This is a genomic window from Mumia xiangluensis (assembly GCF_010994095.1).
Taxonomy (GTDB): Bacteria; Actinomycetota; Actinomycetes; order Propionibacteriales; family Nocardioidaceae; genus Mumia; species Mumia xiangluensis.
Genome location: NZ_WJYO01000002.1, coordinates 115344 through 170921, shown reverse-complemented (window position 1 = coordinate 170921; position 55578 = coordinate 115344). Strand labels below are relative to the sequence as shown.

At 71.0% G+C, this 55578-nt stretch carries 53 protein-coding genes and 4 tRNA genes (2 of these 57 running past the window's edge); 34 read left to right on the top strand and 23 right to left on the bottom strand.

The window, feature by feature from the left end; genetic code table 11:
• Nucleotides 1-500: the 5' portion of a DUF3000 domain-containing protein gene (locus GH747_RS06970; protein ID WP_149768871.1), read on the bottom strand. It extends 103 nt beyond the left edge of the window; 500 of the gene's 603 nt are visible here — the first part of the coding sequence; it begins with the start codon at nucleotides 498-500; the stop codon falls past the left edge of the window.
• 71 nt (nucleotides 501-571) lie between these two features.
• Between GH747_RS06970 and hemE the strand changes: the two genes are divergently transcribed.
• From hemE to hemQ, 3 genes are read left to right on the top strand one after another with little or no spacing between them, the layout of a single operon-like run.
• On the top strand, nucleotides 572-1789 hold the full coding sequence (gene hemE, locus GH747_RS06965; protein WP_228552813.1) for a uroporphyrinogen decarboxylase: 1218 nt from the start codon (nucleotides 572-574) through the stop codon (nucleotides 1787-1789).
• 11 nt (nucleotides 1790-1800) lie between these two features.
• On the top strand, nucleotides 1801-3213 hold the full coding sequence (hemG, locus tag GH747_RS06960) for a protoporphyrinogen oxidase (RefSeq protein WP_149768870.1): 1413 nt from the start codon (nucleotides 1801-1803) through the stop codon (nucleotides 3211-3213).
• A 4-nt stretch (nucleotides 3214-3217) separates the two neighbouring features.
• Nucleotides 3218-3919, top strand: a complete 702-nt coding sequence (gene hemQ / locus GH747_RS06955; protein WP_149768869.1) for a hydrogen peroxide-dependent heme synthase — start codon at nucleotides 3218-3220, stop codon at nucleotides 3917-3919.
• A gap of 12 nt (nucleotides 3920-3931) precedes the next feature.
• Here hemQ and msrB read toward each other — a convergent pair whose 3' ends face one another.
• Both msrB and GH747_RS06945 read right to left on the bottom strand, forming a co-directional pair.
• Nucleotides 3932-4339, bottom strand: a complete 408-nt coding sequence (msrB, locus tag GH747_RS06950) for a peptide-methionine (R)-S-oxide reductase MsrB (protein WP_149768868.1) — start codon at nucleotides 4337-4339, stop codon at nucleotides 3932-3934.
• Between the two features lie 64 nt (nucleotides 4340-4403).
• Nucleotides 4404-4961 (bottom strand): hypothetical protein, encoded by a 558-nt coding sequence (locus GH747_RS06945; RefSeq protein ID WP_149768867.1) that lies wholly within the window; start codon nucleotides 4959-4961, stop codon nucleotides 4404-4406.
• Nucleotides 4962-5076: 115 nt separating this feature from the next.
• Here GH747_RS06945 and GH747_RS06940 point away from each other — a divergent pair, with 115 nt between their 5' ends.
• A complete protein-coding gene (locus tag GH747_RS06940) occupies nucleotides 5077-5937 on the top strand; it encodes a PPK2 family polyphosphate kinase (protein WP_149768866.1) in 861 nt (286 codons plus the stop codon).
• Nucleotides 5938-6024: 87 nt separating this feature from the next.
• On the opposite strand, the gene GH747_RS06935 is transcribed toward GH747_RS06940, so the two are convergent.
• From GH747_RS06935 to GH747_RS06925, 3 genes are all read right to left on the bottom strand, one after another.
• A complete protein-coding gene (locus GH747_RS06935; protein WP_149768865.1) occupies nucleotides 6025-6774 on the bottom strand; it encodes a sirohydrochlorin chelatase in 750 nt (249 codons plus the stop codon).
• 75 nt (nucleotides 6775-6849) lie between these two features.
• Nucleotides 6850-7575, bottom strand: a complete 726-nt coding sequence (locus GH747_RS06930; protein WP_149768864.1) for a phosphoadenylyl-sulfate reductase — start codon at nucleotides 7573-7575, stop codon at nucleotides 6850-6852.
• Nucleotides 7576-7726: 151 nt separating this feature from the next.
• A complete protein-coding gene (locus GH747_RS06925; RefSeq protein WP_149768863.1) occupies nucleotides 7727-9409 on the bottom strand; it encodes a nitrite/sulfite reductase in 1683 nt (560 codons plus the stop codon).
• 393 nt (nucleotides 9410-9802) lie between these two features.
• Here GH747_RS06925 and GH747_RS06920 point away from each other — a divergent pair, with 393 nt between their 5' ends.
• On the top strand, nucleotides 9803-10237 hold the full coding sequence (locus GH747_RS06920; protein ID WP_149768862.1) for an SRPBCC family protein: 435 nt from the start codon (nucleotides 9803-9805) through the stop codon (nucleotides 10235-10237).
• Nucleotides 10238-10267: 30 nt separating this feature from the next.
• On the opposite strand, the gene GH747_RS06915 is transcribed toward GH747_RS06920, so the two are convergent.
• Complete coding sequence (locus GH747_RS06915; RefSeq protein WP_149768861.1) at nucleotides 10268-11914, bottom strand: acyl-CoA dehydrogenase family protein; 1647 nt, start codon at nucleotides 11912-11914, stop codon at nucleotides 10268-10270.
• 96 nt (nucleotides 11915-12010) lie between these two features.
• Here GH747_RS06915 and rsgA point away from each other — a divergent pair, with 96 nt between their 5' ends.
• From rsgA to GH747_RS06900, 3 genes are all read left to right on the top strand, one after another.
• On the top strand, nucleotides 12011-13015 hold the full coding sequence (rsgA, locus tag GH747_RS06910; protein ID WP_163695364.1) for a ribosome small subunit-dependent GTPase A: 1005 nt from the start codon (nucleotides 12011-12013) through the stop codon (nucleotides 13013-13015).
• A gap of 131 nt (nucleotides 13016-13146) precedes the next feature.
• Complete coding sequence (locus GH747_RS06905; RefSeq protein WP_149768859.1) at nucleotides 13147-14412, top strand: hypothetical protein; 1266 nt, start codon at nucleotides 13147-13149, stop codon at nucleotides 14410-14412.
• 3 nt (nucleotides 14413-14415) lie between these two features.
• A complete protein-coding gene (locus tag GH747_RS06900; RefSeq protein ID WP_149768858.1) occupies nucleotides 14416-14856 on the top strand; it encodes a DUF4259 domain-containing protein in 441 nt (146 codons plus the stop codon).
• A gap of 45 nt (nucleotides 14857-14901) precedes the next feature.
• Here the strand turns inward: GH747_RS06900 and GH747_RS06895 are convergent, their stop codons facing one another.
• Together GH747_RS06895 and GH747_RS06890 are read right to left on the bottom strand one after the other, a co-directional pair.
• Nucleotides 14902-16251, bottom strand: coding sequence for a M15 family metallopeptidase (locus GH747_RS06895; RefSeq protein WP_149768857.1), 1350 nt, complete (start codon nucleotides 16249-16251; stop codon nucleotides 14902-14904).
• Nucleotides 16252-16295: 44 nt separating this feature from the next.
• The gene (locus GH747_RS06890; protein WP_149768856.1) at nucleotides 16296-17705 is read right to left on the bottom strand and encodes an amidase; all 1410 of its coding nucleotides are present in this window, start codon (nucleotides 17703-17705) and stop codon (nucleotides 16296-16298) included.
• A gap of 110 nt (nucleotides 17706-17815) precedes the next feature.
• Between GH747_RS06890 and GH747_RS06885 the strand changes: the two genes are divergently transcribed.
• Nucleotides 17816-18742, top strand: coding sequence for a cation diffusion facilitator family transporter (locus GH747_RS06885; protein ID WP_149768855.1), 927 nt, complete (start codon nucleotides 17816-17818; stop codon nucleotides 18740-18742).
• A gap of 12 nt (nucleotides 18743-18754) precedes the next feature.
• Here GH747_RS06885 and GH747_RS06880 read toward each other — a convergent pair whose 3' ends face one another.
• Nucleotides 18755-19948 (bottom strand): PQQ-dependent sugar dehydrogenase, encoded by a 1194-nt coding sequence (locus tag GH747_RS06880; RefSeq protein WP_149768854.1) that lies wholly within the window; start codon nucleotides 19946-19948, stop codon nucleotides 18755-18757.
• 39 nt (nucleotides 19949-19987) lie between these two features.
• Complete coding sequence (locus GH747_RS06875; protein ID WP_205602836.1) at nucleotides 19988-20674, bottom strand: AfsR/SARP family transcriptional regulator; 687 nt, start codon at nucleotides 20672-20674, stop codon at nucleotides 19988-19990.
• Between the two features lie 336 nt (nucleotides 20675-21010).
• Here GH747_RS06875 and GH747_RS22015 point away from each other — a divergent pair, with 336 nt between their 5' ends.
• From GH747_RS22015 to GH747_RS06845, 6 genes are read left to right on the top strand one after another with little or no spacing between them, the layout of a single operon-like run.
• Nucleotides 21011-23422, top strand: coding sequence for a hypothetical protein (locus GH747_RS22015; protein ID WP_194842891.1), 2412 nt, complete (start codon nucleotides 21011-21013; stop codon nucleotides 23420-23422).
• Nucleotides 23419-24669: a hypothetical protein gene (locus GH747_RS06865; protein ID WP_149768852.1), complete on the top strand. Its 1251-nt coding sequence runs from the start codon at nucleotides 23419-23421 to the stop codon at nucleotides 24667-24669. The genes GH747_RS22015 and GH747_RS06865 overlap by 4 nt, the downstream gene beginning before the upstream one ends.
• A 25-nt stretch (nucleotides 24670-24694) precedes the next feature.
• Nucleotides 24695-25114 carry a hypothetical protein gene (locus GH747_RS06860; protein ID WP_149768851.1) on the top strand — a complete coding sequence of 140 codons (420 nt, stop codon included), beginning with the start codon at nucleotides 24695-24697 and terminating at the stop codon, nucleotides 25112-25114.
• On the top strand, nucleotides 25111-26232 hold the full coding sequence (locus tag GH747_RS06855) for a hypothetical protein (RefSeq protein WP_149768850.1): 1122 nt from the start codon (nucleotides 25111-25113) through the stop codon (nucleotides 26230-26232). The genes GH747_RS06860 and GH747_RS06855 overlap by 4 nt, the downstream gene beginning before the upstream one ends.
• A 12-nt stretch (nucleotides 26233-26244) precedes the next feature.
• Nucleotides 26245-28389 carry a tyrosinase family protein gene (locus GH747_RS06850; RefSeq protein WP_149768849.1) on the top strand — a complete coding sequence of 715 codons (2145 nt, stop codon included), beginning with the start codon at nucleotides 26245-26247 and terminating at the stop codon, nucleotides 28387-28389.
• A complete protein-coding gene (locus tag GH747_RS06845) occupies nucleotides 28386-29147 on the top strand; it encodes a copper chaperone (RefSeq protein WP_149768848.1) in 762 nt (253 codons plus the stop codon). The genes GH747_RS06850 and GH747_RS06845 overlap by 4 nt, the downstream gene beginning before the upstream one ends.
• 7 nt (nucleotides 29148-29154) lie before the next feature.
• On the opposite strand, the gene GH747_RS06840 is transcribed toward GH747_RS06845, so the two are convergent.
• The gene (locus tag GH747_RS06840) at nucleotides 29155-29475 is read right to left on the bottom strand and encodes a hypothetical protein (protein WP_149768847.1); all 321 of its coding nucleotides are present in this window, start codon (nucleotides 29473-29475) and stop codon (nucleotides 29155-29157) included.
• A 178-nt stretch (nucleotides 29476-29653) separates the two neighbouring features.
• On the opposite strand from GH747_RS06840, the gene GH747_RS06835 reads away from it, so the two are divergent.
• A complete protein-coding gene (locus tag GH747_RS06835; protein ID WP_149768846.1) occupies nucleotides 29654-29935 on the top strand; it encodes a hypothetical protein in 282 nt (93 codons plus the stop codon).
• An 11-nt stretch (nucleotides 29936-29946) separates the two neighbouring features.
• Here the strand turns inward: GH747_RS06835 and GH747_RS22410 are convergent, their stop codons facing one another.
• From GH747_RS22410 to GH747_RS06820, 3 genes are all read right to left on the bottom strand, one after another.
• Nucleotides 29947-32844 carry a helix-turn-helix transcriptional regulator gene (locus GH747_RS22410; RefSeq protein WP_163695361.1) on the bottom strand — a complete coding sequence of 966 codons (2898 nt, stop codon included), beginning with the start codon at nucleotides 32842-32844 and terminating at the stop codon, nucleotides 29947-29949.
• A gap of 66 nt (nucleotides 32845-32910) precedes the next feature.
• A complete protein-coding gene (locus tag GH747_RS22405) occupies nucleotides 32911-35796 on the bottom strand; it encodes a helix-turn-helix transcriptional regulator (RefSeq protein ID WP_163695358.1) in 2886 nt (961 codons plus the stop codon).
• Between the two features lie 83 nt (nucleotides 35797-35879).
• On the bottom strand, nucleotides 35880-37487 hold the full coding sequence (locus tag GH747_RS06820; RefSeq protein WP_149768843.1) for an FMN-binding glutamate synthase family protein: 1608 nt from the start codon (nucleotides 37485-37487) through the stop codon (nucleotides 35880-35882).
• Nucleotides 37488-37597: 110 nt separating this feature from the next.
• Here GH747_RS06820 and GH747_RS06815 point away from each other — a divergent pair, with 110 nt between their 5' ends.
• Nucleotides 37598-38107, top strand: a complete 510-nt coding sequence (locus GH747_RS06815) for a sigma-70 family RNA polymerase sigma factor (protein WP_149768842.1) — start codon at nucleotides 37598-37600, stop codon at nucleotides 38105-38107.
• A complete protein-coding gene (locus GH747_RS06810) occupies nucleotides 38104-38856 on the top strand; it encodes an anti-sigma factor family protein (RefSeq protein WP_149768841.1) in 753 nt (250 codons plus the stop codon). Before GH747_RS06815 ends, GH747_RS06810 begins: the two co-directional genes overlap by 4 nt.
• Here GH747_RS06810 and GH747_RS06805 read toward each other — a convergent pair.
• Together GH747_RS06805 and GH747_RS06800 are read right to left on the bottom strand one after the other, a co-directional pair.
• Nucleotides 38803-39204, bottom strand: a complete 402-nt coding sequence (locus tag GH747_RS06805; RefSeq protein ID WP_149768840.1) for a hypothetical protein — start codon at nucleotides 39202-39204, stop codon at nucleotides 38803-38805. The two genes, GH747_RS06810 and GH747_RS06805, sit on opposite strands and share 54 nt — an antisense overlap.
• Nucleotides 39198-41573 carry a CDP-alcohol phosphatidyltransferase family protein gene (locus GH747_RS06800; protein ID WP_205602835.1) on the bottom strand — a complete coding sequence of 792 codons (2376 nt, stop codon included), beginning with the start codon at nucleotides 41571-41573 and terminating at the stop codon, nucleotides 39198-39200. Before GH747_RS06800 ends, GH747_RS06805 begins: the two co-directional genes overlap by 7 nt.
• 80 nt (nucleotides 41574-41653) lie before the next feature.
• On the opposite strand from GH747_RS06800, the gene GH747_RS06795 reads away from it, so the two are divergent.
• From GH747_RS06795 to GH747_RS06750, 10 genes are all read left to right on the top strand, one after another.
• Complete coding sequence (locus tag GH747_RS06795) at nucleotides 41654-42667, top strand: zinc-dependent alcohol dehydrogenase (RefSeq protein WP_149768839.1); 1014 nt, start codon at nucleotides 41654-41656, stop codon at nucleotides 42665-42667.
• Nucleotides 42668-42669: 2 nt separating this feature from the next.
• Entirely contained in the window at nucleotides 42670-43062 is a 393-nt protein-coding gene (locus GH747_RS06790; protein WP_240466120.1) for a 6-pyruvoyl trahydropterin synthase family protein, read from the top strand.
• The gene (locus GH747_RS06785; RefSeq protein ID WP_149768837.1) at nucleotides 43059-44096 is read left to right on the top strand and encodes a glycosyltransferase family 4 protein; all 1038 of its coding nucleotides are present in this window, start codon (nucleotides 43059-43061) and stop codon (nucleotides 44094-44096) included. The genes GH747_RS06790 and GH747_RS06785 overlap by 4 nt, the downstream gene beginning before the upstream one ends.
• Nucleotides 44093-45040, top strand: coding sequence for a lysylphosphatidylglycerol synthase transmembrane domain-containing protein (locus GH747_RS06780; protein WP_228552811.1), 948 nt, complete (start codon nucleotides 44093-44095; stop codon nucleotides 45038-45040). Before GH747_RS06785 ends, GH747_RS06780 begins: the two co-directional genes overlap by 4 nt.
• The gene (locus GH747_RS06775; RefSeq protein WP_149768836.1) at nucleotides 45033-45725 is read left to right on the top strand and encodes a RibD family protein; all 693 of its coding nucleotides are present in this window, start codon (nucleotides 45033-45035) and stop codon (nucleotides 45723-45725) included. The genes GH747_RS06780 and GH747_RS06775 overlap by 8 nt, the downstream gene beginning before the upstream one ends.
• Nucleotides 45722-46342, top strand: coding sequence for a GTP cyclohydrolase II (locus GH747_RS06770; RefSeq protein WP_149768835.1), 621 nt, complete (start codon nucleotides 45722-45724; stop codon nucleotides 46340-46342). The genes GH747_RS06775 and GH747_RS06770 overlap by 4 nt, the downstream gene beginning before the upstream one ends.
• A gap of 28 nt (nucleotides 46343-46370) precedes the next feature.
• Entirely contained in the window at nucleotides 46371-46682 is a 312-nt protein-coding gene (locus tag GH747_RS06765) for a hypothetical protein (protein ID WP_149768834.1), read from the top strand.
• A 59-nt stretch (nucleotides 46683-46741) separates the two neighbouring features.
• Nucleotides 46742-47659 carry an aminoglycoside phosphotransferase family protein gene (locus GH747_RS06760; protein WP_205602834.1) on the top strand — a complete coding sequence of 306 codons (918 nt, stop codon included), beginning with the start codon at nucleotides 46742-46744 and terminating at the stop codon, nucleotides 47657-47659.
• Between the two features lie 64 nt (nucleotides 47660-47723).
• Entirely contained in the window at nucleotides 47724-48347 is a 624-nt protein-coding gene (locus GH747_RS06755; protein WP_149768833.1) for a hypothetical protein, read from the top strand.
• Nucleotides 48348-48407: 60 nt separating this feature from the next.
• Complete coding sequence (locus tag GH747_RS06750; RefSeq protein ID WP_149768832.1) at nucleotides 48408-49937, top strand: two-partner secretion domain-containing protein; 1530 nt, start codon at nucleotides 48408-48410, stop codon at nucleotides 49935-49937.
• 51 nt (nucleotides 49938-49988) lie between these two features.
• Here GH747_RS06750 and GH747_RS06745 read toward each other — a convergent pair.
• From GH747_RS06745 to GH747_RS06735, 3 genes are all read right to left on the bottom strand, one after another.
• Nucleotides 49989-50063: transfer RNA gene (locus tag GH747_RS06745), tRNA-Val, on the bottom strand.
• A gap of 37 nt (nucleotides 50064-50100) precedes the next feature.
• Nucleotides 50101-50171 (bottom strand) — tRNA-Cys (locus GH747_RS06740).
• Between the two features lie 43 nt (nucleotides 50172-50214).
• A tRNA-Gly gene (locus tag GH747_RS06735) sits at nucleotides 50215-50286 on the bottom strand.
• Between the two features lie 94 nt (nucleotides 50287-50380).
• Between GH747_RS06735 and GH747_RS06730 the strand changes: the two genes are divergently transcribed.
• From GH747_RS06730 to GH747_RS06715, 4 genes are all read left to right on the top strand, one after another.
• On the top strand, nucleotides 50381-51214 hold the full coding sequence (locus GH747_RS06730) for an aminotransferase class IV (RefSeq protein WP_149768831.1): 834 nt from the start codon (nucleotides 50381-50383) through the stop codon (nucleotides 51212-51214).
• 89 nt (nucleotides 51215-51303) lie between these two features.
• A tRNA-Val gene (locus tag GH747_RS06725) sits at nucleotides 51304-51375 on the top strand.
• A gap of 97 nt (nucleotides 51376-51472) precedes the next feature.
• Complete coding sequence (locus GH747_RS06720) at nucleotides 51473-51937, top strand: GNAT family N-acetyltransferase (RefSeq protein WP_149768830.1); 465 nt, start codon at nucleotides 51473-51475, stop codon at nucleotides 51935-51937.
• Nucleotides 51934-52239, top strand: a complete 306-nt coding sequence (locus GH747_RS06715) for a hypothetical protein (protein ID WP_149768829.1) — start codon at nucleotides 51934-51936, stop codon at nucleotides 52237-52239. The genes GH747_RS06720 and GH747_RS06715 overlap by 4 nt, the downstream gene beginning before the upstream one ends.
• Before the next feature lie 205 nt (nucleotides 52240-52444).
• Here GH747_RS06715 and GH747_RS06710 read toward each other — a convergent pair whose 3' ends face one another.
• Nucleotides 52445-53116: a RusA family crossover junction endodeoxyribonuclease gene (locus GH747_RS06710; protein WP_163695355.1), complete on the bottom strand. Its 672-nt coding sequence runs from the start codon at nucleotides 53114-53116 to the stop codon at nucleotides 52445-52447.
• Nucleotides 53117-53281: 165 nt separating this feature from the next.
• On the opposite strand from GH747_RS06710, the gene GH747_RS06705 reads away from it, so the two are divergent.
• On the top strand, nucleotides 53282-53980 hold the full coding sequence (locus GH747_RS06705; protein ID WP_149768827.1) for a hypothetical protein: 699 nt from the start codon (nucleotides 53282-53284) through the stop codon (nucleotides 53978-53980).
• Nucleotides 53977-54774: a hypothetical protein gene (locus GH747_RS06700; RefSeq protein ID WP_149768826.1), complete on the top strand. Its 798-nt coding sequence runs from the start codon at nucleotides 53977-53979 to the stop codon at nucleotides 54772-54774. Before GH747_RS06705 ends, GH747_RS06700 begins: the two co-directional genes overlap by 4 nt.
• A 35-nt stretch (nucleotides 54775-54809) precedes the next feature.
• Here GH747_RS06700 and GH747_RS06695 read toward each other — a convergent pair whose 3' ends face one another.
• Both GH747_RS06695 and GH747_RS06690 read right to left on the bottom strand, forming a co-directional pair.
• A complete protein-coding gene (locus tag GH747_RS06695) occupies nucleotides 54810-55241 on the bottom strand; it encodes a DUF2742 domain-containing protein (RefSeq protein WP_149768825.1) in 432 nt (143 codons plus the stop codon).
• 237 nt (nucleotides 55242-55478) lie between these two features.
• Nucleotides 55479-55578: the end of a hypothetical protein gene (locus GH747_RS06690; protein ID WP_149768824.1), read on the bottom strand. 197 nt of this gene lie beyond the right edge of the window; the window shows 100 of its 297 coding nt (coding positions 198-297); the start codon falls outside the window, past its right edge — the gene reads right to left on this strand; it ends in the stop codon at nucleotides 55479-55481.

The following is a 55578-nucleotide window of genomic DNA, read 5'->3' as shown; positions in this document are numbered from 1 at the left end:
GAGGCGTGTCGCGCCAGGTCCTCGCCCGATCCGAAGAGCGGCGTCCACGAGGCACGGATCTCCAGCTGTGCGCGCGAGCCGTCCTCCTCCATCCCACCGAACCCCTCGGTGCGGACGGTCGTGACGCTGCCGCTCGGCGCGACGTACGCAGCGCTGCGGGAGTAGAGGGACTCGACCAGCCAGCTCCAGCCGACCTCCGGCAGGACCGGGTCCGCCGCCATCTCCGCGTCGACGTCGGCACGCGTGAACGTCACCAGGCGGAAGGTGCCCTGCCAGGCGTCGTTGCCGCCCGGGTCGTGGAGCAGGACGAGGCGGCCGGTGCCGATCTCCTCGCCACCAGCGTGGACGTCGCCGCTCTGCGCGTACGAGTACGGGGCGATCCGTCGGGGAGCCGGAAGCTCCTCGCACACCACCTCAGGTCGCAGCTCGGCGTCGCGCAGCGCGGCGACAGCATCGATGAACTCGGACGGCTGACCGTCGAGCTCGCTCCGTGCTGCCATTCCCCCACCTTAGATCGCCCTGGCGCAGACCTGGAGCAGCGACGCGCCGTGCGACCTGCGAGGATCGACGTGTGAGCGCCCCGCAGAAGGACGACAAGTCCGCTGAGCCGACACCTGTGAAGCCTGACGCCGCGAAGCCAGAGAAGGCGACCAAGCCGAAGGCACCCGACGCGAAGCCAGAGAAGGCAGCGAAGCCGGAGAAGGCAGCGAAGTCGGAGACGGCAGCCAAGCCGAAGGCACCTGACGCGAAGCCGGAGGGGGCACCCGCCAGCGCCTTCCTCGCGGCCTGCCGGGGCGAGAAGCCCAGCCACGTCCCCGTATGGTTCATGCGCCAGGCGGGCCGGTCGCTCCCGGAGTACCGGAAGGTACGCCAGGGTGTGCCGATGCTCGAGTCGTGCACGCGCCCCGAGATGGTCGTGGAGATCACGATGCAGCCGGTGCGCCGCTACGGCGTCGACGCGGCGATCTTCTACTCCGACATCGTGGTGCCCCTCAAGGCCATCGGGGTCGACCTCGACATCGTTCCGGGCACCGGGCCGGTCGTCGAGAACCCGATCCGCTCCGTCAAGGACGTCGAGTCGCAGCTCCGTGACCTCGAGCCGGACGACGTCTCGTACGTCACCGAAGCCGTCCGCGGACTCGTCGGTGAGCTCAAGGGCACGCCACTCATCGGGTTCTCCGGAGCGCCGTTCACGCTGGCGTCGTACCTGATCGAGGGCGGCCCGTCGCGCGACCACCGGCTCACCAAGGAGCTGATGTACCGCGACCCCGACACCTGGGACGCCCTCCTCGGCCGGCTCGCGAAGATCGCGGCGGCCTTCCTGCGCGTCCAGGTTCAAGCCGGTGCGCAGGCCGTCCAGCTGTTCGACTCGTGGGCCGGCTCCCTGTCGCGCGACGACTACGAGCGCTACGTGAAGCCGTACGCCGCCGAGGTGCTCGACGCCGTAGCCGACCTCGAGGTGCCGCGGATCCACTTCGGCGTGGGCACGGGCGAGCTCCTCGGCGAGATGGCGGACGCGGGTGCCGACGTCGTCGGTGTCGACTGGCGCGTCGATCTCGCCGACGGCATCAAGCGCGTCGGCTCGAAGCGCGCCGTCCAGGGCAACCTGGACCCGACGGTCCTCTTCGCTCCGGACGACATCATTAAGGCCAAGGCGGACGCTGTCCTCAAGGCGGGGAGCAAGGCGCGGGGCCACGTGTTCAACCTCGGCCACGGCGTCCTCCCGGCGACCGACCCTGACGCGTTGGCACGCCTGGTCGACCACGTCCACGCGTACGAGGTTCGCTGAAGGGACGGCGCATGAGCTCCTCCGTGCACGTCGCGGTCGTCGGTGGCGGTCTCGCCGGCGCCACGGCTGCCCGCGAGGTCGCCACGCGGTTGCCCGACGCGGTCGTCACCGTGTACGAGTCGACGGACCACGCCGGCGGCAAGCTCGCCGGCGCGGAGGTCGGCGGCGTCACGGTCGACGTCGGAGCCGAGTCGATGCTGAACCGGCGGCCCGAAGCGGTCGCGCTCGCCCGGGAGGTGGGGCTGGGCGAGCGCCTCGTCCATCCCGAACCGGTCAGCGCCGCGCTCTGGACACGCAGCGCGTTGCGTTCGCTGCCGCCGTCGGTGATGGGGGTCCCGAGCAGCATGGCGGCCCTGGCCGACAGCCGGGTGCTGAGCCGCGCGGGGCTGGTCCGTGCCCGGGCCGACCTGCCCGTGCCGACCCCGTCGGACGACGTGTCGGTCGCTTCCTACGTGGGGCGCCGACTCGGCCGCGAGGTCGTCGACGTCCTCGTGGAGCCGCTGCTCGGCGGCGTCTACGCGGGCCATGCGAACGAGCTCTCCGTCCAGGCGGCCGCACCCGCGATCTGGGCCCTGCACAAGCGCGGCAGCCGGATCGCGCACGCGGCGGCGGAGCAGACGGCTGCGGCGTCACCCGGCCTGCCGCCCGTCTTCGCGGGTCTCGACGGCGGCCTGTGGCAGCTGCCGCGCGAGGTGCTCAGCCACCCGAGCATCGTCGTACGCACGCGTTCCACCGTTCGCGAGATCGCTGCAGGTGCCGACGGGCGGTGGCGGCTCGTCGTCGGACCTGCGAACGCCGCGGAGAGGGTCGACGCCGATGCCGTCGTCCTCGCCACGCCGGCAGCGCCGACCGCACGGCTGCTCGCCCCGTCGGTGCCGATCGCCGCCAGGGTCCTGCGGGAGATCGACTACGCGTCGATGGCGATCGTGACCCTGGCGGTGCGCCGCGACCAGATCGCGTCGGACCTGAGCGGGTCAGGTTTCCTCGTCCCCCCGGTCGAAGGCCGCTCCATCAAGGCCGCGACGTTCTCGTCGAACAAGTGGGGGTGGCTCGGCAGCCGCGCCGGCGACCTCGTCGTGATGCGGGCGTCGCTGGGACGCGCGGGGGAGGAGCACGTGCTCCAGCGCGACGACTCCGAGCTCGTCGCGACGGCCGTCGCCGACCTGGGCGACGCGATCGGTCTCAGCGGCCCGCTCGTCGACGCGCACGTGCAGCGATGGGGTGGCGGGCTCCCGCAGTACACGGTCGGGCACCTCGCGCGCGTCGCCCAGATCGACGAGGCGGTCGCGGGGACGCCGGGGCTGGCGGTGTGCGGCGCCGCGTACGGCGGGGTCGGGATCCCTGCCGTCATCGCGTCGGGTCGGGCCGCCGCCCTGCAGATCATCGACCACCTCGAGAGCTCGCGGCGACGAGAGGCAGAATGAGGACATGACCACGCACGAGGTTGACCACGAGGCCCTGAACGCGACGATCCGCTACACGGCGTGGTCGGTGTTCCGGCTCGAGACGCCGTTCGGTGACGTCGCTGACCGGTCGAAGGCGATCGCCGAGGTCGAGGAGCTGTTCGCCGAGCTCGCGGACACCGATCTCGTGGTGCGTGGTCTGTACGACGTCTCGGCGCTGCGTGCCGACGCCGACCTCATGATCTGGTGGCACGCGCCGACGGCTGACGCCGTGCAGGACGCCTACCACGCGTTCCGGCGTACGGCGCTGGGCGAGCGCCTGGCCCCGGTCTGGTCGCAGATGGGCCTGCACCGTCCGGCCGAGTTCAACCGCTCGCACACCCCGGCGTTCCTGTCCGAGCCCGGCGGCAAGGCGTACCTGTGCGTCTACCCGTTCGTCCGCTCCTACGACTGGTACGTCCTGCCCGACGCCGAGCGCCGCGAGATGCTGCGCGAGCACGGCATGATGGCCGCCGGGTACGAGGACGTGCGCGCCAACACGGTCTCGGCGTTCGCGCTGGGCGACTACGAGTGGCTCCTCGCGTTCGAGGCCGACGAGCTGCACCGCATCGTCGACCTCATGCGCGACCTCCGTGCGTCGAAGGCTCGGCTGCACGTCCGCGAGGAGATCCCGTTCTACACGGGTCGCCTGCGGACGGTCGCCGAGATCGTCGACACGCTGCCCTGACCCTCGCGCGGGTCAGCTCGCGTCGGGGACCAGCTTGAGGCTCACGCCGTTGATGCAGTAGCGCTGGTCCGTCGGGGTCGGGAAGCCCTCGCCCTCGAACACGTGCCCGAGGTGCGAGCCGCACCGCGCGCAACGGACCTCGACGCGGCGCATGCCGAGCGAGACGTCCTCGATCAGCTCGACGCGGTCGCCCGCCAGCGGGGAGAAGAACGCAGGCCAGCCGCAGTGCGCGTCGAACTTGGTGTCGCTGCGGAACAGCTCGGCCCCACACGCCCGGCACTCGTACACGCCGGCCGTCTCATCGGTCTCGTAGGAGCTGCTGAAGGGCCGCTCGGTGCCGGCCTCGCGCAGCACGTGGAACTCCTGGGGCGTGAGCTCGACACGCCACTCGTCATCCGTCTTCTCGACCTCGTACGCCATGTCTCCATCGTACGGACGAGCGCACGCCACGGAGCGCGAGAGGCGTCCCGTGGCGTGCGCGCGGTCAGATCAGGGACGCGCCCTCGCCGGCGCCGGACGACTGCGCGTCGAACGACTCGTGCTCGATGAGGTGCAGCGTCGGGACGTCGAGCTTGCGCTCGGCACGGGAGGCCCAGTCGACGTGGAAGAACGACGAGAAGACGTGCGACGTGGTGAGGATGATGGCCTCCTCGGCGCCCACCTCGGTCACCAGGTCGGCGAGGGCGTTGACCGGGTCGTCACGGGTCAGGGTGCCGCGGGCGGAGGTGTCGGCGTTGCCGGCGGCCACGACGAGGTCGATCGAGCGCCGAAGCGAGTCCTCGCCGGCCTCGGTGACCGCCTTGTCGATGTCGCCGATCGAGCGCGCGTCCGGCATCGCCAGATCGGCGCCGCCGAGCACGCCGAGCGACGTCGCCATGGTGGCGGCAGCGTCCTCGATGGGCAGCAGCAGGTGGTAGACGACAGGGTCGTCGAGGCCCTCGTGCAAGGACGTGAGCTGCTGTGCGTCGAGCGCGGAGAGCTCCTGCTCGAACAGCACCGCCACGTCGTACGGGGTGCGGGTGTCCGGGGTGGGCTCGGTCATCAGCTGCTGCCTTTCGTCACGAGTCCGTGGACTCACGGCGGAACGTTCTCAGCCTACCGCCGCGCGGCCCCTCGTGGGCTGTCCGGGCGGGTGGATGCGGGGCATACTGCGACGCATGACGACGACGAGTCTGACCGAGACCCTGAGGCTCCCCGGAGGGCCGGTGGACCTCACGACGTACGACTCGCGGGCGACCCCGGGCTTCCACGGAGGCAAGAAGGACCAGCCGGCGGCGATGGAGGCGATCGCGGGCGGCCTGTCGGACCACCAGGAGCGCCTGTACGCCGGTGGCCTCACCGGCACGGGCGACGGCCGGGTGCTGCTCGTGCTGCAGGGGATGGACACCTCGGGCAAGGGCGGGACCGTACGCCACGCGGTCGGTCTGCTCGACCCGCAGGGCGTACGCCTGACCTCGTTCAAGGCGCCGACCGCCGAGGAGCTCGAGCACGACTTCCTGTGGCGGATCGAGCGGGCGCTCCCGAAGTCCGGCGAGGTCGGGATCTTCGACCGCTCGCACTACGAGGACGTGCTGATCGCGCGGGTGCGCGCGCTGGCCGAGCCCAGTGAGATCGAGCGGCGCTACGACGCGATCAACGCGTTCGAGCAGGAGCTCGCCGACTCGGGCTGCACCGTCGTGAAGTGCTTCCTCCACATCTCGCCCGACGACCAGCTCGAACGGCTGCGCGCCCGGCTCGACGACCCGACGAAGCACTGGAAGTACAACGCCGCCGACGTGGACGAGCGCATGCTCTGGCCGCGCTACCAGCAGGCGTACGAGACGGCGCTCGAGCGGTGCTCGACGGACGCGGCGCCCTGGTTCGTCGTCCCGAGCGGTCGCAAGTGGTATCGCAACTGGGCGGTCGCGCAGCTGCTCGCCGAGCACCTCGCCGACGTCGCGCCGGCCTGGCCGAAGGCGGACTTCGACGTCGATGTGGAGCGCGAGCGCCTCGACGCCACGGCCGACGTCGGCTCGTGACCGCGCTGTGAGCTGGTGCGGGTTCTCCGTCGGGGGAGACCCGCACCAGCTCACACGGTGCGACGGCGACTCAGGCCGGGCTGCTCCTCAGACTGGAATGGGCACCAGGTCGACGGCGCCCACCGCGTAGCGCGCCAGGATCACGTGCGCCAGCTCCGGCGACGCTCCGAGCGGGTCGGACACGGCGACGGCGCCGGCCTCGAGCGCGAGCTCGGCCGCCCGGTCGGGGAGGAAGCCCGGTGCGAGGAACAGCGACCCGACGGCGATGTGGCGCTTGCCGTCGTTGCGCAGCTGCCGCACCGCCTCGCCGGTCGCCGGCGGAGCCGTCGACGCGAACGCCGCGAGCACCGGCAGCTTGTGGCGCGCACCCCACGCCCGGGCGACCCGGGCGACGTGGGCGTTGGCGAGCGGGTCGGAGGACCCGGCCGACGCCAGCACCAGCGCGTCGAGCTCGGTGGCCCGTGCCTCGCGCAGCGCGGCACGCAGACGAAGATCCAGCACGCCGAGGAAGCTCTTGTGGATGCCGAGCACGTCGGTCGCGATGACGCTGACGTGCGGGTGGCGCTGGCGGATCGCCTCGAGCACCTGCGGCACGTCGACGTTCGCGTGGTACGCCTGCGTCAGCAGGAGCGGGATGACGACGATCTCGTCGAAGCCCTCGGCCACGAGCCGGTCGGCGACCGTCAGCGGGGACGGGTCGGAGAGCTCCAGGAACGACTCCTCGACACGCAGGTCCGGACGCATGCACCGGACCAACTCCGTCAGTGATGCGATGGTTGCGGCCGAGCGAGGATCACGGCTTCCGTGAGCGAGCGTGATGAGTGCCGGGGCGGTCATGGTGCATTCCTCCTTCCGGGAGGGTGTGGGGGTGGTCTCGGTCGCCTGGCGCCTCGACCAGCGGTTGGTTCGGTCTTAGAGGTGGATGCCGCACTCGTTCTTGCCGGTGCCGGCCCAGCGGCCGCTGCGGGCGTCCTCGCCCGGTGCGACCCGTTGAGTGCAGGGCCAGCAGCCGATCGACGGGTAGCCGTCGTACTGGAGGGGGTTCACCAGCACGCCGTTCTCGGCGATGTAGCGGTCGACGTCGTCGGCGGTCCACCGCGCGAGCGGTGAGACCTTGACCTTGCCCTTGCGGGCGTCCCAGCCGACGACCGGCGCGATGACCCGGCTGTGGGTCTCGTCGCGGCGCAGGCCGGTCGCCCACGCGTCGTAGCCGGAGAGGGCGTCCTGCAGCGGCTGCACCTTGCGCAGCGCGCAGCACAGGTCGGGGTTCGTGCGGAACAGGTCCTTGCCGTGGGTGGCGTCCTGCTCGGCGACGCTCTGCACCGGCGTGATCGTGAGGAGGTTGACGGGCATCGTCGCCTCGACCGCGTCGCGAGTGCCGATGGTCTCGGCGAAGTGGTAGCCGGTGTCCAGGAACACGACGTCGAGACCCGGAGCGACCTTGCCGGCGATGTCGGCGAGCACCGCATCACCCATCGACGAGGTCACACAGAAGCGCTCACCGAACTGCTGGACTGCCCACTGCACGATGAGCTCGGCCGGGGCGAGCTCGAGCTCCGGTCCGGCGATGCGGGCGAGCTCCTCCAGCTCCTCGGCGGAGCGGGCGGGCACGTCGTCGCGTACTGAGATCGTGGTCATGCGTTGTCACCTCCAGGTTTGATCAGTCCGATGAACGAGAGCGAGAAGGCTCGAAGGCAGGCGCGGCACTCCCAGGCTCCGTGCTGCGTGCCGTGAGGACGGAGGTCCTCGTCGCCGCAGTACGGGCAGTGGAACGGAACCGCGCGGTTGCTCATCGCAGCGCGTCCTCCTCGGCGCGAGCGACCCACTGCGCGAACGACTCGCCCGCCTCGCGCTCCTTGAGGTAGCCGCGTACGACGCCCTCGACGTAGTCGGGGAGCCCGGCCGCGGTCACCTTGTGGGCGCGCAGCTTGCGGCCGAAGCCGGGGGTGAGGCCGAGCGCGCCGCCGAGGTGCACCTGGAAGCCTTCGACCTGCTGGCCCTCGTCGAGCACCAGCTGGCCCTTCAGGCCGATGTCGGCGGTCTGGATCCGGGCGCACGAGTTGGGGCAGCCGTTGACGTTGATCGTGATCGGCTCGTCGAGCTCGGGGATGCGGTGCTGCATCTCCTCGATCAGCAGCTCGGCGCGGTTCTTGGTGTCGACGATCGCGAGCTTGCAGAACTCGATGCCGGTGCAGGCCATCGTGTTGCGGCGCCACGCCGACGGGTTCGCCTCGAGGCCGATCTCGTCGAGTGCGGCGACGAGCGAGTCGACCTTGTCGGGCGCGACGTCGAGGACGAGCAGCTTCTGCTGGGCGGTCGTACGGATGCGGTTGCTGCCGTGGGCCTCGACGACGTCAGCGAGCTGCGAGAGGACCGTGCCGGTGACCCGGCCGACCTTCGGGGCGACGCCGACGTAGAAGTTGCCGTCCTTCTGCTGGTGGACGCCGACGTGGTCGCCGGGAGTCTGGGGCGCGGGTGCCTCGGGGCCGTCGACCAGCTTGCGCTTGAGGTACTCGTTCTCGAGGACGTCGCGGAACTTCTCCGGCCCCCAGTCCGCGATCAGGAACTTGATGCGTGCGCGGGTCCGCAGGCGGCGGTAGCCGTAGTCGCGGAAGACCGACACGATGCCCTTCCAGACCTCGGGGATCTCCTCGAGGGGCACCCATGCGCCGAGACGCTGGGCGAGCATCGGGTTGGTCGAGAGGCCGCCGCCGACCAGGAGGTCGAAGCCGGGGCCGTGGTCGGGGTGGACCACGCCGGTGAACGCGACGTCGTTGATCTGCGGGACGACGTCGTGGCTCGGGTGGCCGCTGATCGCGGTCTTGAACTTGCGCGGCAGGTTGGAGAACTCGGGGTCGCCGATGTAGCGGCGCTCGATCTCCTCCACCGCCCACGTGCCGTCGATGATCTCGTCGGAGGCGATGCCGGCGACGGGGGACCCGAGGATCACGCGCGGGCAGTCGCCGCAGGCCTCCTGCGTCGACAGGCCGACGGACTCGAGGCGGTCCCAGATCTCGGGCATGTCCTCGACGCGGATCCAGTGGTACTGGACGTTCTGGCGGTCGGTCAGGTCAGCGGTGTCGCGACCGAACTCGGTCGAGATGCCGGCGACCGTCCGCAGTTGTGCGAGGTCGAGCTGGCCGCCGTCGATGCGGACCCGCAGCATGAAGTAGGAGTCCTCGAGCTCCTCCGGCTCCAGGGTCGCGGTCTTGCCGCCGTCGATCCCGGGCTTGCGCTGGGTGTAGAGCCCCCACCAGCGGAAGCGGCCACGCAGGTCGGCCTTGTCGATCGAGTCGAAGCCCCCGTGGGCGTAGATGTTCTCGATGCGCGCCCGGACGTTGAGCGGGTTGTCGTCCTTCTTGGACTGCTCGTTGGCGTTCAGGGGCTCGCGGTATCCGAGAGCCCACTGGCCCTCACCCTTCTTACGGCGAGGGCGCGCAGCGCGTACGGGGGCGTCGGTGGTCGCAGTCATGAGACGTCCTGTCGAAGAATGCTCGAGGAGGGGGAGGCTGATGGTCGTGTCCGGCACTCAGAGGCCGGGGCCGGGGGATCAGGCGCAACGACACATCATGCTGCGCATACGACCGAAGTCCACGTGGCGACGGGCCGCCAGGTGTGTGGTCTGCGCTGTGAGCATGGTCGTAAGTCTGTGGTGCGGACCGGCCCGAGGGCAACGGTAGGTCTCGCGATGTGAGACATTGCGCCACATCGTGAGACGACGTTCGGGTCGGTCCCCGTCGTTCCAGCGATCTTGAGGGGTCGATGTGACCGCAGCCACAAAGTCGGTCGTGTTAACGCAACGGCTGATCGAAACCTCGACCGGCGGCGATCGGACGCGGGAGCCCCGCGCGCCTAGCGTTTCGGCATGGTCGCAGTCTCCCGCACGTTCACCGTCGACACGCCGCTCCCGATCGTCTTCGCGTACCTGAGCGACTTCACGACCACCGAGCAGTGGGACCCGGGCACGGTCGAGACGACCCGCCTCTCAGGCGACGGCGGCGTCGGTACGCGCTACCGCAACGTGTCGAAGTTCCTGGGCAAGTCCGTCGAGCTGACGTACGAGACCACGCGACTCGAGCCGCAGGCGGTTTTCGAGGTCACCGGACGCAACGACTCCGTCACCACGCAGGACCACATGGTGTTCGCCGCGGTGGGCGAGGGGACGCAGGTCAGCTACACCGCCGACTTCGCCTTCCACGGTGTCGTCGGCAAGATCCCCGACGCAGTCCTCCGCATTCCGCTCGAACGCCTCGCGGAGAAGACGGTCCGGACGATGCGCGGCACGCTCGACGCGCTGTGACGACCGCCTCCTGCCCGCTCTGAGCGAGTGTCAGGAGACCCTCGGGGTCGCCCGCCGCGCGATGTGGGCCGCGTCGACACCGCGGGGGAGCGTCCCGAAGGTGCCCGCCCAGTCGCCCGCGATGCGTGAGGCCACGAAGGCGTCCGCCACGGCGGGGTCGCCGAAGCGGATCAGCAGCGACGCCTGCAGGACGGCTGCCATCCGGCCCGCGATGCGCCGGGCGCGGAACTCGAGCTCCGTGAGGTCGCTCAGCTCGTCGAGAACGTCGGTGATCGCGGCATCGAGCGCTGTGTAGCGGCCGCGCACCGTCCCGACCTCGTTGAGCCACGCCTCGAGCGCCTCGGGCTCCCGCTGGAGCGCGCGCAGGACGTCGAGGGCGTTGACGTTCCCGCTGCCCTCCCAGATCGAGTTGAGCGGCGACTCGCGGAAGAGCAGCGGCATGCCCGACTCCTCGACGTACCCGTTGCCGCCGAGCACCTCCAGCGCCTCCGCGACGTGGAACGGGGTGCGCTTGCACACCCAGAACTTCGCGATGGGCAGTGCGATCCGGCGCAGCGCCCGCTCGTGCTCGTCGTCGGGTCGCTCGACGCTCGAAGCCATCCGCAGGGCGAGCAACGTCGCGGCCTCTGACTCGACGGCCAGGTCGGCGAGGACGTTCTGCATCGCCGGCTTCTCCGACAGCAGCCCGCCGAACGCGCTGCGCTGCGAGGCGTGCCAGGTCGCCTCGGCCACCGAGCGGCGCATCAGCGACGCCGAGCCGAGGACGCAGTCGAGCCGTGTGGAGGCGACCATCTCGATGATCGTCCTGACACCGCGACCCTCGTCACCGAGTCGGACCGCCCAGGTCCCGGCGAACTCGAGCTCGCTGGACGCGTTGGAGCGGTTGCCGAGCTTCTCCTTGAGGCGTACGACCTGCAGCGGGTTGCGGGTCCCGTCGGGGAGCACACGGGGCACCACGAAGCAGGTCACGCCGCCGGGCGCCTGGGCGAGCACGAGGAACAGGTCGTTCATCGGGGCGCTGGTGAACCACTTGTGCCCGTGCAGGACGTACTCGCCGTCGACGTCGGTCGGGGTCGCGGTCGTCACGTTGGTCCGGACGTCGGAGCCGCCCTGCTTCTCCGTCATCCCCATGCCGGCGAGGATGCCCCGCTTCTCGGCCGGGTTGCGCAGGCCGAAGTCGTACTCGGTCGACGCGAGCAGCGGCGTCCACTGCTTCGACTGGGCGTCGTCGGCGCGCAGCGCGGGGACGGCCGCGTAGGTCATCGTCAGCGGGCACCCGTGACCGGGCTCGTTGTGCGTCCAGGCGATGTACGCGGCGGCGCGGCGCAGGTGCGGCTTCGGCTCCTCGCTGACCCACGGGGTCGCGTGCAGGCCGAACTGCGTGCCCCTCTTCATCATCCAGTGCCACGAGGGGTGGAACTCGACCTCGTCGACCCGCTGGCCGTACCGGTCGACCGGGCGCAGCACGGGCTCGTTCTGGTTGGCGAGCATGCCGTGCTCGCGCGCCTCGGCAGAGCCGGCGAGCCGTCCGACCGGCATCAACGACTTGAGGACCACGTCGGCGTCCTTGCCGGCGAACGCCCGCACGGCACCGACGAGCGCGGCGTCGGCGCGCACGGTGTTGTACCCCACGAGGGGTGCGGCCTGGTTGTGCGGAGTGCGCTGCAACGGGTCCATGGCACCAGGGTAAGCGGTCGCTCACTCGGACGGGACGCCGTGCCGCCACCGTCAAAATCAGTCGCGCCGGGCCCTCCGCGTACGTACGGTCGGCGGGTGGAGTCGAGCAACGGGCAGGCGGACGCCTGGACAGGACGAGTCGTGCGCGGCGACCGCGGGAGCGTCCGCGTCGTCGACGCCGAGGGTGGCGTGACGACGGCACGCGTCGCCGTCCCCGTGTCCGACCCGCTGGACGCGCCGTGCGTCGGCGACTGGGTGGTCCTGGTGCGGACGGGCGACGACGTCGCGGTCACCGACGTCGCCCCGCGGCGGACGCTCCTGGAGCGCGCCGAGCCGGGCGGTTCGTCCCGTCACCAGCCGCTGGCGGCGAACGTCGACGTGGTCGCCGTCGTCGTCGGCCTGGACCAGATGCCGTCCCTCGAGAAGGTCGAGCGGCTCCTGGTCGTGGCATGGTCCAGCGGCGCTGCCGTGCACGTCGTGCTCACCAAGGCCGACGTCGCCCCTGATGCCGACGACGTGGCCCACGACATCACGACCCAGCTGGGCGCGGAGACGATCGTGTGCAGCGCGCGGACGGGGGTGGGGGTCGCCGAGGTCGCCGCGCTGGCGTCGACCGGTGGGACCCTGGCCCTCGTCGGGTCTTCGGGTGCCGGCAAGTCATCGCTGGTGAACGCCCTCGTCGGCGACGAGGTGGTGGCGACGTCGGCGATCCGGTCCGACGGGCGTGGCCGCCACACGACGGTGCGGCGAGAGCTCGTCGCCCTCCCCGGCGGTGGATGGATCGTCGACACACCGGGGCTGCGCGGCGTCGGCGTGACGGATTCCGCGGGCCTGTCCCACGCGTTCGCCGACGTCGAGGAGCTCGCGCGGTCGTGCCGGTTCGGTGACTGCACGCACCAGGTCGAGCCGGGATGCGCCGTACGTGGAGCGCTCGACGGAGGCACGCTGACGCTGCGCCGGTACGAGAGCTGGCGCGCGCTGCAGCGCGAGGCGGAGTGGCTGGAGCGTCGCACCGACGCACGTCTCGCCGCCGAGCAGAACCGGCAGGTGCGGCGTACGACGCGCGAGCAGCGCCGGTTCAGGCGCGCCCGCGGCCACTGAGCGCGCCGTAGGGGCTCAGATCTCCCGGTGGTTACGCAGAGGCCCGACAATACGATCAACGCCAGGTTGACGTGACGTACAGGCGCCTACCCGCGTAGCGAGCACCGAAGGCGTGATGGGGAGGATCGGACGTGGTTTCGATGCAAGGCGATGCGATGCTGACCATCCGTGGTGAGTTGCCCTCCGCGGAGGACTTGAGCGAGGTCCGCGGGGTGGAGGTTCTGACACTGCCCCGAGGCGTGCGCTCGCTGGACTTCCTGGCTCCGGTCATTAGGCAGCTTGAGGTGATCGAGGTTCCCGAGGGCAGCAAGGTGCGGGCCGACTTCTCGGTACTGGAGGCCGCCGACCATTTGGAGGTGCTGGATCTCGCGGGCGCGGTTCCCACCGCGGAGCTTGACCTCGCGGGGTTGCACAGGCTCCAGCGTTTCGTGCTGCCGTCACCGCGGCAAAGCGGTCACCACGTCGTCTCGGCGCTGGCGAATCCCCACCTTCGAACGCTCGAACTGCAGCACGCGACCGAGCACGACCTCGACCTCGTCCGGGCTCCGCTGGAGCGACTGCACATCTGGCGCGCGTCGAAGGGCATCGCCGGCATGCCGGCGTCGATGCCGCTCGGTTCGCTGACGGCGATCCAGCTCTACCGCATGCCGGAGTTCGACTTCGGGTGGATCGAACGGGCTGTCGATCTGAAGACGCTCGAGGTGTGGCGAGTCGGGCACCTGCGTGGGCTCCGTCACCTGGTTGATCGCGCTCATCGCCTCGAGATGGTGTCCTTCGACGACTGCCCGCAGGTGGACGAGCCGGAGCTGGCGACGCAGGTCGACGCCGACCGGTTCCTCGTCATGGGTCGAACGAACATTGATCGTGAGGCGGTGGATCGCGCCTTCCCGCTGCCCGACGACTGGTTCGACGGTGAGCCGCTGGAGAGCTTCTGGAGCTTCGGTCCGTTCGGTAGTGCGGCCGCCATGGAGGTGGTCGAACGGGTCGAACGGGCCGCCACTCCAGGCGACGTGGCGGCCATCGTGGACCCGGCCCTGGCACGAATCGAGCTCGTCGGCGCCGAGCGTGACACAGTCCGGGCGAGCATCGCCGCGGCAGCGGTCGTGGCCGCGGCGCTCGGAGCAGTCTTCGAGGAACCGCCCACGCTGAATGGCGCATTCGGTACGCCCCTAGAGCTGACATACACGGGGCCGTCGCGTTGGGGGCCGGGTTCGTGGGCACCCTCGCGCGAGCTGATCACTCGCGCGCACCGGGTGATCGCGGACGTCGCCGAGGCCAGCGATCCCGAAGCGTGGGCGAACCTCCTAGAGGACCCGACCGACTGCTTCGACGTGATCGAGGCGCTGGAGTCGTCGCGAACCGCGTTGGAGCGTGCACTGGCAGGAAGCGGGTCCTGAGCCATGGGTGTTTGGGCTATGGGTGTGTTCGGGAACGACGACGCCGCCGACCTCGCCTTCGAGGTCGATGACGCGGAGACGGCCCGCGAGGTGCGAAGCGTCCTCGCTCAGGCGATCGACACCGTTCTCAACGATCCCACGAAGGCGGATCGGGGCGATGTTCTCGTCGCGGTGGCGGCTGCGGCGCTTGTCGCACTCTCCCTCGGAACGGACCTCGAGCTGGCGGAGATGGACGTGTACGGGCCGCAAGACTGGGAACCGGCATTGCTAGACGCCGACCCGCACCTCGTCTCGTCCGCGCGCGAGGTCGTCAGGCTTGTCTGCCTTCCGCACGCACAGCAGCGGTGGAAGCGTAAGAAGGCGTTGTGGCGCTCCGCAGCGGAGCACGCCGAATACCTGCGCGAAGTCTCAGCCGTGCGGGACGCACTGGCCGAACCGCAATGAATCCACCATCGGAGGGCGATCGCTGGTGAACCCTGCCCGCGGCCACTAGTCCAGGAACGTCGCCGGCGGCGGGAGCGTCCGGGCTCCCCGGCCGGAGTACTGGAAGTGCTGCCAGTCGGAGCGACCCATCCACCAGAACCCGTGGCGCGCCATGATGCGCACCACCGTGTGGCTGCGGCTGCGGTAGACGACGCGTGACGGGGACCGCCGGGCGTCCCAGGTCCGGTTGGGGAGGATGCCCCAGGCGGACCGGTACGGGTTCTCCCACGGGTTGATGTCGAGGCTGCGGCCGGTGCTGTGCGGACTGCGGGTCGACGGCCGCCCGACGACGCCGCGGCAGTTGAACCCGGACGAGTTGCCGGCGGCCATCGACTTCAGGTCGTTGCCGCCGCGGAGCCGACGGGACCAGCCGAACCGGTCGACCCGGTAGAGCGAGCGGATCGGCGCCTTCGCCGCGTGCAGGTCCTGGAAGACACGCTTCGTGGCCTTCGCGACGCTCTTGTGGACGACGATCTCGCCGCGACGGCGGTAGCCGTCGTACGCGTAGTAGTTCGTGCGCACGAGCCGCAGCGACGACCGGCCGACCGGGCAGCCACGGTGCCACGTGCGTCCGGTCATCGAGCGCCACACCGAGTCGGAGATGCGGCTGACCGTCACTGCTGCCCCGGCCTTCGTCGCGCGAGGCTGCGCGCGGAGCCTGATGCGCGGAGCGGGCGCCTTGGCGGGGCGTCGGAACACGTAGCCCGGCGGAATGTTGTCGATCGTGCGCGTCGCCGACCAAGCGGTGCGGGCGTACGGCGTCGCACCGACGCGGACCCGGTAGACGACGTCCACACGCGGGCGGACGCGTACGGCGGCAGCGCCGGCACGGACGGTGAACGTCGAGCGGTGCTCCCACGTCGTCGAGCTGCGTCGCCGCGCCCACAGCTGCGTGGTGCCGGTCACCGGTCGCCCGTCGCTGGTCGTCCACCGGACCTGCAGGGTCGCGGTGTTCCCGTCGGCGACGCGGGTGGCGCCACCCAGGGCTACCCGCGACGGTGCGGCGTTCCCCGTGACCGCGAGCTCGCGGACCGCGGTGCCGCCGCCGGTGGCCTGGACGACGCGGAACCGCTGCGTGCCGGGGTCGGCCGTGACGCGCAGGGCGAACGACCCGTCCGCAGCAGGTGCGGTCGTCGCGACCTGGACCCAGGTGCCCACCCGGTCGCGACGGTCCAGCCGGATCGGCGCGCCGGTGTCGGAGGTGGTGCCTGAGATCGTGACGGTCGTGCCGGCGTACGCGGTTGCCGGGGCGCTCACCACGAGGTCGGGTGGCGCTGCCGACGCGGGTGACGCGACCAGCAGGCTGCCGACGAGGAGGAGCCCGAGCAGGGAGAGGAGGACGCGGCCAGGGGTCACCTCCCCAACCTAGGCCCAGTCGGGCCCGGGGTCAGGGCAGCGACTCACGTGTCCTGGATGCGTGCGAACGGGCGGGCTTCCTCCAGCTCGTACGCGAGCTCGAGCAGCGTGCGCTCGTCGCCGTGGTCGGCGGACAGGTGCGACGCCAGCGGCAGCCCCGTACGGGTCTGTCCGAGCGGCAACGAGATCGCAGGACCGCCGGTCACGTTGTTGAGAGGTGTGAAGCCGACGTACGCCTGGAGGCGTGCGAACAGGCGGTCGTAGTCGAGCGTCGGCGAGAGGTAGCCGAGCTTCGGGGTGGTGTGGGTGAGCACGGGCGAGAGCACGACGTCGTATGTCGTGAACATCGCACGGTAGGTGCGCTCCGTACGGCGCAGACGGTAGAGCGCCGCGGGGAACCGGTGCATCCCGCGCCGGAACGCGTCGGCGAGGCCACGCGTGAGGTTGTCGGCGCGGGCCACGTCGAAGTCGGGACCGAGCGTGCGCTTGCCCGTGGTCGCGAGGTACCAGGCCAGGAAGCCCCAGTAGAGCGAGAAGTCGTCGGCGAACTGCTGGGTGATCGGCAGCGGGATCTCCTCGACGCGGTGGCCGAGGTCGGCGAGGAGCTCGGCGGTCGCCGTGGTCGCCAGGCGGGTGTCGCGGTCGGTCTCGGAGGTGACCGAGTCGTACAGGACGCCGACGCGCAGACGCGCGGACCCGGCGCGCTCGACGAGGCGGACGGCCGGGAGCCGGGGGTTGCGGTACGTCTGCTCGGCGGCCGCGAAGAAGCGGGCGGTGTCGCGGACGGACCGGGTGACGACGCCCTGGCCGATGATCTTCACCGGCATCGTGGTGTCGAGCTTGTCGGGGACGACTCGTCCCCGTGTCGGCTTGAGGCCGACCAGGCCGCAGGCCGCGGCGGGGATGCGGATCGACCCGCCGCCGTCGTTGGCGTGCGCGATCGGGACCGCGCCTGCCGCGACCAGCGCCGCAGACCCACCGGACGACGCGCCCGGCGAGTAGGCAGGGTTCCACGGGTTGCGGACCGGTGGCCGGGTCATGAACTCGGTCGCCGCGCTGAAGCCGAACTCCGGGAGCCTCGACTTGCCGAGGAAGGTCAGCCCCTGCTCGGACCACATGCGGACGACGTCGCTGTCGGTCCGTGCCAGGCGAGGCGTGTACGCCTCGGAGCCGTTGCCGGTCGGCCAGCCGGTGACGTCGACGTTGTCCTTGACGAACGTCGGGACGCCGGCGAACGCGCCGGTCGCGTCGCGGTCGGACGCCTCGAGGGCTCGGGACGCGTCCAGGTGCTCGACCGCATCGAGGCCGGAGACCGCCTCGACGCGGGCGAGCGCCGCCTCGGTCACCTCCCGGGGCTTGACCTGCTTGGTGGCGATCAGCTCCGCGATGCCGGTTGCGTCGAGGTCGCCGAGAATGTCGTCACGGAAGGCGTGGACGCGGTCGGAGTGCGACACGGTTGCTCCTGGTCGTGCGTGTGTCCGGGGTCATCCCGGAGCGTAACAGCGAGTTGCGCCCCGGCGAGGTGGTGACGTACGAAGTGACGACGGGGACGTGAGGAGGCTGGGTGTCCGCACACGGCGGCAACAGGGCGATCATCGCGGCGCTGTCGGCGAACCTCGGCATCGCGCTCACGAAGTTCCTCGCGTTCCTCCTCACCGGCGCGTCCTCGATGCTCGCCGAGGCGGTGCACTCGGTGGCGGACTCTGGGAACCAGGCGTTGCTGCTGCTCGGAGGCCGGCGGGCCCGGAGAGAGGCCGACGAGCGGCACCCGTTCGGGTACGGGCGGGAGCGCTACATCTACGCCTTCATCGTGTCGATCGTCCTGTTCAGCGTGGGTGGTCTGTTCGCGCTGTACGAGGCGTGGCACAAGTGGGAGCACCCCGAGCCGATCGACTCTTGGCAGTGGGTGCCGATCGCGGTCCTGCTCGCCGCGATGGCGATGGAGGGCTACTCCTTCCGGACCGCGATCCACGAGTCGAACGCCGTACGCGGTGGGGAGTCGTGGGTGTCGTTCGTCCGGAACGCGAAGTCGCCGGAGCTCCCGGTGGTGCTGCTGGAGGACTTCGGCGCGCTCATCGGCCTCCTGCTCGCGCTGTTCGGGGTCAGCCTGACGCTGGTCACCGACGACGGCCGGTGGGACGCCGCCGGCACCGCCGGGATCGGCCTGCTGCTCGTCTCGATCGCCGTGGTGCTGGCCGTCGAGACGAAGTCGCTGCTGCTGGGGGAGTCGGCCACCCGCAGGGACGTGGACGCGATCCGGGCTGCGATCGTCGGTCCGGGGGTGCCGTCGGTCATCCACCTGCGGACGCTGCACCTCGGTCCGGAGGAGCTGCTCGTCGCCGCGAAGATCGAGGTCGACGCGACCGAGAGCGCCGCCGAGATCGCTGCCGCCATCGACGGCGCCGAGGCACGGATCAGAGCGGCCGTGCCGATCGCACAGGTGATCTACCTCGAGCCGGACCTGAGGCGGGCGGTCCGGCCCGGACCGTGATCGTGCGCGCGCTCAGCCGGGCAGCACCCGCACGATGCGGTCGGTGCCGCCGCCGTTGGACGTCGACACGTACAGCGCGCCACCGGGTGCGACCGTGACCGCGCGCAGCCGGCCGTACCGGCCCTGCAGCTGCACCGACTGTCCGGTCAGCCGTCCCTTCTTGGTGAACCGGAGCAGACGGAGGTGCTCGGCCTTCAACGTGGTGACCGCGAGCACGCGGCCGGACCGCTTGCCCCAGATCGAGCCGCGCAGCCAGGCTGCGCCGGTCGTCGCGAGCGTCGAGTCGCCCGAGCGCCAGCGGGCCGCCCGCTGCTTGCCGGGGAGCCCGTGGTCGGTCATCGGCACCGACTCGTTGTAGCCGGGCACCGGGTTCCAGCCGTAGTTGCCCGTGCGACGCAGCAGGTTGACCTCGTCATCGCGGTACGAGCCCTGCTCGACCGACCAGATCTGGCTGCCGCGCCGAGCGAGACCTTGCACGTTGCGGTGCCCGTAGGTGTACACGCGCCGCTTCATCGCGTACCGGGAGCCCGCGTACGGGTTCGCCTTCAGGCCGCGTCCGGTACGGGCGTTCACGCGGAGGACCTTGCCGCCGCCGGAGCGCAGGCGCTGCGGGTTGCGGCCGACGGCTGCGTCGCCGGTGCCGATGAAGAGTGCACCGCTGCTGCCGAACACGAGCGCGCAGCCGCCGTGGCGTCCGCTGGTCGAGGGCAGTCCGCGCACGATCGTCTTGACGAGGCGCGCCTTCGTCCGCGCGGCGTTGAGCCGCCAGCGGGCGACGCGGACGTCCTTCGTGGCACCGGAGCGGTAGCCGTGGCAGGTGTAGAAGTTTCGGGTCCGTGCGAAGTCCGGGGCGAGCTCGAGCGCCATCAACCCGGTCTCGCCACCGGCCCAGATGCCGGCCGCGCGCCCGACCACGCGCTTCCCGCCGGTCACGGTGCCGAGCGAGATCGTACGGCGGTCGCGCTGGGTGAAGAGGAACTGCGACGACGAGATGAATGCGATGTCCCACGGGTGGTCGAGGTCGGTGAGGACGGTGGTGGACCGCAGCGGGGCGGCCCGTACGACGCTGGCGGGGGCGGCACGCTCGGCGGGGGCGGTCGCGGTGGCGGCGGTGACGGAGGCGCTCGCTCCGGCGGCACCGTCCGGAAGCATGAGCGCGGAGCAGAGGAGGGCGGCACCGGCAGCGGTCGCTCGACGTGTGGCCATCGCCCCAGTCTGACTCCGGCGGGCTGGTTTCGCCGACCGTCACCCCCGCCGGCGGAGGTACGGGCGGACGAGCGCGACGAGGTCGTCCCCGGGCGCGGCGCCGATCTCGTGGCGCAACCGCTGAGCGTACGCGCGGTAGCGCCGGGCAGCCTCCACGCGGTTCCCCTCGAGCACCAACGCCTGGACCAGTGCCGTCACGGCGGACTCGCGCAGCGGCTCTGCGCAGACGGCCGCCAGCCCGGCCCCGGTGGCCAGCGGGTACGCCCCGGCGTCCGATGCCGTCCGGCAGACCGCCTCGAGGGCCTGGATCCGGTGCAGGTGGAACTGGTCCTGCTCGTCCAGGACCCACGGTTCGTACCAGCCGGGGAGCAGGTCGTGCTTCAGCAGCTCCACCTCGTCGGCAGCGACCGGGTCGGCGGCCAGTGCGTGGTCGGCGACGCGACGCGCATCGAGCAGGTCGACCGAGGCATCGAGCTGGAGGTCGGGGCCGTCGGGCTGCACCCATCGACGGGGGAGCTGCCAGAGTGCGCGGCGGAGGTTGGCTCGCGCACGCGCCTCGGAGACCTCCGGCCACAGGTCGGTGCCGGCGAGGAACCGGTTCGCGCGGGGCCCCTTCACGGCGAGATAGGCGAGCAGGCGGCGCCCCGCGCCCGACAACCGCTCCGAGGGCCGGGTCCCGAGCCCTCCGAGGACGCCGACGCGACGTGATCCGTTCGAGCTGGCCACGGTCTGTGCTCCTAGGTCCGCGGCACGTCCTGACGAGGCGGAGGGGGGCACGCGACGGCGGAGACGGGCGCGGGCGGGTCTGCGCGACATGTCTTCGACCTCACGAGCATAGGTGTGTTCTGAGGTCGCGCCTCCCGGCATTGTCGACCGACCTGGCCAGTCGGGACGCGAGGGCGACGGTGCGGGGACGCGAGACGGACGCGGGGGTGCCGCCACGGGGCACGGGACGGGTCGTCGCGCGGGCATCCACGAGTCCGTGACGGGTACGGGTGGCCTGCAGGCTGGTGCGTGTCGGGCACCTGGGTGCCCGGAAGGGACGAGCTCCGGGAGGGCGCGATGACCGTGATCGACGAAACCGCAGGGGGCGCGCTCGAGGTCGAGACGCCGTTCTCCGAGCAGAGCGTCAGCACGGAGACGCCGCCGGCGACGCTCGGGTTCCTGCCGTGGACCGAGGTGACAACTCCGTTCGCGGAGCTGCTCAGCGAGGACTTCGACGGAGAGGGAGAGGTCGGCGAGATCGTCGCGGAGGCGTTCGAGAGCATCCGGGACGAGCAGTTCGACGAGGCGCTGGCCGAGCTGATCGCGGAGACCGCGGAAGCCGCCGAGACCGGGCTGGCAGGGGAGCAGCCGATGCAGCTCGCCGAGCAGCGCCGCCAGCTCGCCGACGCCCACCTGGCTCCGATCGGTTCGGAGGCGGAGCGGTGCGTGCAACGGTTCGCCGACCACGTGCAGAGCCTCGACCTCGAGGGGATGGCGCCGGACCAGCTCGACGAGCTCCTCGACCGCTTCGAGATCGGGTCCGCCGGGGTGAGCGTCGCGGGTGAGGAGTTCATCGGCGGCCTCATCAAGAAGGCCAAGAGCGTCGTCAAGACCGTGGTCAGCACCGCCGGCAAGATCGCCAAGGCTGCGCTCCCGATCCTCGGCCCGATCCTCAACAAGCTCAAGGCGCTAGTCCGGCCGCTGCTCCAGCGCGTGCTGGCGATCGCGATCAACAAGCTGCCCGCTGCATTGCACGAGCCCGCACGTGCGCTCGCGCGGCGCTTCGGCCTCGGCCAGAAGGAGACCGAGGAGCTGGTCGAGGGCGAGGCCGAGGAGGAGTTCCTGGTCACGTCCTTCGCGCCGACGCCCGTCGCTGCGGGAGATCCGGAGACGCTCGCCGAGTCCTTCGACGCCGCGCTGGCCGAGTCTGTGCTCGGCGGCGAGGCGCTGGAGCAGGGCGAGAGCTTCGGCCACGACCAGGAGCGGGGCGCAGCGCCGCCCTCCTCCGACGAGCTCGAGGCGCTCGCCGAGGCGCGGAGCCTGTTCATCGACCGGATCGCCTCGGCGCAGGAGGGGGAGGACCTGACACCGGCGGTCGACCAGTTCATCCCCGCGATCCTCCCGGCCCTGCGGCTCGGGATCCGCATCGTGGGTCGGCCGAAGGTCGTGGGGTTCCTGTCGGGGTTCCTCGCCAAGCTCATCGGTCAGTGGGTCGGGCCCAAGCTCTCGGGGCCGCTCTCGTCGGCGATCGTCGACGTCGGTCTGAGGGTCATCGGCCTCGAGCAGGGGCGCCCCGGTCAGCTCGAGCAGGAGGCCGCACCGGCCGCCCTCGCAGCGACCGTCGAGGACACCGTCCGCAGGCTGTCGGAGCAGCCGGGCGAGTTCTTCGAGGACGAGGACCTGCTGCAGGTTGCGCTGACCGAGGCCTTCGAGGAGGCGGTCGCCGCCAACTTCCCCGCCCAGCTCGTCCGGCCCGACCTGCAGATCGCGCCGTCGCTCGGCGGGTCGTTCGTCGTACGACGCGCCCGCACCGCCATCGCGTACAAGAAGTTCTCGCGGGTCCCGGAGATCGAGGTGACCGCAGCGATCGCTGCGACCGTGACGACGTTCGGCGGAACCACGCTGGACGCCGCGCTCCGGGCTGCCGGCATCGCGCTGCCGGGCCGGTTCCGCGTGCACGTGTACGAGTCCGGGCCTGGGACCACGCTGGTCCGCCTGGCACGCCTCGAGAAGATCGGAGGCGCAGCGTTCCCGCGCGGGGCGCACGGTCAGCTGCATCCGCTCACCGTCGCGAACGCGGGAGTGCTGCTGCGTGAGCCGCGCCTCGGCGTCGACGCCCCCGCGCAGTTCCTCGCCTCTCGCCACCGCATCTCCGTCGGGCAGCGGTTCTTCTACCTGGAGCCGATCGGGCAGGTCGAGACCCCTGCCGCGACGACCACAGCGTCCGCTGGAGAGGTGGCGCAGCCGAGCGACGGCCGGGTCCGGACCGACGAGAACCGCCGGGAGGTGCGCCTGTCGCTGTACTTCTCCGAGGCCGACGCCCAGCGGCTCGCCGCGTCGGTGTCCGCAGGACCCGGCGGCACGACCTTGCTCAGGGCGCTGCTGCGGGCGGCCTTCGCGGCGATGCCAGGGCCGCGTCGTCGCCGTCGGCGTGCCCCGGTCGGACGTGGACGCGGACGGCGGCGTCCCCCGTCGCGGAACCGGCGCCGGCTGCGGTCGAGCGTCGCGAAGGCACTGGCGGAGTTCGTCCGCACCCGCGGCCACGAGTTCGTCCGGGCCGCGCAGGACCCGGCCAACGGCGTGACGGTGAACGTGCACGTCAGGGGAGTGGCCGGACCTTCCGCCGAGGCAGAGGACGACGACGCGCCCGCGCCCGCCACCGCCGTACCGGCGACGACCGCTCCTGCGACGACCGCTCCTGCGGCCCCGCCGACGACGGCGCCGGCGCCGGTGACCGTCACGGTCACACCGGGGAGGTCCAAGCCGTGAACGAGCACCGCCTGATCGCCGAGGAGCTCCAGCGCCAGCTCGGGCACTGGGTCGGTGCTGCGCAGTGCTTCATCGACGCCGAGGAGTTCGCGTCGCGTCACGCGTGGGAGTCGCTCGAGCAGTCGATCGGCGTGCCGGTGCGCAGACAGCTGGCGCGAACGGTCGAGCAGCTCCTCGAGAACGGGCGCACCACGACGGCGGCGGTCCGCGCGAGCCGCCTGGACCCGGCTGCGCTGGCGGACGCGCACGCGGCGGTGCAGCAGTTCCGCCGTCGCTACGTCCAGGTGGAGACGACGCTCGACTTCTTCGGTCAGGCCGTCAACACCCGCACCAGCGCCCACCTCCGTACGGCGCTGCAGTTCCTCGACTCCGTCGCCTACCAGAGCATCGACCAGGTCCTGCGCCCGCTGGGCCTCCCTGTCCCGCCGGTCCTGACCTACCTGGGGGAAGGTCTGGGCGCCAGCATCCTCCGGGTCGGGATCCGGCTGTGGGCTCCAGGGGCGGTCAACCCGGTGGCGGCGGTCAAGATCGTCCGGCACAACCTGTACCGGCCCACCTCGCTCTTCCACGAGACCGGCCACCAGGTCGCGCACCTCTCCGGCTGGAACTCTGCGCTGTCGGACGCCCTCGGCACGACGCTCGCCGACGACCCGGCGCTGCGCGCGATGTGGCAGCCGTGGAGCAGCGAGATCGCAGCGGACGTGTACGCGTTCGTGCTCACCGGCTTCGCATCGGTGGCGGCTCTGCACGACGTCGTCGGTGACGAACGGACACTCTTCCGCTGGCCGCTCGGCGACCCTCACCCGATCGGCTGGCTGCGGACGCTCCTGGGCTGCGCGATGTGCCGCCACGCCTACGGACCTGGTCCGTGGGACCGGCTGGAGCGCGCGATCCTGACGTCGTACCCGCCGAGCCGCGCCGAGGCGACGACCGTGCCGCTGCTGCTCCGGTCGCACCAGCGGATGCCGGCGATCGCGGCCACCTGTCTCGGCACCCCGGTCCCGGGCTTCCGCGACCGCCCTGTCACGGCTCTGGTCGATCCCCAGAAGGTGTCGCCGACCGCGCTCGCCGAGCTCGAGCGGAGCGCGGGGCCGTCGTTGTGGACGTCGCCGCACTGGCGCGGGACGGAAGGGATCCGCCTCATCGCGCTCGCCGGGCTGCGCGAGGCGGAGAACCCGGAGCGAGCCGGCGAGTGGATCTCGCGAGCACGGACGTGGATGACCGGTCAACGGAGCGTCGCCGCCTGAGCGGCGCCTAGCGGAGGTGGCAGTCGTGGCCAAGAAGACGAGCGGAAACCTGACGATGAAGTCCCTCGCGTCGTCGATGGAGACGATCGGGGAGCGTACGGAGGAGCTCCTCGAGGTCATCGAGGCGATGCAGCAGACGTCGTCGGAGGAGTTCGCGAAGGTCTGGACGACGCTCGGCGGCATCGCCGGGCTCGACGGCCTCGCGATCGGCCTCGCGGAGATCGCGGAGGTGATGGGGCCGCTGCGCAGCATCGTCCCACCCTCGACCGCCCTCGAGCTCGAACCCGGGGTCGCGGAGGCGGTTGCCCTCATCCGGAACGCGCTCGGCGGGGACCGCGACTCCAACTTCCAGCAGCTGGCGACGGCGTACGAGGAGCCGGTCTCCTTCATCGGGCAGGCCCGGCCGGTCGTCGACGGCGTCTACTACGAGGAGTCGGTGGCATGATCACGCAGCTCGTCCAACAGCTCGGCGGCGGTGCCGTCGCCGAGGCACAGGTCATCACGGCCGACCCGCTGGACCTGATCTGGCGGATGGAGCAGGTGCTCGACGCGGCCAACCCGTGGGCACCGAACCCGCCGCCGGCCGGCCCGGCACGCGTGGCGCTGTTCAACGACGGCGCCTTCAGCGGGGTGCCGATGCCGTCCCAGCCGGCCTGGGACCACCTGATCTATGCGTACGCGATCGAGAACACCCGGGCCGCGCAGATCCTGGCGAGGGTCGTACGGGCGTTCCGGGGTGGCGAAGGGCTCGGGATCCCGTCGGTGGCGACGCAGCGGTGGCTCGACACGACCGAGACGCTGCTGTTCGGAGCCCACAACCCGGTCGCCGCCTGGCTGTCCACAAGCGGGGTCCGCCCCGACGCCGAGGCCGTCCGTCGCAACGCGTACTACCGGATGTTCGGGATGGACCTCGCCCACGGCACGGACGCCAACGCGCCGTACCCGTACGACAAGGCTGAGGCCTCCAACCGCACGTTCGTGGCCCTGCTCGAGGAGCTGTTGTACGAGCTGTGGCGGGCGATCGAGAACGTCCGGAACCTCGTCGCCGGGAACACCACGGACGACGACCGGATCTACCGGCTCGCGGAGCAGCTCGGGTTCATGCTGCGCTCGCGGCGTCAGAACGCGCTGCTGAGCCGCGAGGAGCTCGCTGCGACGACCGCGATGGGATGGGTGGAGCTGACCCTGGGCTCCAACACGCCCCTCGTCGTCGACCTCCGGGCCCAGGCGACCAGCGCTGCAGACCGGCTTCGGGTGATCGGTGAGCGTGTCGGCATGCCACCCCACTCACGCGCCAACTCCTTCTTCGCGATGGCGCAGGAGCTGTCGTTGGTGCTGCGCGCCCTCGAGGCGGGCTGGGTCACCGACAGCGGGCGCGCGTGGCTGCTCTACCAGAGCACCACCCCGCCGACCGTCCCGCCGCTGCCACCGGGTGCGGTGCCGCTCGGCACGGAGGTGCGACGCGTGATCACCGAGTGGGCTGCGGCGTCGGGACGCAACCTCAAGGAGCGTCCGACACCGGTCCAGGTCGTCGCGGCTCCACGACCGCTGACCAAGCGATGACGGAGGTGCACCATGCGCGAGGACGAGTCGCCGTGGCGGACGACGGAGGCCGACGTCGGGACGCGGGAGTGGTTCGACGAGAGCCCCTTCGCCTCCGAGGATCTGGACACGGTCACGGGGGAGTGGTTCGACGAGCACCCCGTCCAGACGGAGCAACCGCTGACCGTTCCGGAAGCGTGGCCGGAGGCGTGGCCCGAGGCCGTTCCCGAGACGGGGTCGGAGGGCGAGACCTGGGGTCCATCGCGGTGCGCACCGGGTGAGGGCCCGCCGGCAGCGCCGACCGGTCCGCGGCCGCTGCTTCACCGCAGCACCGACGCGAAGCGCTCGCGCAACCCGGCGGTGGGCTACGCCCAGCACCTGCTGAACCGCTTCCTCGAGGCGTGGCGCACCAGCACGCCGTCGTGCACCGACACCAGTCAGGGGACGCGGCAGTACATCGCCTCGTTGCAGCCGCAGCTCAAGGCCCTCGGGCAGGACCCGCTGGTCGTCGACTGCCGCTTCGGACAAGGCACGGAGCTCGCGACCAAGATGTTCCAGGCCTGCCGCGGACTGGTGCGCGACGGGGTGATCGGTCCGAAGACGTGGCCGGAGCTGGAGAAGCTCGCGGTGACTCCGACCCCGACGCCGACGCCGACCCCGACCCCGACGCCGACGCCGACGCCCACACCGACCCCGACGCCCACACCGACCCCCACGCCCACGCCGGCCCCCGCCGTACGGGTCCGCGAGGACGTGTGGACGCTCAGCGCCACGAACGTCTGGCACCCGACGATCCTCTGGTACGCCCGCGCGGTCACGGCGATGAAGGCCCGGGACACCGGGGCGTTCGCCGACCCCCGAGGCTGGCGTCACCTCGCTGAGGCTCACGGGACCTTCATCGCGCGGGGCTCGTGGCCCTCGGGCGCGGTCTGGAACGCGTGCGAGCACGAGAGCTGGCACTTCCTGCCCTGGCACCGGATCTACCTGCACCACTTCGAACGGATCGTCCGCGACGAGATCGTGCGTCTCGGTGGACCGAGCGGCTGGGCACTGCCGTTCTGGAACTACAGCGACGCGAGCCGGCCCGACGTCGCGAAGCTGCCGCCGGCGTTCCGCGCCGCGCGCACGCCCGACAACGTCGACAACCCGCTCGCGGTCGCACTGCGCAGCGACGCGATCAAGCGGGGCGACCCGATGGCGCCACGGGACGTCGCGGTGAGCAGGGCGATGGACCAGACCTCGTTCACCGACCGCTTCCTGCCCGCGTTCGGGGGGCGGACGGCGCCCGTCGGGACCCACGAGAACGGGCCCGGTGGGGGCGCACTGGAAGAGGTCCCGCACGGTCTCGTGCACGTGGCGGTCGGTGGGCGGAATCCGCTGGGCCTGATGTCGCTCTTCGAGACGGCGGCGCAGGACCCGGTGTTCTGGTTGCACCACGCCAACATCGACCGCCTGTGGGAGGTCTGGTTGCGGCAGCCTCGTCGGAACAACCCGCGCGAGAAGCAGTGGCGCGACGCCCACTGGGTGTTCGGAGCAGGGGGGACCACGACGACGCTGAGGACCGAGCAGGTCATCGACCCCCGCCGGCCACCGCTGGGGTACCGCTATTCGGACATGCCCGAGCGTGGCGCGCGCGAGGCCTTCGGCGAACCCACCGGCGAGACCGAGGAGATCGGCGAGGAGGAGACACGCCCACCCGAGCTCGTCGGCGCGTCGAAGGGGCCGGTGCCGATCCGGTCCGGACCCTCCTCGGTGCCGATCGACGTCAGTGCTCCCCGCGGTCCGCTCGCCCGGCTCGTCGACGAGTCGGGGACCGTGCCACCGGGGTCTCGCGTGTTCCTCCGGCTGGAGAACATCACGGCGACCAAGCTCAGTGCCGGCCCGGTGCTCGTCCACATCAACGTGCCGGCCGGCGCCAAGGCAACCGAGTTCCCCGACCGCGAGATCGGGCAGCTGCCGATGTTCGGCGTGATCGAGGCGTCCCGCAAGAGCGACACCCACAGCGGGAGCGGCAAGAACGCGACGTTCGAGATCACCAAGGTCGTCAAGGCCCTCGCTGCCGCCGGCCAGTGGGAGCCGAAGAAGCTCACCGTGGCGTTCACCCCGCTGCCTGACCCGTCAGGCGGGACGGCGGAGGGGGACATCTCGGTCGGGCGCGTGAGCCTCTTCTACGCATGACCAGCACGTCGTTCGTCGTCCGGACGCACTGGTACCACCCCGAGTGGTTCGCGGTGGCGCTCGCGGGGGGCGCCTGGGTGGCGCTGCTCGTGGCAGCGCTCGTCGAGCCGGGGCACCTCCTCGGCTCGGCGCAGGTGCATCCTCCGTCGCACGCGCTGAGCCACGCGGCGGTGATGACGGTGGCGATGATGGTGCCGTTCGTCCTGCCGCAGGTCGCGCACGTCGCGCACAACAGCCTGTGGCAGCGGCGCTACCGGGCGCCGCTGGCGTACCTCGCCGGCTACCTCGGCGTGTGGATCCTGGTCGCGACCGCCTCGATCGTCGCGGGCGGTCTGCTCGTGTCGGCGATCGGGTGGCGTCCGGCGATCGTGGTCGGCTTCGGGGTCGCCGTCGTCGCGTACCTCTCGCCGGGACGGCGTCGCCTCGTCCGCCAGTGCGCCATGACGATGCCGCTGTCTCCGCGAGGGTGGCGGGCCGACCGTGACTGCGCCCTGTACGGCGTCGCGACCGCGCGGCGGTGCGTCGCGACGTGCTGGGTGCTCATGACCGCGGTGATGATCGGCCACGGCCTGATCGTCATGGCGACCGCAACGGTGCTGGGGCTCCTCGAGCGTCGCCGCGGCGGAGACGTCCCGAGGGCCGAGGGCGCTCTCGTGATCGTCGGGCTCGGTCTGCTCGCGCTCGCTCTCTCGTACGGCGTCTCGGCCGGCGCCGGACCAGGGTCACCGGCGGTGCCGCTGGACGGCCACACCCACTGAGCCCGCGTCAGCGGAGGCTCTCGGGCGAGAGCTCGGCCGCGAGGACGGAGGCCTGGTAGGCCGTCAGCGTCACGTCGGGGGTGTCGGGTCGCTCGGGGAAGATCAGTGCGAACGCCGGCTCCCCGGTCTCCGGGTCGACGCTGCGGAGGGTCAGGAACGCCTCCTCGCCGAACGACCGGCACGGCTCGCCGGTCTCGTGGGGGATGGCGCAGAAGCGGACGCAGGTCGGGTACGGCCAGGCCGGGCCAGACGGGCTGGCCGGACGCGGAGCAGCGCGCTTGCCGTACGTGACCCCGCCGGTGGTCGCGTTCGCGGGGTCGTCGCTCATGCGGTCCAGGATGGCGTGCGCAGGGTTCGCGGGTCCAGCGGCATGTCCACGGTGAGGTGGCGTGTCGAAGGTCTGAGGGGTCTGAGGTGCACATCTGAGGGGTCGTGCCCGATGCCTGCACTGCGGGTGGCGTCCGACCGTGGAGAAGTTCCATCCACCACCCACGAAGGACACCATCATGAACACCACCCGTCACCACCGTCGTACCGTCGCAGCCGTTGCTGCCCTGGCCTTCGCGTTCTCGCTCCCTGCGGCGACCGCGCAGGCGCGTCCCGTGCCCGACGACGGCCCGTACGCTGCGACGACCGGCACCACCGAACCCGATCCCGAGAGCGCATACCCGGCGTCGCCGTCGCTCAACGACTCCACGTGTGACGCCAGGCGAATCGGCACGCGTGTGGTCAAGTGCGACCACGTGGCCAGTGCGGCCGAGGCTCCGCCCTGGCTGCCCGAGCAGTGAGACCGTCACCGTCAGCGAGCGGGCGCCGCACCCGGCGTCCGCCGCTTCTCCGCCAGGACTGCGAGCTCGATGCGGTTCCGGGCCCCTGTCTTGCGGAGGATGTTCGAGACGTGCGAGCTCACCGTCTTCTCGCTGATGACGAGCGCGTCTGCGATCTCGGCGTAGGTCCGTCCTGCGACGAGGTAGGTCACAATCTCCCGTTCGCGGGCGGTCAGCCCGGGGAAGGGGGCCTCGGCGGGCGCGCCGTCTGGGTGGCCCATCACCTCGGTGAGGGGGATGTGCGCGCCCACCGCGAGGCGCTCGAGAGCCTCGATGATCGGCACGGCTGCGAGCCGCAGCGCGAGACGGTGCGCGTCGCGCAGAACGGCCGTGGTCTCGCCACCACGCTGTCCGGAGCGCAGAAGCGCCTCGGCCCACCGCCAGCCGGCGTAGGCCTCGTCCCAGCGCAGGCATGCTCGACGTGCGCGGATCGTCGCGACCCGCCACAGCAGGCACGCGTCCGGGCTCGCCGTGGCCCGCGCCAGCTCGGCGCGATAGAGGACCTGGATCGCTTCCGTCTCGGCCACTACCCAGGGCTGCATCTCCCCGATGTCGAGAACGACGTGCCGGTGGGTCGCGGCGAGCTCGGTCACCTTACGGAGGAGGCCGTCGACGTCCTCACCGGCAGCTCGGCGTCGCTCGATGCCGTCGGCGAGTGCCCGCACTGCGAGCGGCAGCAGGTACTCGACCATGTTCGGCGGGAGGCCGTCGAAGTCCATCCCCGCGACGGCGTGAGCGTACGCCGCGTCCGGATCACCGGCCTCCAGCGCGACGATCGCGCGGAGTGCGTCGAACTCGAGCTCGTAGAAGCTCTGCGTGTCGATGACGAGCTCTTCGGCTCGCGCCAGGTGCGACGCTGCTTCGACCGGACGTCCCTGCCGCGCGGCGAGGTGCCCGAGCGTGAGGCGCCCACCGGCGTCCCACATCGGTTGCAGCCGCGTCGCCATGCAGGACCGCAAGATCGCCACGCACCTCTCCCAGTCGCCGGTCCACAGGCGGGCATCGGCCTCGAGGATGTCGAAGAGTGCGATCTCGTGCTGAGGGGCCCCCGCCGCGACGAGGTGCTCGCGGTCACGGGTGATCTGCTCGGCGAACCAGGGAGACCACGCGCCGTCGCTCGCACAGGTCCGGTACTCGGCACTCTTCGCCGCCGACGCCCAGTCGCCCTCGCGCACGCTCGCCGCGACTGCCTCGGCCGCGCAGTCGATCGATGCCGTCGCGTCGCCACCGACGAAGGCGGTGACGCTCTTCGCCGTGAGGGCCATCCCTAGCGCGGCTCCGATCTCGTGGGCGATCGCGACGGCCTCCTCGCTGAGTGCGGCGCTCCTGTCGGGCTTCCAGCCACCGTGCATCGCACTCCATGCCAGGGTCCGAACGAGCGTCGCCGACGGCGGCTGCGAGCGGGCAAGCGCCTCTGCATGCTCCAGAGTGTCGCCGTCGTGGTAGGTGCGACCCGTGAGATGGCGGACGCTGGCACGCCGGACAATGAGATCCGCCACCGCCAATGGGTGGGTCTCCGCGTCGACATGAGCCAGCAGCTCATCGACCAGCGCAAGCTCGGTATCGAGGTCGCCCGACATCTCGGCGGCAGCACGCGCGCGGTGCAGGAGATCGAGCCGTGCGACGGCGGCTCCTGATGCCGGCTCGTGCGCGAGCTCCCGCTCGAGCAGGCGCTGCGCCTCCGACCACATGCCCGCCGACTCTGCGGCCTCTGCCGCGCGCAACGCCCAGATCCGTGCCTCGTCGGCGTCCTGCGCGTGGAAGTAGTGGTCGGCCACGTAGGCGACGCGAGCAGCCTCGGCGGACACTTCGCTCGACGGTGGTCGTGCCTCCCACCACTGCGCGAACGCACGGTGGCGGGCACGGCGCTCGCGCGCAGGGAGCTCAGCCTCGAGAGTCTCCGCGAGCAGCGGGTGGTGGATCCAGAACCGTCTACCGGGGAGCGCGTCGACGACCCCGGCGACGACCGCCTCGGGGATGATTCCGTCCCACCCGAGATCGGGAGCGACCTCGTCGAGCTCGTCGTAGGTCAGCGGGTGACCGCCGACCGCGAGCACCTGGGTTCCGCGCCGCGTGGACGTCGAGAGCGAGGACGATGTCCGCAGGAGCGCGTCGTGCAGCGACCCTGGCATCTCGTCCGGCAGGCTCCGAGCATCGCTCGGGAGTCCGGCCGCGATGAGGCGGGTGAAGTAGGGGTTTCCGCCGGTCCGGGCGTACACCTCGTCGACCAGCGATCCGTGGGGCGTCTCCCCGAGGAGGTTCGTGAGCTGGTCGAGCGTCGACGCCTTGTCCAGCGGCGCGAGCGTGATCTCGTCGACGCGGGGAAGCCGTCGTACGTCGGCGAGCCAGCGTGTGAGCGGGTGCTCGTCGGTGACCGCTCCGGAGCGCACCGTGGCCACGATCGAGAGTCGGCGATGCTCGGGTCCGGCGACGACGTACTGGAGGACGTCTAGCGACGTCTGGTCAGCCCAGTGGAGGTCGTCGAGCACGAGCGCGACCGGGCCCGCCTCCACGAGCCCGTCGAGCCATGCGTCGACGCCGACCAGCGCGTCGGCGACGTCGTGGCCGGTCGGCAGGTCGAGGGGAGGGACGCCGTCGGGGAGCTCGCGGACGAGGGACCGGATCGCGAGCAGCGGCACCGTCAGGTTCGACAGCGGGAGCCCGGCGCCGTACAGCGCGAGCCCATCAGTAAGGGCGGTCGCGGCGGCGCGGACGAGCGCCGTCTTGCCTACCCCGGCCTCACCGTGGACGATCAGCGTGCTCGCACGGCCGGATCCCGCCGTGTCGAGGACGGCGTCGAGCCGCTCCCGTTCGCGTTCGCGTCCGACGAGGACTGGAGGTGCTGGGGGCAATGGGGGCGCCCTGTCCATTTCCGCATCGTGACACGACGGCATCGCGGCGACCTGCAGAGTTTTATCGAATCAACGGAGCCGTGGCTACGTGCCAACGAGAACGGTCAGGTCGACGCGGTTCTTCGCTCCGGTCTTGCGCAGGATGTTCGAGACGTGGGAGCTCACCGTCTTCTCGCTGATGACGAGCGAGGAGGCGATCTCCGCGTAGGTCCGTCCGGCGACGAGGTGGGCGACGATCTCACGCTCGCGCGGAGTCAGCCCGGGGAGGACGTCGTCGTCGACCGGATTCTCGTGATCATCCAGCACCTCCGCCAGGGAGATGTGCGAGCTCGTGGCGAGCCGCTCGAGCGCCGACACGATCGGCGCCGCGCCAAGTCTGGACGCGAGCCGGTACGAGTCCCGCAGGACGGTCGCCGTCTCGAGGCCACGCTGGCCGGAGCGCAACAGTGCCTCAACCCACCGCCACCCGGCGTAGGCCTCGTCCCAGCGCAGGCGCGCTCGGCGCGCACGGATCGTCGCGACGCGCCAGAGTGGTGCCGCGTCGGCGGAGTTCAGCGCACGCGCGATCTCGGCGCGATAGAGCACTTGCAGCGCTTCGACATCGAGCATCCACCAGGGCGTCATCTCGCCGGGCTCGACGATCACGTGCGAGTAGGCGGCGGTGAGCTCGCGGAGTGTGACGAGCACGCCGCCGGAATCGGTTCCGACGGCCCTGTGCCTCTCCATCTGATCGGCCAAGGCGCGGGCCGCCAGCGGGACGAGCCACTCCGCCATCGTCGGCGGCAGTGTGTCCCAGGTCGTCCCGTTGACCGCGTGCGCGTAGGCGGCTTCCGGATCGCCAGCCGCAAGGGCAACGATGGCGCGGACGGCATCGAACTCGAGCGCCGCGAAGTGGGGAGCGTCAGCGATCAGCTCCTCGGCGCGAGCGAGGTGGCCGGCGGCCTCGGGGGGCCGACCTTGCATTGCTGCGAGGCGTGCGAGCGACAACCGCGCGCCCGCGTCCCACATGGGGTGCATCCGCACGGCCATGCAGGAACGCAGAAGGGCCGTGCACGCCTCCCACTCTCCGATGCTGAGACGGGCGTCCGCCTCGACGACGGCGAACGACACGGTCTGATGTATCGGTGCGCCGACCGTCTCGAGAAATGCGCGGTGGCGGGCGACCTCGTCGGCGAACCACGGAGACCAGGCGGTGTCACCGGCAGTCGCACTGAACTCCGCGCTGATCGCGGCTGTCAGCCAGTCCTTTTCCCGTACGGCATGCGTCAAGGCTTCGGAGGCGTAGGAGATGGCCGAAGCGGCATCGTCGCCGAAGAACGCGACCACCGACTTCGCGGCGAGCGCGATCCCGACGGCGTCGTCGCTCTCACGGGCGAGTGCGAGCGCGTCCTCGCTGAGCTGCGCGCTGCGGCTCGCCTCCCAGCGCCCGTTCATCGCCCGCCACGCCATCGAACGGACGAGGGTCGCGGAGGGCGGTCTCGTTCGAGCGAGCTCCTCGGCGTAAGCAAGGGCATCGCCGTCATCGAACTCACGCCCGGTCAGGTAGCGGACGAACCCGCGCCGGATCAGCAGTTCTGCCACCGCCAGCGGGTCCCCTGCGGGATCGATCACGGCGAGCAGCTTCTCGATGAGCTCGAGCTCTGCCTCGATGTCGCCCGAGGCTTCCGCAGCCGCCCGTGCCTGGTGGAGCAGACCGCGCGTGTCGGTGTCAGGGACCTCTCCGGCGGACTCCTCTCGTGCGAGCTCGCGGCGCAGCAGCCGCAACGTCTCGGACCAGGCGCCCGCCCGCGCTGATGCGTCCGCAGCCCGCACCGCCCACGTTCGCGCGGCGACCACGTCCTCAGCACGGAACCAGTGATCGGCGACCAATGCTGCGCGCGCCGCCTCGGCCGCCGGCTCGCCGGACGATGGCCGCACCTGCCACCACCGTGCGAACGCGCGATGGTGCGCCCGACGCTCGCCCGCCGGCATCTCCGACTCGAGAATCTCAGCGATCAGGGGGTGGTGGAACCAGTACGCACCTCCCGGGAGGGCGTCGACAACGCCGGACGCCACCGCCTCGGGAAGCGCGAGGTTCCAGGGCAGCTCGGGGGCCACGTCGGCGAGCGCGTCGTACCCCGCTGCTTGGCCGCCGACGGCCAGTACCTGGGTGCCTCGCCGCGCCGTCGGCGAGAGGGTCGACCAGGTTCGCAGCAGTGCACTGCGAAGCGAGGACGGCATCGTGTCCGGTAGTGCACGGGCGTCGTGCGGGAGTCCGGCGGCGAGGAGCCGCGTGAAGTAGGGGTTGCCTGCGGTGTGGGCATAGACGTCGTCGACCAAGGACAGGTGCGGCGTCCCACCGAGGAGAGCGGCCAGCTGGTCGAGGGTTGCGGGCTTTCCCAGAGGTCCAAGTGGGAGCTCCTCGACACGGGGGAGGCGCCGTACGTCGGCGACCCACCGCGACAGCGGGTGCCTGTCGCCGACCTCTGACGTTCGTACGGTCGCGAGGATTGCCAGCGGCCGGTTCTCCGGGCCCGTCACCACGTAGTGGAGGACGTCGAGCGAGCTCTGGTCCGTCCAGTGCAGGTCGTCCAGGACGAGGACGACCGGTCCGTGTTTCAGCAGGGTGTCCAGCCACTCGTCGAAAGCGACCGGCGCTTCCGAGACGTCCTGGTCGGTGCCCAGATCGAGTCCAGGATGGTGCGCCGGACGGGACCGGACCAGTCCACGCACGGCGAGAAGCGGGACGTTCATGCTGGCGAGCGGGAGCCCCGTCCCGGTGAGAACCGTCGTCCCGCGCGTGCGCGCCGCGAAGGTGTCGACAACGCTGCGCACGAGCGCGGTCTTGCCGATACCTGCGTCGCCGTTGACGAGCATGATGCCGGCCCTCGCCGACGCGGCCGACGACAGCAGCGCATCGAGGCGCCGGCACTCGTCGTCGCGTCCGACGAGGACTGGAGGTGCTGGGGGCGATGGGGCCGCCCTGTCCATTTCCGCATCGTGACACGTCGGCATCGCGGCGCCCTGCAGAGTTTTATCGACTCGTCGCGGGACGAGACACTCCACCGACGCCTCTAGTCGACGGCGCCCTCGCCGGCGATCTCTGCTTCCTGAACACCGTCCTCGGCCGTCTCCGGAGGGCCCACGGTCGCCGCTTCCTCCTCGTCGGTCGCCGTCATGATGGCGACGATGTCGTCGCGGTCGCGAGCCGAGGGGAAGCCCCAGCCGGGCTCGTACCCGTAGACGGCGTCGAGGAGCTGGCCGCGACTGAGGGTGTCGATGATCTCGACGCTGCGAGGTCCGATCAGGGCCGGGTGCTCGACGCCGCACGTCTCCGACACCTTGAGCAGATCGCGGCGCAGCGTCTTCACGTAGTTGGTGACTCGCTCCGCCTTTCCCGCCGGGTCGAGACCGTGCGCCAACCAGGGGTTCTGGGTGGCGACGCCGGTCGGGCACTCACCGGTGTGGCACTTCTGCGCCTGGATGCAGCCGACCGCGAGCATCGCCTCTCGCGCGACGTTGATCAGGTCGGCACCGAGGGCGAACGCCACGACAGCGTTGTCGGGGAGGCCGAGCTTGCCGGAGCCGATGAAGGTGACGCTCTCGTGGAGGCCACGGCGGGCGAAGGTGCCGTAGACGCGGGCGAACCCGAGCCGGAACGGCAGGGAGACCGCGTCGGTGAAGGTGAGCGGTGACGCACCGGTCCCGCCCTCCCCACCATCGATGGTGACGAAATCGACCCCCCGCTCACCGGACTCCATCGCGTCGGCCAGGTCCTCCCAGAACGTCATGTCGCCGACCGCGGACTTGATCCCGACCGGCAGCCCGGTCTCGGTCGCAAGCAGCTCCACGAAGTCGAGCATGGAGTCGACGTCGTCGAACGCGGCGTGGCGCGACGGGCTGAGGCAGTCGACACCGGCGGTCACGCCGCGGGTCTCCGCGATCTCTCTCGACACCTTCGGCCCCGGCAGGACACCGCCGAGGCCCGGTTTAGCACCCTGGCTGAGCTTGATCTCGAGCGCTTTCACCGGCGCCGAGTCGACGAGCTCCTTCAGCGTGCTCAGGCTGAACCGGCCGTCGTCGTCACGGCACCCGAAGTAGGCCGTACCGATCTGGAAGACGAGATCGGCACCCATGCGGTGGTACGGCGAGACAGCCCCTTCACCGGTGTTGTGCAGACACCCGGCCTCTGCCGCGCCGCGGTTGATCGCCTCGATCGCGTTCCCGGACAGCGATCCGAAGCTCATCCCGGAGACGTTGACGACCGACTGGGGTCGGAACGCGTGACGTCGTCCCCGTGGACCGCCGAGGATCTTCGCAGCGGGAAGGCGGGCTTCCTGCCCGACGGCACCATGCGTGGGATAGGTACGCCCGAAGGTGCGGTGGTGGACAATCACGTTCCCGTCGCTGTGCTCGAGGTCGTTGTCCGTGCCGAAGCCGAAGTAGTTGTTCTGCAGCTTCGCCGAGGCGTACACCCAACGGCGCTGGTCCCTGCTGAACGGCCGCTCCTCGTCGTTGCCGGCCACGATGTACTGCCGCAGCTCAGGTCCCAGCGCTTCCAGCCAGAAACGGACGTGACCGATCACGGGGAAGTTGCGCAGGATGGCGTGCCGTCGCTGCACGAGGTCGTGGGCGGCAATGGCGCCGAGCGCCGCCGCCGGGAGTGCCCAGCTCTTCTTCATGCGGACCCGGTACCCCAAGTTCCGCCTGCCCATCGCTCGACCTCCGGGCGTCTTCGTGGTCTGCTGTGAACCATCCGGGCCGGCAGGACGTGGAAGAGGGCGGAGGTGCCATGTCCGAGAGCCCCGACGCCGTGATGCAGCGGCTCCACGATGCTCATGCGGAGGCGCTGTGGCGGTTCTGCCTGCGCCTCACGGGGTACGACCGGGCGCGCGCCGAGGACGTCGTGCAGGAGACGCTGCTCCGGGCGTGGCGGGCGGGTCCGACGCTCGAGCGCTCGGAAGGGTCGCTGCGGGCGTGGTTGTTCACCGTGGCCCGCAACATCGTCATCGACGACTGGCGCGCGCGGAAGGTCCGGGGTGAGATCCCGATGCCGGACGTGCCCGACGCCGGCGAGTCCGACCGTACGGATCAGCTCCTCACCTCGTGGATGGTCGCCGACGCGCTGTCACAGCTGACGGACGAGCACCGGGCCGTGCTCGTAGAGTGCTACTTCCGGGGAGCGTCGGTCGCCGACGCCGCCGTGCGTCTCGGCGTTCCGCCCGGCACCGTGAAGTCACGGACGCACTACGCTCTGCGGGCGCTGCGCCTCGCGCTCGAGGAGAGGGGGGTGACGGCATGAGCTGCCCCTACGAGCACCTTGACGGCGCGTACGTCCTCGGCTCGCTGTCGACCGCCGACCGCCTCGAGTTCGAGAGTCACCTCGCCGGGTGCGCCGCGTGCCGGCAGGCCGTGCAGGAGCTCGCGGGGATCCCCGGCCTGCTGGCCAAGGTGCCGGCGGACGTCTGGGACCCGCCGGCCTCGGACGAGCCGGTGCCGGAGAGCCTGCGGCCGATCGTCGTCGCGCTCGCGGCGCGAGAGCAGCGCCGGCGCCAGTGGGTGAGGGGCGGCATTGCCGCAGCCGCAGCCGTGGCGGTGGTCGTTGCCGGGTTCGCGGTCGGGGCGCGGTGGGAGGCGACGCGCGACGAGCCTGCCGCGCAGACCCCGACGACCAGCCAGCCGACGAGCCCGCCCACCAGCCCGCCGAGCACGGGCAACCCGAGCACCGGTACGCCGATGGTGCCGGTGGCCGAGGAGACCACGATGACGGCGAACCTCGCCATGAGCACCGTCGCGTGGGGGACGAAGCTGGACCTGACCTGCAGCTATCCGCAGCCCTCCGGGCCGTACGCGGGCGAGTACGGCGGGACGCCGACGTACGCGTTGGTGGTGCGCACGCGCGACGGGCAGGAGGAGCACGTGGCGACGTGGCGTGGCGTCGCGGGCAAGACGATGCATCTCACGGCGGCCACCGCCACGGCGCGTGCCGACATCGCGTCAGTGGAGGTCCGCGACGCCGACGGAGCCCCCGTGCTCAGAACCGGGACGTGAGAGGTAGCCCTCCCGTAGCGCGGCGACCACGGCCAGGACCACGGCGAGGACCTCGACGATCGCGGCCACCCACGCGTACCAGCTCCATCCGGTGTTCACGCCGAACAGGCCGACGGTCGCAGAGATCAGGAACGCGCCGAAGGTCGAGAGGCCGAACCCGGCTGTGAGGAACAACGGGATCCAGTGCATCCAGGTCACGAGCAGGATCGCGATGACTACGCCGGCGAACGCGTTCACGAGGAACGCCCCGCCGACCACCCCCTGGTCCTTCACGCCGTCCACCCACAACCACAGATGGACGACGGCGGAGACGAGCACGGCGAGTGCCGCGACGATACGAATCAACATGGCGGGTTCCTTCCCTCGTGGGCGGATCTCTTGAAGGGCTCGAGGCTGAAGGTCTCGAGGAAGGTGTCGCGGAAGCGGTCCATCCGCCACGCGGGCGCGTCGGGAGCGGGGCGCAGGCCCGGACGCCAACCCCACCCGGCGACGGCGCGCAGCACCGCAGGATCCTGCGCGATCACCGAGACCGGGACGTCGCGGCCGGCGTCGCGACCGCTCACGTAGCGGTGGGGCTGGTGGTCTCCGAGCGCAACGACGACCAGATCGGGATCGGAGAAGTGCTGCAGGTACGACACGAGTGCCTGCCAGGTGTAGACGATCGATCGGCCGTACAGCGACCGGATCCGGTCGGGGTCCCGGAACGCCTCGTCGGGGGAGAGCCCCTGCGCCGGCATGTCGTCGAAGACCGAGCCGTCGCCGACGTCGTCCCAGTCGACGAGACGGGGGAGCGGCGTCCACGGGTGGTGGCTGGAGACGAGGTCGACCTCGGCCATCACCGGACGCCGGTCGGCGTCGGCGAGCTCGAGGCGGTGCAGCGCGGCGAGCACGTACTGGTCGGGCATCGTCGCGTAGCTGAACTCCGGCCCGCGGTAGCCCACGTCGCCGGCATCGTACGCCTGGTCGACGCCGTAGAAGCGGGTGCCCTGAGGCCACGGCCGCGTGTTCGCCGGCACGTCGAGCACGGTGCGCCACCCCGCGCGACGGAAGGCTGAGCTCAGGGTGAGACGGTGCGCGCTGAGCAGCTGGTCGTGGCGTTGCTGGCTGTCGACCCAGAGCCCTGACTGCAGGGTGGCGTGCGCGAGCCAGCTCGCACCACCGAAGGTCGGCGAGGTCAGGTACGCGCTGCGCGTCGCGTACCCGGATGCCGTCAGGCTCCGCGTGCCCTGGTCCAGCGCCGTTGCCACCGCCGGCGAGAAGCTGGAGCCCTCGACGGCGACCCTGCCGTAGCTCTCGATGAAGACGAGCAGCACGTCCTTGCCCCGCAGCGCACCCAGCAGCCCGGCCGGCGCGACGTCCGCGTACGGGTCGCAGCGGATCTCACGCCCGAACGCCTTGCGGTCCTCGAGGTCGGCGCGCAGGCGCGTCACCTGTCCGTACGCGGCGGTGGTCGTCGAGGCGGTGGCGACCTCGGGACCTCCCGGGACTCGCGCACCCGTGGCGGCCGCGCCCGCCCAGAGCAGCGTCAGGGCGCCGGCGACCCCGAGCGCGAGCCCGCGCCGTCCGCGAGCCGCGCGGGTCAGCCGGAGGAGGCTCCACGGCAGGGCGACCGCGATCGCGGCGACCATCAGCACGAGCCCGACGACGGCGCCGACCGCGGCGGTCCTGCCCACCGAGTCGACGAGCACCCCGAACCCCGGCCCCAGGTAGTAGCCGTCGTTGAGCAGGTCGAAGGGGCGGTCGAACACACCTCGGAACACGGCCTCCAGGACCTTGAGCAGGACCACGACGGCGATCACGAGGCCGGCAGCGACCGCGGCGACCCGAGCGGCCCGCGGCGGCGCCAGCACGGCGAGCGCCAGCAGGAGCGCCCCCTCCAGCGGGACGCTCAGCACGCTGGCGGCGGAGAGGTCGGTCGCGCGGTCGGGGAGGACGAGCGCCACCCAGACCACGAGGGCTGCGGCGGCCGTGGCTGCGGGGGCGACGGCTGGCACCCGGTGTGAGCGTGCAGTACGACGGTGGTCGCGGTGGCGGGACAGCCACCGCACCTGCCAGGCGAAGGACTCGATGAGAAGAGCCAGTGCGCCCGCCAGCGCGACGAGCTCCACCGGCCGGGGCAGGACTCCTGCGGCGACGACCGTGAGGACCACGCCCTGGACGGCTGCGACGACCTTCGCCCACGGGCGTACAGGGGTGGGTTCGCGCAACCACGGGACGAGGACGGCCGCGACGAGCAGCAGGTACCGTGCGGCTCCGATCAGCAGGACCCAGGCAGCGGCCCACCCCAGTGACCGGACCACGACCACGCTCAGCACGAGGACGAGGAGCGCGTCGACCTCCATGTCGAACCGGGCGCCGAGGGTGCTCACCGTGCCCGTACGGCGTGCGACCCACCCGTCGACGAGATCGAGCGCGAGTGCGAGGGACGCGAGGCTGACGAGTACGACGAGGGCGGGACCGTCCAGGCTCGTGCCGGCTGCGAGGGCCGCCACCGCCACGGTGAGCGCCGAGCGGAAGAGCGTGACCGCGTTCGCAGGTCCGAACCGCCGTGCTCCTGCTCGCGCGAGCGCACCGCTCAGCAGCGCTGCGACCCCGGCCGACACCAGCAGGCCGACGACCCAGCCGACCTCGCGGAGCCCGACCCACAGGTCGAGCAGCACGAGCATCAGCAGCGATCCGATCAGGCCGGCGACCGGCCAGCGTTGAACCTTCGGCACGGCTCCTCCGTGTTCCTCGGTACGAGTGCAGAAACGGTCGCGGAGACCGATCGGTTCAATCAGGCCGGAGGACGTGTCGGGTGGTCGAGCAGGCGCAGGCGTTCTGGGTGCGGGAGCCCGGGGTCGGGGAGCTCCGCGACGTCCGCCTGGGCGATCCACGGTCGGACGAGGTCCTGGTGCGCACGCTCAGCTCGGGGATCAGCAGGGGGACCGAGGCGCTCGTCTTCAGCGGCCGGGTCCCGCCCGACCAGTACGCAGCCATGCGCGCGCCCTTCCAGGAGGGCGACCTGCCCGGTCCGGTCAAGTACGGCTACCTGAACGTCGGCGTCGTCGAGCGCGGGCCCGACGCCCTGCGGGGGAGGACCGTCTTCTGCCTCTACCCGCACCAGACCGCGTACGTCGCTCCCGCCGAGGCCGTCGTCGAGGTTCCCGCGGGCGTGCCGGCGCGGCGGGCGGTGCTGGCCGGGACGGTCGAGACGGCGGTGAACGCGCTCTGGGACGCAGCGCCGCTCGTCGGCGACCGGGTCGCTGTCGTGGGGGCCGGGATGGTCGGGTGCTGCGTCGCGCGGCTGCTGGCGCGCATCCCGGGGGTGGAGGTCACGCTCGTCGACCCCGTCGCTGCTCGGGCGACGACGGCGGCCGCGCTCGGCGTCGGGTTCGCCGCACCCGAGGAGGCCGTCGGCGCGTGCGACCTCGTCCTCCACGCGAGCGCAACGGCCACCGGGCTCCAGCACGCCCTCGACCTCCTCGCGACCGACGGCACCGTCGTCGACCTGAGCTGGTACGGCGACACGCCCGTCGAGCTGCGCCTCGGTGGCGCCTTCCACTCCCGACGGCTGAGCATCCGCTCGAGCCAGGTCGGGACGCTCTCACCCGCGCGCGCCCACCGGCGTACGACGCGGGATCGGCTCCGCCTCGCCCTCGAGCTGCTGCACGACGACGCGTTCGACGTGCTGCTGACCGGTCGGTCACGGTTCGAGGACCTGCCGGTGACGATGGCGCGCCTGGTCTCCGGGACAGGCGCGCCCTTGTGCCACGTGGTCGACTACGGCCCCGTCGGACAGCCGAGCGGTGGTGCGCCGTGTTCGCCGTGACGGTGAGCGATCACGTCATGGTCGCCCACAGCCTGCGCGGAACGCTCTTCGGTCCCGCGCAACGGCTGCACGGCGCGACCTACGTCGTCGAGGCGACGTTCCGCGCCGCGACCCTCGACGACGACGGGGTGGTCGTGGACCTCGGCCGCGCCGCCGAGGTCCTGCACGCCGAGCTCGAGTCGCTGAACTACCGGAACCTGGACGACGATCCGACGCTGGCCGGCGCCAACACCACGACGGAAGTGCTCGCGCGACTGGTCGCCGACCGGCTCGCCGAACGTGTCGCCGACGGCGCGCTCGGCCGCCCCGAGGCCGACCTCGACGGGCTGGTCGTGACGTTGCGGGAGTCGCCCACGGCGTGGGCGTCGTACGAGCGAGGGCTGGACGGGTCATGACCGTCGTCCACCTCGTCGTCCCTGACACTCTCGTCGACCCCCGACGGCCGAGCGGGGGGAGCGTGTACGACCGTCGGGTCGCGGACGCGCTCCGTGCCGGTGGATGGACCGTGCACGAGCACGCCGTACGGGGCGACGTCGGTCGGGACTCGCTCACCGAGGTCCTCGCACCGCTCGTGCGCGGGAGCCTCGTGGTCGTCGACGGGCTCCTCACGCGTGGCGCAGGCGTTGCGATCGAGGCCCATGCCGGGCGCCTGCACCTGGTCGTCCTGCTGCACGAGCCGGTCGGGCCCGACCCCGACGAGCGCACGGTGCTCGAGGCCGCCGCTGCCGTGGTGACGACGAGCCGGTGGACGGCGGACCGGGTCGCCAGCTCGTACGGCCTCGACCGACGGCGCCTCCACGTGGCGCGCCCGGGAGTCGACGAGTCGCCCGCGCACGAGGGGACCGAGGCAGGTCGCCACCTCCTGTGCGTCGGCGTGGTGTCGCCGGCCAAGGGGCAGAGCCGGCTCGTCGAGGCGTTGGCGAGCCTGACCGACCTGACGTGGGACTGCCGCGTCGTCGGCTCCCGGTACGTGGAGCCGTCGTACGCCCGCGCCACGATGCTCCACGCCCGGCGCGTGGGGCTCGGCGACCGGCTGACGTGGACCGGACCGCTGGTGGGGGATCGGCTCGATGCCGAGTACGCCGCCGCCGACCTGCTCGTCCTCCCCTCGCTGGCCGAGACGTACGGGATGGTGGTCACGGAGGCTCTCGCGCACGCCGTCCCCGTGGTCGCGTCCGCCGTCGGCGGTGTCGCCGAGGCGCTCGGGCGTACGCCGGACGGAGCCGTTCCGGGGCTGCTCGTCGGCACGGCGGACCCCGCCGCGCTCGCTCAGGCGCTGCGGCGCTGGCTCACCGACCCGGGGGTGCGTACGGTCCTGCGCAGGCGCGCACGGGAACGGCGCACGACGCTCTCCGGGTGGGACACGACCGCGGAGACCGTCGCCGGCGTCCTCGACGGCATACGGCACCACAGGGCGGTGGCGACGTGACGCGCGCGGTGCGCATCCTCGCGCCGGTCGGTGTTCTCGCCGTCCTCGTCCTCACCCTGGGCACGCAGCCCGTGGTCGACGGCTTCCGCGCGACGACGCAGTCGTCCGGGGCACCCGCCGGCGTGGTTGCCGCGCTCGTGCTCACGGCGCTGAGCACGCTGTGCGCCGCCCGGCGCTGGCAGGTCGTCTCGGCCGAGCTCGGCGCCCCCATCGGGCTCGGTGACGCCGTGCGCGCGTACTACCGCTCGCAGCTCCTCAACGTCACGCTCCCGCTCGGCGTCGCGGGGGACGTGCACCGTGGGGTGGTCCACGGGCGCGACACCGACGACACCGCTCGCGGCCTGCGCACGGTCGCCTGGGAGCGACTGGCGGGTCAGACCGTGTGCGTCGTCGTCGCGGCAGGGGTGCTCCTCTCCGTCCCGTCGCCGCTGCGGTCCGCGACCGGCGCCGTCCTCACGTCCCTCCTCGTCACCGTCGCGGTGGTGCTCGTGGTGGCGATCGCGGCCGGGGCCGCGCTGCCCGCTGCCTGGCGCGACGTCCTCACCGGCGACGTACGCCGGGTCCTGCGGCGCCGGTGGTGCACCGCGCAGCTCGTCGGGCTGTCGATCCTCGCGTTCTGCGGACACGTCGCCGTCTTCCTCGTCGCGGTCCGGGTCGCGGCTCCGGCCCTCGATCTCGTCGCCGCGCTTCCGGCTGCCCTTCTCGTTCTGCTCGCCGCCTCCGTGCCGATGAGCATCGCGGGCTGGGGACCGCGCGAGGGCGCGGCCGCCTGGGCCTTCGCGGCGGGCGGACTGGGCGCGCACCAGGGGCTCGAGGTCTCCGTGGTGTACGGGCTGCTGGCCCTCCTCGCCACGGCACCCGGAGTGGCCGTCCTCCTGCTCGACGCGCGCGGGCGGATCCGCGCGCACGCCCCATCTCCGATGACGGGAGCCGCCGATGCCTGACCTGCCCTACACGATCCTGTCGTGCGCCATCACCCTCGACGGCTATCTCGACGACACCAGCGACCGGCCGCTGCACCTCTCGGGACCAGCGGACCTGGATCGTGTCGACGGCGTCAGAGCCGACAGCGACGCGATCCTCGTCGGCGCGGCGACCGTGCGCAACGACGACCCACGACTGCTCGTCCGCGCGCCTGCGAGGGTCGTGGGGCGGCGGCGGCGAGGGGCCACCGACTCGCCGGTGAAGGTCACCGTGAGCGAGCACGTCACGATCGACCGCGCCAGCGCGTTCTTCACCGCCGGGGACGTCGAGAAGCTCGTCTACTGCCCGAGCGCCCACGTCGACGAGGGCCGGCTGGCGTTCGGTGACCTCGCCACGGTCGTCGACGGGGGCGAGCCGGTCACGATGCGCCGCGTCGCCGAGGACCTCTACCGGCGGGGGGTGCGGCGCCTGATGGTCGAGGGCGGGGCGACCGTCCACACGCAGTTCCTCACCGAAGGTCTCGCCGACGAGCTCCAGCTGGTCGTCGCGCCGTTCTTCCTCGGTGACCGACGGGCGCGGCGGTGGGTGGACGACGGCCAGTACCGGTGGTGCCACGATCACCGTGCTCGACCGGTCGAGACGAGGACGCTCGACGACGTCGTGCTCGTCCGCTACGCGTTGTCCGAGCGCTGCGAGGCGGCGTGAGCACCGCGGCTGCGCCCGCAACCGTACGGGCGCGCGTACCGGTCCCGCTCTCGCTCGCGGGCGGCGCGACCGCGCTCGGGCAGGTGGTGACGTTCGACGGCCTCGTCGACGGGCGCGAACATCTCGCTGTCGAGCTGGGAGACCCCGGCCGCGAGCCGCCCCTCGTACGCGTGCACAGCGAGTGCCTGACCGGTGACGTGCTCGGGAGCGAGCGGTGCGACTGCGGTCCCCAGCTCGCGGAGTCGCTCGCGCGGATCTCCTCGGCCGGGGGAGTGCTGCTCTATCTGCGGCAGGAGGGGAGAGGGATCGGGCTGTACGCGAAGCTCGACGCCTACCTCCTGCAGGACACCGGCCTCGACACGTTCGACGCGAACGTCGCACTCGGCTTCGGGGCCGACGAGCGCGACTACACCGTCGCCGCGCAGATGCTCGCCGCACTCGGACGTACGTCCGTGCGTCTACTGACCAACAACCCGGACAAGGCGGGCCAGCTCGCACGCCTGGGCATCGACGTGGTCGCGTGCGTCCCGACAGGCGTGCACCGGCGAGACGCGAACGTCCGCTACCTCGAGGCCAAGGTCCGTCGCGCCGCGCACACGATCGAGGTCGCGGGCTGAGCGGCCGCCCGTTCAGTAGCCTCCTGACATGGCACAGGTGCAGGCAGTGGTGAACCAGCCCCCGGCAACAGCCGTCCAGGCGCTCCGGGTGGCCGCGGCACGGCAGGGCTGGATGCCCGACCCTCGCCGTACGACTCCGAGCGCGGTGGCGTTCAGGAAGGGCGCCAGTGCGCTCTCCTGGGGCTCGAACCTGACCGTCGGGATCGCTCCCGGCCCGTCGCCGACCGAGACGCTCCTGACGTTCATGACGACGGAGTCGTTCGCGATCACCGACTGGGGGCGCGGGCGTCGTGGGTTGCAACGACTGATCGAGGCGCTCGGCGCACGGGTGGTGCCGTAGCCCGCTTGCGGCGCTGCTCGCCGACGGCCGCACCAGCGCGGTCGGACTAGCATCGACCGGTGGCCCCGATCCCTGCAGCTGAGGTCGACGTGACGATCGACCTCGTACGCGGCCTGCTCGCGTCGCAGCACCCGGATCTCGCCGACCTCCCGCTGGAGCTCGTCGCGCACGGCTGGGACAACGAGGTGCTACGGCTCGGCGACGACCTGGCGCTGCGGATCCCACGCCGGGAGCTCGGTGCACGGCTCGTGCGGCACGAGCAGGAGTGGCTTCCGGTGCTCGCACCCCGTCTGCCGACCCCGGTCCCGGTGCCCGTGCGGGTCGGATCGCCGAGCGACGGCGCGCACGGACCGGCGTACCCGTGGTGGTGGAGCGTCGTGCCGTGGTTCGACGGCGAGGCTGTGGTGCGGAGCGCGGTGGACGAGCGCCGTACGCTGGCGCGGCCGCTCGCGGCGTTCGTGACGGCGCTGCACCGTCCGGCACCGGACGACGCGCCCGTGAACGCGTACCGGGGCGTGCCGCTGGCCGTCCGCGACGCCGGCATCCGGGAGCGTCTCGACGCGCACCCCCTGCCCGAGCGCGCGGCGCTGCTCGACCTGTGGGACCGCCTCCGCACGACACCGGAGTGGGACGGCCCGCCCCTGTGGGTGCACGGCGACCTGCATCCGGCGAACCTCCTGGCGTCTCCGGACGAAGCGGGCACGCTCGCACTGTCGGCGGTCATCGACTTCGGTGACGTCACGTCCGGTGACCCGGCCAGCGATCTCGCGACGGCGTGGCTGACGTTCGACGCGGAGGGGCGTCGCGAGTTCCGCGAGCTGGTCTCGCGTGCCGGTGTCGCCGATACCGCGATGTGGGACCGTGCCCGCGCCTGGGCCGCGGTGTTCGCCGTGCTGCTCGTGACGTCGTCCGACGACGCGCCGCAGCTGCACGCCATCGGCGCTCATGGCCTCGCGCAGGTGCTGTCGGGGGAGTGAGGGCGGGGGTCCGCCGGACACAACGCGGGAGGAGGTGACCCTGGGGTGGGCGCACGCTGAGCCGATGAAGCTCTCTCGCTCTGCCGCGCTCGTCGCTGGAGGCGTCGTGCTCGGTCTCGTCGTCGGCGGAACCGCCACTGCGGTCGCCGTGTCCCAGGCCAAGGCCGTCAAGGTCTGCGTCACGAAGTCAGGGGTGGTCCGCGCCGCGGACGCCAAAGGGAAGTGTCCGAAGGCGACCAAGAAGCGGGCGATCGCCGTCCGTGGGCCGGTCGGCGCACGCGGTGCGCAGGGCGTGCGTGGACCGGCCGGCACGCCCGCCGCGATCCACGCCTGGTCGACCTCAGCCGCGAGCGTGCTCGTCGACGACTACGACGAGGACATCGCGACGCTGACGCTCCCCGCCGGCAGCTACGTGCTCTCGGCCAGCGTCGACATCGAGAACTGGGGGCTGCCGAGCGGATACCAGGGTGGGATCTCGGTCGTCTCGTGCAGGATTCCCGGCTACGAGACCGCGTCGATCTACCTGTCGCCGAACGGCACCTACATCGGCGAGCCCGAGTCCTTCTCGCTCGACTCGACCTTCGTGCACGCCGGTGGTCCGGTGACGCTCGAGTGCAACCGCGTGTGGAACTCCGCGATGGTGCGCAAGGCGTCGTTCGTCGCGACGAAGGTGGGTGGGGTGAACTGAACGCGGCGGATGCCGGATCAGGCATATCGCCGCGGGGCGGTTCACCGCTAGCGTCTGCGCATGCGGCTCATCGTCGTCCTCGCCAGCTCTGTCGCCCTTCTGCTCGGCGGTGCCGGTGCTCCGGCCCAGGCAGCCGTGCTGCCCACCGGCTTCACACTCGTATCCGGCACGGTGACCGCGTCGTACGACGCTGCAACGGCGGCTGTCACGCTGGAGCAGTCGTCCGCGACCGCGATCGTGCACTTCCAGGCCGCCGACATCGGTGCGGGAGCGACCGTGCGCGTCAAGCAGCCGGCGGCCGGCAGCCGGATGCTGATCAGGGTGGTCGGCGGCGCGGCGACCTTCCTGGCCGGCTCGCTGCAGGCTGACGGCCAGGTCGTCCTGGTCAACCCGGCCGGGATCACCGTCGACCGCGGCGCGTACCTCCGCGTCGGCGGTGTCGTGCTCAGCAGCATGAACACCCAGGACGTGCGCTTCCTCGGGGGCGGACCGACGTTCGACGCACCAGGACCGACGGGACCGGTCACGACCGCGGGCACGATCCGGGCCGATCGGGGCATCGTCGCGCTGCTCGGCACGTCGGAGGTGACGAACAGCGGTTCAGTCGTCGCTCCGGGCGGCGTGATCGGCATGGTCGCCTCGAGCAGCGTGGGCGTGAGTCTCGGTTCACGCAACGCGGAAGCGATCGCCCCGGCACAGTCGGCGGGGAGCCAGCCGGCGGCCGTGGTCAGCAGCTCCGGCATCCTCGACGCTCGCGGTGGCGCCGTACGCCTGCACGGTGACCGTGCCGGCTCGGTCACGTCGACGGGAGTCGTCCTGAGCTCGGACAGCGCGCTCACCGCCAACAGCGTCGAGATCGGGGGCGTCGACCGTGGCCCCCTCCACGTCGCATGCACGCTCGGCAGCGCCCTGCAGTCGCGGGTCACGCTGAACGGGGTGCCGAGGAAGCCCGAGCACGTCACGACGGGCACGTTCGACAAGCAGAAGGTCCTGTACGCGAGCGCGTTCGCGCCGTCGGGCGGCGCCGCCGGGCTGGGACGGACCTCCTGCTCCGCGGGCGTCCTCAACGCGCCGGTGCCGAGTCTGGTCGGGACCCCGGCGGTCGGGCGTACGCTCGCCAGCTCTGCCGCCTGGGCGCCGAGCCCCGCCCGCCTCGCCTATCAGTGGCTCCGCGACGGTCGGGCGATCGCCGGCGCGACGCGCGCGACGTACGCCCTGGCTCCCGCCGACCGCGGACACCGCGTCAGCGTGCGAGTCACCGGCAGTCGGGCAGGCTTCGAGACCGTCACCCGGACGAGCACCGCCGCGCGTATCGCGGCAGGCAGGCTGACGCCACGTCGCCCGAAGATCGCCGGGAAGCCCGCGGCAGGTCGGCGGCTGACCGCGAAATCCGGTCGCTGGGGGCCGGGAGGGGTGACGCTGCGCTACCGCTGGTACCGCGACGGTGATCCGATCAAGCGCGCCACGAAGCGCCACTACCGGGCGAAGAAGGCGGACGCGGGACACCGCATCACCGTGAGGGTGACCGGGTCGCGCACCGGCTACGCGAGTGCCACCCGGGTGAGCCGCGCGATCCGGGTGACGCGGTAGCGACCGCCGAACGCAGAAGAGGCCCCCCGGAGGGAGCCTCTTCTGTCGTGCTGGTGGGCGATACTGGGTTTGAACCAGTGACCTCTTCCGTGTCAGGGAAGCGCGCTACCGCTGCGCCAATCGCCCGTGGTCCTTGCGGACCTGGAGCCGTGGGACCCCATCGAGGTGGAGACGGGATTTGAACCCGTGTACACGGATTTGCAGTCCGTTGCCTCGCCTCTCGGCCACTCCACCGGACATCTACGATGTCTGAGAAGGGGCCCGGAGACCCACTCCGAGCGGACGACGGGATTCGAACCCGCGACCCTCACCTTGGCAAGGTGATGCTCTACCACTGAGCCACGTCCGCGCGCTGCTGGGCTTCCCCGGCAACGAGAGAAACATTAGCGGATGGGTCGGAGCGCTCCAAACTGGGGGTCCGGTTGGCGCGTTAACGTGGCCGTATGCGTGCATGGATCAACGGAAGAACCCTGGAATCCCCGGACGAACCCGCCCTCGGTGTCCTCGATCACGGCCTCGTCGTCGGCGACGGCGTCTTCGAGACCGTGAAGGTCAGCGACGGCGCCCCGTTCGCTCTCACCCGCCACCTGGAGCGCCTCGCCCGCTCCGCGTCGGGCCTCGGCATCGGCGAGCCCGACCTCGACCTCGTACGAGCGGGGGTGGCCGCGACGATCGACGGACAGGACCTGCCCTTCGGGCGGATCCGCATCACCGTGACCTCAGGGCGCGGCCCGCTGGGGTCGCCGCGTGGACACGAGGGTCAGACCGTCGTCGTCGTCACCGAGCCCGCCGTACGCCCCGACCCGACGACCGCGATCGCCACGGTGCCGTGGCCCCGCAACGAGCGCGGCGCGCTCAGCGGCCTCAAGACCACGTCGTACGCGGAGAACGCGCTCATGGTCGAGCACGCGCTCCAGCACGGTGCGTCGGAGGCCGTCATGGCCAACACGGCGGGGCTGCTGTGCGAGGGCACGGGGTCGTGCATCTTCTACGTCCTCGACGGACAGCTCGTGACCCCGACGCTCGAGTCGGGCTGCCTGGCGGGAGTCACGCGGGCTCTCGTGCTCGAGTGGTGCCGCGACGAGATCGACGTCGTCGAGCGCGACGCTCCGATCGACGTGCTCGAGCGTGCGGAGGAGGCGTTCCTCGCCGGCACCACGCGCGACGTCCAGGGCATCCACCGGATCGACGACCGGGAGCTGCCCGCCCCGGGGCCGGTCACCGCGCTGGCGGCCAAGATCTTCGCCGAGCGGGCGGCGGAGCAGATCGACCCGTGACGGTCGCCGGCGGCGAGCCGGACCCGGATTTCGGGGTGTTCGTGCGCGTACGCTAGTCTCTGTGTCGTCCCGCTGAGCGGGGCGACAGCGGGCGATTGGCGCAGTGGTAGCGCGCTTCGTTCACACCGAAGAGGTCACTGGTTCGAACCCAGTATCGCCCACCGCTACGAAACCCCCTCTGACCTGCGAAGACGCAGGAACCAGAGGGGGTTTCTGCGTCGTGTGTGGGGAATACGTGGGGAAGCGCGGGAGGAACTCATGACGACGGTCACAGCGAGCGAGTACGGCCCCGACCTAACAGCGGAGGTCATCAAGCGCTGGGGATACCCCCGCGTCGCGCGGGACTTGCGGACTCGTCGTCGAGGCAAGATCGTCCTGCTTGCGACACGGCAGGGTGTCGCTGCGGGGTTCGTTGAAGCACAGCACGGTAGGGAGCTCGACGACCGAGGTGACCTCCAAGGAAGCACAGGCACCGGAACAGAGATCTCCGAGATCTTTGTAGACGCGACCTTCCGTCGCGAGGGTGTGGGTGGCGAACTGCTCGACGCCGCATTCGAAGCAGCGCGAGCGCACGGTGATCGCGCCATCTTCCTCTACACCTGGCGGGGCCCTGGGCGAGTTGACATGCACGTCCGACTCGCCGCGTTCGAATCATGGGGCATGACACGGACCACGCCCGCCACAGACGCGGACCCCGTCGTCTTCTGCAAGTCGATCCCATGACGACCCGCTTCATCCACCCGCACCACTCCGCCCCCGACCCGCCCGACCGCTCCACATGGCAAAAGGTCCGCAACGTGTCGTGGCCTTTCCACGACCAGGACGACAACGGACACGCACGCGGCATCCCCAGCCGCACGCCCATCCTCATCATGGTGTGGCTCGACTTCGAACACGACGGCCTCTGTTGGCTACCTGCCCAAGCCGTCCGATGGCACCGCGACCGGGTGTGCGTCTACCTCTCCGACGACCGACTCGCAGTGCCGTACGTGTGGGTCGCCGTCACCGACGTCCAACGCCGGTGAGTGCCGCACGGCGTGGCGGAGGTAGCGCCAGGAGGTGACGGCAACGCGTTAGAGGCCGCAACTCCGTCGTCCTGTCACGCGGAAGCGCGTACAACCTTCGCAAATTGCGGGAAACCTGTCGAGATCTTGCGCAATCTGTGAAAAAGGAAGCGACTGCGTTCGCTGGTGTCCCGATCGCTACCGAGACCAAAAGCGGAACCATCACTCATGAATCAGGATCGGGGAACTCGCTCTCGTGTCGGACACGGAATCTCCCCAGCCGAGCACGGGGGAAGGGGCGCGCGATCGGCAGGATCATCCGGGCGACGTCCTCCGCGAAGCCCATCGCGAGCTCGCTGTGGTACGCCGCGACCATGCGACGAAATTGAGCAACGACACGCGCTTCCCACGGACCCAAACCTCCGTGCAGCATGTAGCACCGATCGGCGCTGAACTCCACGAAGGAGAGTCCCGCTCGCTCGACGTAGTCATCGCCCATCAGCGCCTCGATGGTGAGCTCGAATCCGGGGCCGCCTGCACCGGGGGTCATCCACGAGGCTCGGATCGATTGCACCTGGTTGTCGTCGATGAAGACGCCGCCCGGGCCAGTGATGGCGTCGAGGAGTGGCTTGAGGACGTTGTCGAGGTCGGCTACTAGATGGGTCTGGTAGCGACGGGCCTCCTCGATCAGCCACACAAGCGTGACCTCGACGTCGTGCGTGAAGATGCCCCTTGTCGCCTCTTGGACAGCCGCACCGAACGCGGCGCGGAACTGCTTCTTCCTAACTGTGTTCGCCTGAAGCGAGACGGGACTCGCGGCACTCCGGATCACGATCTTGCCCTGGTCGTAGTACTCATGGACGACGAAGTCAGCCGCGGAAACGACAGGTTCGATCACTCCGGAAGTCTCGCAGAGCGGCGTGGCGATGTCGCGCTATGTCCCGGTACAGGGGGACCGCGCCGACGCTTGTGTCGTGTTGGGTGCGTGAGTGTGACACCGTCTCAGTCACGGATTGTGGATTAGCACCGCGCCGCCAAATCTGTTGGACTAGGATTTGCGCCCATGAGTGTGAATTGGAGTTTGGTGGCGGATGTCTTGGCCGCGATAGCGGCTGTACTCTCGCCCATTGCGACTGCCGCCGTGGGCATCGCCGCGATCAAGGCACAGCGCCGAACCTTCCAAGCCGAGCGCAGCGACTCAAGAAAAGCGAACCAGGACGCGATCACGCGCGAGGACTCGATCCGGTCCCAGGAGCGCGGGAGGGCGCAGGAGCAGCAGCTGCAATCCGAACTTCGAATTCGGTACGAGGACATCCTTCGAGACTTCGACCGGATCGATGGCACTGGTAATTTCTGGGAAACTGCTCCGCCCTCACAGGAGGATCTGAGGAGCATACGAAGGAAGATCGAAGTGCTGCCCCCCGGCGAGATTCACGATCGGCTGGGGAGGGTTGTCGAGCTTCTGGCGCTGCACTCCCTGTTGCCAGTGCTCTCCAGCCATCCCGCTCTCTATGTCAACGGCGCCCTCGGGACCGGGCGCGCCATCGTTGCGGCCGCGCTCAGAAACGAAGCACCTGCTCCTGAAACTCCGTTCTTCACCAGCCTCCTGGCTTACGCTCAGGAGGGCGAGATTCAGTCACACGGAGACAGCGGCACTCCAGATTTCGAACTTCCATCGTCTGCGCCAGAACTGGAACGGGAGGGAATGTTTGAGTTCATCAACTATGGACGATGGACCAAACCTTACAATTCTCTCGGTTGAGTCTCGATCGCGGGCGCACACCGACGAAAGACCGATTGGGTTGCAATCTTATGGACAAGTCCGAACTTGCTATCTGGCTCGTTCCCGTGATCGCCGGCATCGCCGTACCGATTGGTATTCATTTCCGCGAGAAACAAAGCCGGTCGCTTTCTTACGCTGTCGTGGACAATCGATCGCTACTGCTTCGACATGCGAGTCGGTTCGATCTCTCGTTTTCGTTCAACGGAGGGGAGGTGCGTCGACCGTGGCTCCTAGTCATACGAGTAGCGAACTCAGGTGGCCAACCGATCACTTCCGAAGAGTTTGAGGTGCCGATCACGATTAGCGTCGGAGACGCACGTGTTCTCACAGGAGAAATCAGTGCACGACGCCCAAGCGATCTCGCGCCTCGGCTTGGGCTGCGCGAAGATGGTGTCCGGATCGAACCAATGCTGATCAACTCACGTGACTTGTTCGAGGTCCAGCTGCTTCTTGATGGTTCACCGAAGGAGCCGCTCCTCTCGTGCCGCGTCGAAGGGGTCAAGAAGTTGAAGGAGGTCAGCATCCCGCGAACTTCATGGAATCAGCCGTGGCGGTTCGGGTTTGGCGACTACATCTCAGCCGGAGTGTTCATCCTCGTTGGGGTTGGGCTCTTCATCTCGATCGTGAATGGGGAAACCAACCCGTGGATTAGGTGGCCACTCGCCACCGCATTGGGTGGGTCGCTAGCGGTCGCATTCCCGCTGTTCCAGTTCTCGGTGCTCAGGCGAAGCAGGTTGTTTCTCGAGGGTCTGAGCCACTCTCAGACAAGGTAGCGCTTCAGGAGGCGCGCCTCGATGGCGTGTTGAAGTCAACCTCTGCCGAGGTAGTCGTCGGATCGGGGCGCCGCGGCTTCGATCCGCGCGCGGCGGCGTTCTGCGAAGGGGGCCACGGTGGAGCGTGCGACGGGTCCCCATCGGTTGCGGTGAGCCTCAACCTGCTCGCGGTAGGCGGTGTCCTCCGCGTACTTGGCGGCCACCTCGCGTGCGGTCGCGATCTCGACTGCGAGGTCGGTCTGGAGGGTCTCTGCGCTGCGTGCCCATGCTTCGGCGGCCACTAGTGCTGCGAGCGCCTTCGCGGGGTCGTTGTCGGGGAGCATGTGCCATGCGGGAGATCCGTAGATGGGCAGGTGTGCGCCGTGGGCACGGTCGATCCGCTCTCGCGCCCAGTAGCGGCGTCGGAGGTCGACCCCGGACGTTGCGCTACCGTCGTCGGGCTCTGCGTCGGAGGACGTCGATCGCATGTCGGTAGAGACGTTCGTGGTTGACGTGTGTGTGGTGCGTGATGAGGGTCCCGAGCGGGTCGGTGGTGAACGCGCGCGCGAAGCGGGGTCGTTGCCAGCTCGGGAGGCTGCCCGCGATCCTGCGTGCGACGTCCTCCACCGAAGGGTCGGGGTCGACGATCATCGCGAGTTGCGCGAGACGTTCTCGTGTTGCGCTGTCGTCGACCGGAGCCGGTGTCGTGTAGCGGTGTCGTGAGGTCATGGCAGCGTCTCTGACGGGTCGAGTGGCACGACCGCGAGGGTTGGTGCGACCCGTCCGGTCGAGTCCCTGTAGAACGCTCCATCGGGGTCGGTCCAC

What these genes read in the sequence shown, in the direction of transcription:
- GH747_RS22410 (WP_163695361.1), bottom strand. Translation starts at nt 32,844, where the DNA reads ATGGACAGGGCGCCCCCATTGCCCCCAGCACCTCCAGTCCTCGTCGGA.
- GH747_RS06940 (WP_149768866.1), top strand. Translation starts at nt 5,077, where the DNA reads ATGACGACGACGAGTCTGACCGAGACCCTGAGGCTCCCCGGAGGGCCG.
- GH747_RS06845 (WP_149768848.1), top strand. Translation starts at nt 28,386, where the DNA reads ATGACCAGCACGTCGTTCGTCGTCCGGACGCACTGGTACCACCCCGAG.
- GH747_RS06935 (WP_149768865.1), bottom strand. Translation starts at nt 6,774, where the DNA reads ATGACCGCCCCGGCACTCATCACGCTCGCTCACGGAAGCCGTGATCCT.
- GH747_RS06810 (WP_149768841.1), top strand. Translation starts at nt 38,104, where the DNA reads ATGAGCTGCCCCTACGAGCACCTTGACGGCGCGTACGTCCTCGGCTCG.
- GH747_RS06840 (WP_149768847.1), bottom strand. Translation starts at nt 29,475, where the DNA reads ATGAGCGACGACCCCGCGAACGCGACCACCGGCGGGGTCACGTACGGC.
- GH747_RS22405 (WP_163695358.1), bottom strand. Translation starts at nt 35,796, where the DNA reads ATGGACAGGGCGGCCCCATCGCCCCCAGCACCTCCAGTCCTCGTCGGA.
- hemQ (WP_149768869.1), top strand. Translation starts at nt 3,218, where the DNA reads ATGACCACGCACGAGGTTGACCACGAGGCCCTGAACGCGACGATCCGC.
- GH747_RS06815 (WP_149768842.1), top strand. Translation starts at nt 37,598, where the DNA reads ATGTCCGAGAGCCCCGACGCCGTGATGCAGCGGCTCCACGATGCTCAT.
- GH747_RS06835 (WP_149768846.1), top strand. Translation starts at nt 29,654, where the DNA reads ATGAACACCACCCGTCACCACCGTCGTACCGTCGCAGCCGTTGCTGCC.
- GH747_RS06850 (WP_149768849.1), top strand. Translation starts at nt 26,245, where the DNA reads ATGCGCGAGGACGAGTCGCCGTGGCGGACGACGGAGGCCGACGTCGGG.
- GH747_RS06900 (WP_149768858.1), top strand. Translation starts at nt 14,416, where the DNA reads ATGGGTGTTTGGGCTATGGGTGTGTTCGGGAACGACGACGCCGCCGAC.
- GH747_RS06820 (WP_149768843.1), bottom strand. Translation starts at nt 37,487, where the DNA reads ATGAAGAAGAGCTGGGCACTCCCGGCGGCGGCGCTCGGCGCCATTGCC.
- msrB (WP_149768868.1), bottom strand. Translation starts at nt 4,339, where the DNA reads ATGGCGTACGAGGTCGAGAAGACGGATGACGAGTGGCGTGTCGAGCTC.
- GH747_RS06750 (WP_149768832.1), top strand. Translation starts at nt 48,408, where the DNA reads ATGCGGCTCATCGTCGTCCTCGCCAGCTCTGTCGCCCTTCTGCTCGGC.
- GH747_RS06775 (WP_149768836.1), top strand. Translation starts at nt 45,033, where the DNA reads ATGCCTGACCTGCCCTACACGATCCTGTCGTGCGCCATCACCCTCGAC.
- GH747_RS06925 (WP_149768863.1), bottom strand. Translation starts at nt 9,409, where the DNA reads ATGACTGCGACCACCGACGCCCCCGTACGCGCTGCGCGCCCTCGCCGT.
- GH747_RS06695 (WP_149768825.1), bottom strand. Translation starts at nt 55,241, where the DNA reads ATGCGATCGACGTCCTCCGACGCAGAGCCCGACGACGGTAGCGCAACG.
- GH747_RS22015 (WP_194842891.1), top strand. Translation starts at nt 21,011, where the DNA reads ATGACCGTGATCGACGAAACCGCAGGGGGCGCGCTCGAGGTCGAGACG.
- GH747_RS06915 (WP_149768861.1), bottom strand. Translation starts at nt 11,914, where the DNA reads ATGGACCCGTTGCAGCGCACTCCGCACAACCAGGCCGCACCCCTCGTG.
- GH747_RS06785 (WP_149768837.1), top strand. Translation starts at nt 43,059, where the DNA reads ATGACCGTCGTCCACCTCGTCGTCCCTGACACTCTCGTCGACCCCCGA.
- GH747_RS06920 (WP_149768862.1), top strand. Translation starts at nt 9,803, where the DNA reads ATGGTCGCAGTCTCCCGCACGTTCACCGTCGACACGCCGCTCCCGATC.
- GH747_RS06730 (WP_149768831.1), top strand. Translation starts at nt 50,381, where the DNA reads ATGCGTGCATGGATCAACGGAAGAACCCTGGAATCCCCGGACGAACCC.
- GH747_RS06720 (WP_149768830.1), top strand. Translation starts at nt 51,473, where the DNA reads ATGACGACGGTCACAGCGAGCGAGTACGGCCCCGACCTAACAGCGGAG.
- GH747_RS06855 (WP_149768850.1), top strand. Translation starts at nt 25,111, where the DNA reads ATGATCACGCAGCTCGTCCAACAGCTCGGCGGCGGTGCCGTCGCCGAG.
- GH747_RS06705 (WP_149768827.1), top strand. Translation starts at nt 53,282, where the DNA reads ATGAGTGTGAATTGGAGTTTGGTGGCGGATGTCTTGGCCGCGATAGCG.
- GH747_RS06945 (WP_149768867.1), bottom strand. Translation starts at nt 4,961, where the DNA reads ATGACCGAGCCCACCCCGGACACCCGCACCCCGTACGACGTGGCGGTG.
- GH747_RS06805 (WP_149768840.1), bottom strand. Translation starts at nt 39,204, where the DNA reads ATGTTGATTCGTATCGTCGCGGCACTCGCCGTGCTCGTCTCCGCCGTC.
- GH747_RS06715 (WP_149768829.1), top strand. Translation starts at nt 51,934, where the DNA reads ATGACGACCCGCTTCATCCACCCGCACCACTCCGCCCCCGACCCGCCC.
- hemG (WP_149768870.1), top strand. Translation starts at nt 1,801, where the DNA reads ATGAGCTCCTCCGTGCACGTCGCGGTCGTCGGTGGCGGTCTCGCCGGC.
- GH747_RS06880 (WP_149768854.1), bottom strand. Translation starts at nt 19,948, where the DNA reads ATGGCCACACGTCGAGCGACCGCTGCCGGTGCCGCCCTCCTCTGCTCC.
- GH747_RS06755 (WP_149768833.1), top strand. Translation starts at nt 47,724, where the DNA reads ATGAAGCTCTCTCGCTCTGCCGCGCTCGTCGCTGGAGGCGTCGTGCTC.
- GH747_RS06930 (WP_149768864.1), bottom strand. Translation starts at nt 7,575, where the DNA reads ATGACCACGATCTCAGTACGCGACGACGTGCCCGCCCGCTCCGCCGAG.
- GH747_RS06765 (WP_149768834.1), top strand. Translation starts at nt 46,371, where the DNA reads ATGGCACAGGTGCAGGCAGTGGTGAACCAGCCCCCGGCAACAGCCGTC.